This is a genomic window from Mitsuokella apri (genome assembly GCF_047974105.1).
GTDB lineage: Bacteria > Bacillota > Negativicutes > Selenomonadales > Selenomonadaceae > Mitsuokella.
In genome coordinates this window covers 57672-115342 of sequence record NZ_JBHYRS010000002.1, presented here as the reverse complement: position 1 = coordinate 115342, position 57671 = coordinate 57672, and the positions used below count along the sequence as shown (strand labels likewise).

The 57671-nt window shown below is 55.3% G+C and carries 34 protein-coding genes (2 of these 34 cut by a window edge); 4 read left to right on the top strand and 30 right to left on the bottom strand.

Features of this window, described 5'->3' with window-relative positions; genetic code table 11:
* The 4 genes from ACE419_RS03630 to ACE419_RS03615 form a co-directional block, all read right to left on the bottom strand.
* Positions 1 to 7718, bottom strand: the 5' portion of a protein-coding gene (locus ACE419_RS03630; RefSeq protein WP_435721042.1) for an ESPR-type extended signal peptide-containing protein. 4672 nt of this gene lie to the left of the window's left edge; 7718 of the gene's 12390 nt are visible here — the first part of the coding sequence; the start codon lies at positions 7716 to 7718; the stop codon falls past the left edge of the window.
* A 284-nt stretch (positions 7719 to 8002) separates the two neighbouring features.
* Positions 8003 to 8692: a winged helix-turn-helix domain-containing protein gene (locus tag ACE419_RS03625; protein WP_435721041.1), complete on the bottom strand. Its 690-nt coding sequence runs from the start codon at positions 8690 to 8692 to the stop codon at positions 8003 to 8005.
* A 52-nt stretch (positions 8693 to 8744) separates the two neighbouring features.
* The gene (locus tag ACE419_RS03620) at positions 8745 to 9434 is read right to left on the bottom strand and encodes a hypothetical protein (protein ID WP_435721040.1); all 690 of its coding nucleotides are present in this window, start codon (positions 9432 to 9434) and stop codon (positions 8745 to 8747) included.
* Between the two features lie 120 nt (positions 9435 to 9554).
* On the bottom strand, positions 9555 to 11006 hold the full coding sequence (locus ACE419_RS03615) for an SGNH/GDSL hydrolase family protein (RefSeq protein WP_435721039.1): 1452 nt from the start codon (positions 11004 to 11006) through the stop codon (positions 9555 to 9557).
* 563 nt (positions 11007 to 11569) lie between these two features.
* Between ACE419_RS03615 and ACE419_RS03610 the strand changes: the two genes are divergently transcribed.
* Positions 11570 to 12553, top strand: coding sequence for a site-specific integrase (locus ACE419_RS03610; protein WP_435721038.1), 984 nt, complete (start codon positions 11570 to 11572; stop codon positions 12551 to 12553).
* 60 nt (positions 12554 to 12613) lie between these two features.
* On the opposite strand, the gene ACE419_RS03605 is transcribed toward ACE419_RS03610, so the two are convergent.
* The 12 genes from ACE419_RS03605 to ACE419_RS03550 form a co-directional block, all read right to left on the bottom strand.
* Complete coding sequence (locus ACE419_RS03605) at positions 12614 to 14683, bottom strand: polyribonucleotide nucleotidyltransferase (RefSeq protein WP_435721037.1); 2070 nt, start codon at positions 14681 to 14683, stop codon at positions 12614 to 12616.
* Between the two features lie 117 nt (positions 14684 to 14800).
* Complete coding sequence (gene rpsO, locus ACE419_RS03600) at positions 14801 to 15079, bottom strand: 30S ribosomal protein S15 (RefSeq protein ID WP_432647586.1); 279 nt, start codon at positions 15077 to 15079, stop codon at positions 14801 to 14803.
* A 136-nt stretch (positions 15080 to 15215) separates the two neighbouring features.
* Positions 15216 to 16148 (bottom strand): bifunctional riboflavin kinase/FAD synthetase, encoded by a 933-nt coding sequence (locus ACE419_RS03595; RefSeq protein WP_435721036.1) that lies wholly within the window; start codon positions 16146 to 16148, stop codon positions 15216 to 15218.
* A 33-nt stretch (positions 16149 to 16181) separates the two neighbouring features.
* Positions 16182 to 17084 (bottom strand): tRNA pseudouridine(55) synthase TruB, encoded by a 903-nt coding sequence (truB, locus tag ACE419_RS03590; RefSeq protein WP_435721035.1) that lies wholly within the window; start codon positions 17082 to 17084, stop codon positions 16182 to 16184.
* A complete protein-coding gene (locus ACE419_RS03585; RefSeq protein ID WP_435721034.1) occupies positions 17084 to 18037 on the bottom strand; it encodes a DHH family phosphoesterase in 954 nt (317 codons plus the stop codon). Before ACE419_RS03585 ends, truB begins: the two co-directional genes overlap by 1 nt.
* Position 18038: 1 nt before the next feature.
* Positions 18039 to 18446 carry a 30S ribosome-binding factor RbfA gene (rbfA, locus tag ACE419_RS03580; protein WP_432647582.1) on the bottom strand — a complete coding sequence of 136 codons (408 nt, stop codon included), beginning with the start codon at positions 18444 to 18446 and terminating at the stop codon, positions 18039 to 18041.
* Between the two features lie 61 nt (positions 18447 to 18507).
* Positions 18508 to 21003, bottom strand: coding sequence for a translation initiation factor IF-2 (gene infB / locus ACE419_RS03575; RefSeq protein ID WP_435721033.1), 2496 nt, complete (start codon positions 21001 to 21003; stop codon positions 18508 to 18510).
* Between the two features lie 28 nt (positions 21004 to 21031).
* A complete protein-coding gene (locus ACE419_RS03570; RefSeq protein WP_435721032.1) occupies positions 21032 to 21349 on the bottom strand; it encodes a L7Ae/L30e/S12e/Gadd45 family ribosomal protein in 318 nt (105 codons plus the stop codon).
* Positions 21350 to 21352: 3 nt separating this feature from the next.
* Positions 21353 to 21631 carry an RNase P modulator RnpM gene (gene rnpM, locus ACE419_RS03565; protein ID WP_432647579.1) on the bottom strand — a complete coding sequence of 93 codons (279 nt, stop codon included), beginning with the start codon at positions 21629 to 21631 and terminating at the stop codon, positions 21353 to 21355.
* 9 nt (positions 21632 to 21640) lie between these two features.
* Entirely contained in the window at positions 21641 to 22777 is a 1137-nt protein-coding gene (gene nusA / locus ACE419_RS03560; protein ID WP_435721031.1) for a transcription termination factor NusA, read from the bottom strand.
* 48 nt (positions 22778 to 22825) lie between these two features.
* Entirely contained in the window at positions 22826 to 23278 is a 453-nt protein-coding gene (gene rimP / locus ACE419_RS03555; protein ID WP_432647082.1) for a ribosome maturation factor RimP, read from the bottom strand.
* A 160-nt stretch (positions 23279 to 23438) separates the two neighbouring features.
* The gene (locus ACE419_RS03550; RefSeq protein ID WP_432647081.1) at positions 23439 to 24650 is read right to left on the bottom strand and encodes an MFS transporter; all 1212 of its coding nucleotides are present in this window, start codon (positions 24648 to 24650) and stop codon (positions 23439 to 23441) included.
* A gap of 187 nt (positions 24651 to 24837) precedes the next feature.
* Between ACE419_RS03550 and ACE419_RS03545 the strand changes: the two genes are divergently transcribed.
* Positions 24838 to 25869 carry an aldo/keto reductase gene (locus tag ACE419_RS03545; RefSeq protein WP_435721030.1) on the top strand — a complete coding sequence of 344 codons (1032 nt, stop codon included), beginning with the start codon at positions 24838 to 24840 and terminating at the stop codon, positions 25867 to 25869.
* 84 nt (positions 25870 to 25953) lie between these two features.
* On the opposite strand, the gene ACE419_RS03540 is transcribed toward ACE419_RS03545, so the two are convergent.
* From ACE419_RS03540 to ygiD, 3 genes are all read right to left on the bottom strand, one after another.
* The gene (locus ACE419_RS03540; protein ID WP_435721029.1) at positions 25954 to 26376 is read right to left on the bottom strand and encodes a MarR family winged helix-turn-helix transcriptional regulator; all 423 of its coding nucleotides are present in this window, start codon (positions 26374 to 26376) and stop codon (positions 25954 to 25956) included.
* A gap of 11 nt (positions 26377 to 26387) precedes the next feature.
* Positions 26388 to 27425: an alpha/beta hydrolase fold domain-containing protein gene (locus ACE419_RS03535; RefSeq protein ID WP_435721028.1), complete on the bottom strand. Its 1038-nt coding sequence runs from the start codon at positions 27423 to 27425 to the stop codon at positions 26388 to 26390.
* A gap of 174 nt (positions 27426 to 27599) precedes the next feature.
* Positions 27600 to 28376, bottom strand: coding sequence for a 4,5-DOPA-extradiol-dioxygenase (gene ygiD, locus ACE419_RS03530; protein ID WP_435721027.1), 777 nt, complete (start codon positions 28374 to 28376; stop codon positions 27600 to 27602).
* Positions 28377 to 28583: 207 nt separating this feature from the next.
* On the opposite strand from ygiD, the gene ACE419_RS03525 reads away from it, so the two are divergent.
* Together ACE419_RS03525 and ACE419_RS03520 are read left to right on the top strand one after the other, a co-directional pair.
* Positions 28584 to 28934, top strand: coding sequence for a winged helix-turn-helix transcriptional regulator (locus tag ACE419_RS03525; RefSeq protein ID WP_432647076.1), 351 nt, complete (start codon positions 28584 to 28586; stop codon positions 28932 to 28934).
* A 265-nt stretch (positions 28935 to 29199) separates the two neighbouring features.
* On the top strand, positions 29200 to 30627 hold the full coding sequence (locus ACE419_RS03520) for a radical SAM protein (protein ID WP_435721026.1): 1428 nt from the start codon (positions 29200 to 29202) through the stop codon (positions 30625 to 30627).
* Between the two features lie 106 nt (positions 30628 to 30733).
* Here ACE419_RS03520 and ACE419_RS03515 read toward each other — a convergent pair whose 3' ends face one another.
* From ACE419_RS03515 to clpX, 11 genes are all read right to left on the bottom strand, one after another.
* Positions 30734 to 31165: a YbjN domain-containing protein gene (locus ACE419_RS03515; protein WP_435721025.1), complete on the bottom strand. Its 432-nt coding sequence runs from the start codon at positions 31163 to 31165 to the stop codon at positions 30734 to 30736.
* 39 nt (positions 31166 to 31204) lie between these two features.
* Entirely contained in the window at positions 31205 to 38575 is a 7371-nt protein-coding gene (locus ACE419_RS03510; RefSeq protein WP_435721024.1) for a beta strand repeat-containing protein, read from the bottom strand.
* The gene (locus tag ACE419_RS03505; RefSeq protein WP_435721023.1) at positions 38521 to 49182 is read right to left on the bottom strand and encodes a leukotoxin LktA family filamentous adhesin; all 10662 of its coding nucleotides are present in this window, start codon (positions 49180 to 49182) and stop codon (positions 38521 to 38523) included. The genes ACE419_RS03510 and ACE419_RS03505 overlap by 55 nt, the downstream gene beginning before the upstream one ends.
* Positions 49183 to 49196: 14 nt before the next feature.
* Positions 49197 to 50879, bottom strand: coding sequence for a ShlB/FhaC/HecB family hemolysin secretion/activation protein (locus tag ACE419_RS03500; protein WP_435721022.1), 1683 nt, complete (start codon positions 50877 to 50879; stop codon positions 49197 to 49199).
* Positions 50880 to 51221: 342 nt separating this feature from the next.
* A complete protein-coding gene (locus tag ACE419_RS03495) occupies positions 51222 to 51752 on the bottom strand; it encodes a CYTH domain-containing protein (protein WP_432647961.1) in 531 nt (176 codons plus the stop codon).
* A gap of 277 nt (positions 51753 to 52029) precedes the next feature.
* Positions 52030 to 53217: a pyridoxal phosphate-dependent aminotransferase gene (locus tag ACE419_RS03490; protein ID WP_435721021.1), complete on the bottom strand. Its 1188-nt coding sequence runs from the start codon at positions 53215 to 53217 to the stop codon at positions 52030 to 52032.
* A 150-nt stretch (positions 53218 to 53367) separates the two neighbouring features.
* The gene (gene ahbB, locus ACE419_RS03485; protein WP_435721020.1) at positions 53368 to 53853 is read right to left on the bottom strand and encodes a siroheme decarboxylase subunit beta; all 486 of its coding nucleotides are present in this window, start codon (positions 53851 to 53853) and stop codon (positions 53368 to 53370) included.
* 65 nt (positions 53854 to 53918) lie between these two features.
* Positions 53919 to 54374 carry a siroheme decarboxylase subunit alpha gene (gene ahbA, locus ACE419_RS03480; RefSeq protein ID WP_435721019.1) on the bottom strand — a complete coding sequence of 152 codons (456 nt, stop codon included), beginning with the start codon at positions 54372 to 54374 and terminating at the stop codon, positions 53919 to 53921.
* Between the two features lie 114 nt (positions 54375 to 54488).
* Positions 54489 to 55139, bottom strand: coding sequence for a ribosome biogenesis GTP-binding protein YihA/YsxC (gene yihA / locus ACE419_RS03475; protein ID WP_435721245.1), 651 nt, complete (start codon positions 55137 to 55139; stop codon positions 54489 to 54491).
* Positions 55140 to 55152: 13 nt separating this feature from the next.
* Positions 55153 to 57579: an endopeptidase La gene (gene lon / locus ACE419_RS03470; protein ID WP_435721018.1), complete on the bottom strand. Its 2427-nt coding sequence runs from the start codon at positions 57577 to 57579 to the stop codon at positions 55153 to 55155.
* 76 nt (positions 57580 to 57655) lie between these two features.
* A protein-coding gene (gene clpX / locus ACE419_RS03465; protein ID WP_432647965.1) for an ATP-dependent Clp protease ATP-binding subunit ClpX crosses the window boundary here: on the bottom strand, positions 57656 to 57671 show its end. Its footprint extends 1265 nt past the window's final position; the window shows 16 of its 1281 coding nt (coding positions 1266-1281); the start codon falls outside the window, past its right edge; its stop codon occupies positions 57656 to 57658.

Genomic DNA, 57671 nt, shown 5'->3' with positions numbered 1-57671 from the left:
ACGTTGTCCCCTGCGTTCAGGGAAACAGCGCTTTTGGCCTGTGCCTTAATGGCATCGTCGGAAACATTGAAGGAAACCTTACCATTCGTGACATCAGCCGTCGTGTTTGTGCCGTTGACGAAGTCAAGGCCCGTATCCATGGTAACACTGGACGAATTCGTGCCATTGACTTTTACGTTCAGGTTCTTAGTATCGATGGTAACATTGCCCTGAGCATCTACGGTACTCGTCGTATTGGTACCGTTGTTGAAATTAATGCCCTTGGCCAGTTCTACGGTGGTCGTGCCCGTACCATTGGCTTTCACAGCCAGGTTGTCCACATTGACCGTATAGGTGTGCTGGTTGCCGTTTTCAGAATCAGTCAACTTAGTGTTCGTGCCCTGCTGGAGCAAAGTCCGGGCGCTCTTGACCTGGCCCAGGGTTGCTGCATCGTTATCGTTCACAGCTCCGCCCATGTTAGACACCACGTTGCCGCCCATGTTGACTTTCGAAGAAGTGATGGCGACTTTTTCCGTACCATTTTCATTAATGGTCAGGCCGTTGGTATCCAATTTGGCATTGCCCGTGGTCACGGAGTCGATGCCAGTAATATCTTTAGCCAGCTGGAAGCTGACTTTGCCGTCCGTCGCGGCGGTCTCGATCTGACCCGCCGTGCCGTTAAAGGCCGTGGCCTTGTCCATAGTGTTGGAACCGGTTATGCCATTATCGCCGCTGTACTGGACTTTCAGATTAGATGGGATCTTCGTATAGTCCACCTGGATGTCATAGGTATGGGTATTGCTGTTGGATGTGCTGTCCGTCACTTTTACGCTGCTGTCCGAAGACGTCACCGTCGTACGGCTGGCATTGACGCCGGACTGACTGGCCAGCCCCGTAATCTGGATGGTCTTCTTGTTGGCTGCATTCTTGCTGTCCACCACATTCAGGGTGACCGTGCCGTCGGAACCTACGGTATATGCCTTATCTTGTGTATCTCCATTGCCCACAAGACGATAATCGCTGAGGCTGTAGTTGTCAAGAATCGGGTTCAGGTTCACATCCACCGTGCCGCCGCCCAGACGGGTCAGAGTGACGTGGTTCTTGTTCGTACCCGTGGAAGTGACCGTAGCCGTAGTAATATAGTCATTCTGCAGGCCCGTGATGGTGGCCTTGGTGCCGTCGTTCATGGTCAGCGTAGCCGTACCGTTGACGGTAGCAGCACCGGTGGCGTCGATATAAGATGCCGTACCTGAGGAAACTTTCGTATTCTTAAGACCCGTAATAGTCGCCGTCAGGCCGTTGTTGCCTGTCAGCGATGCCGTACCGGTGCCATTGTCATCATAAGAGACAGTGCCGCCCATGACATACTTGTCCTGTGCTGCCGTAATGCCGCCCAAATCTTCCAGTTTTAATGTCTGGCTTTCCCCATCATTGCGCTTGAAGGTAACCGTCTTGGTATCAGCATCTTTCGAAACAGTCGTGTACGTATCCGTCAGCGCTGTCGTTGTCGTATTATTGTCAGCATCGGTCAAGGTCAAGGTAACAGCATTGCTGTCTGCAGTGGCTTTGGTGGCTGAACCGTTGGCATTGAGCTTATTGTGGGTAGCATTGATCTTAATAGCCCCAGTCGTATTATCGATTTCTGCAGTTGTATTCGTGCCGGCCGCAAAGCTGAGTCCCTTCTCAAGGCTAGTCGTTTTGCTGGTGCCATTGGCCGTGTATGTCAAATCTTTGACATTAACCTTATAAATATTTTGCTGGTTTCTACCTTGTTCCTTGGTGACACTGGCTACGTTATCGCCAGCCTCTACTTCCGTGGTAGCCGCCTTGATCTGGGCAACGTTGGCCGCATCCGTATTGTCCGTTCCCGCCGTGACTTTGGCGATTTTCCCGTTGGCCGTAATGCCGCTGGTGGTCACGCTGGGGCCATTGGTAATGGTCAGGCCCGTGCCGTTCAAAGTCGTGCTGCCGTTGGTCAGACCGCTGTTGCTGATGGTCGTAGCGCCGGTCTTGAGACTGCCGTCACCGCTCAGATCCAGATTTTTGGCCAGACGGATGCTCATGGTACCGTTGCCGTTGGCCGTGCCATCCGTTGTATCCGCCGAAGAAACGACGCTGATGTTCCCTGTTGTCCAGTTGGCCACCGTCTTCGTGCTGTCCGTCGTGGCCCCGCCGCTGAGGGTCAAGGTCTTATTCAAGGCCACGGAAACAGAATTGCCTGCATCGTCTTTATAATTGGTGCCATCGTTCAGCGTAGCCAGGCTGTAGGTCGTTCCTGTAGTTGTTCCATTATTATATTGGATACGAGGAATCCCGTTCACCGTATCGCCGCTGAAGATGTATTTTTCATTGGCACCGCTGCCGTCGAAGAGGCCGATATAGCCGCCGTTCTTGCTCGTCATGCCCATGGTTACGCCAAGGGTATCACCGGAAGCCGGATATTTACTGGAGCCGTCCGCTGTGCCGACCGATTTATAAAGGGAAATGCTGGAGCCATTATCCATCGAATAATAGCTGCCGCCATTGACGCGCAGGGTGCCGGATTTATCCGTTGTTTCGGTGCCGCTCTGGTAATTGCCGAGGACAACATCCTTGCTCAATTTGACCGTCAACGTGCCGTTGCCATCCGACGTGACGCCGATGTTGCTGTTCGTGTCATTCAGACGGTTGGCCGCATTCTGGCTGTTGATGCCGCCTTTAATAGTCAGTTTGCTGTTCAGTTTCAGTTTGGAATCCGTCCCCGAATCGCCGCCGACGGTCATACCGTCATCCATGGTGGCCACCGTCTTGTCATTGACCAAAAGCCGCGTAGCTGCAGTCCCGGACAGGTCTTTTGTGGTCGCACTGCCGCTGGTGCGCAGGGTGACGCCGTTGGCACCCTTGGCATCGTCAAGAGTCAAGGTGCCGCCGTTTGTCCCCGTACCGTCCAGCTTGATGGTTTCCTGGTAGCTGTCGCCGCTGCCCGTACCCAGCTGGGCCGTGTTCAGGCTGGTCAGGTTGCTGGCCAGTTTCACGTTCAGGGCGTTGGCGTCCGTGTCAGCAATGACGCTGATGTTCTTGTCCGTGAGCTTCGTGCTGTCCACGGTGGTGGTGGTCACGCCGTTCGTAGTGGACGTGGTGACGCCCACTCCGCCGCCGGTGATGGCCAGGGTCTGGGCCGAGCCCCGGGCGATGACGTTGGTATCGGCATCACTGGTGGCACCGAAGGTGGAGTTGTCGCCGCCAAAGCGCAGCTGCCGGGTCAGGGCATAGAGCTGGGAGCCGTTGACTGCATCGGTGCTGGACGCACTGACAAGACCGGCGGCCACATTCTGGATGCGCCGTTCGCTGCCCACCTTGCCGACCGTAACGACGCCTGTGGGTGTGGAGCCTGCATAGGAATAGCTGGTACCGTCATCATAGGTCGTATCGGTATTGAGGGTCTGCAGACCAGCTGTCGTACCACTCTTCTTCATGGCTTTCAGGTTCTCGGCATAGCGTGCCTTGGCTTTGGCTTCTGCCTGAGCCGTTGCGATTTCCGTATCCGTCTTCCCTGTCGTATCGACCGCATCAGCGGCTTTTGTTTCAGCTTCCGTCAAGGTCGTGCTGTCTGCCAGGTTCGCCGTTTTAGCTGCAGCTCCTGTACCTAAATAGACGGAGTTGCCCAGCGTGGCCGTCACATCGTTGCCCAAGATCTGGGTATTGGCCAGCGACGAAAGCGTACTGTTACCGGCCTGGTTGACCGTATTGCCATAACCGATGACGGTCGTCCGTTCGAGCGTTTTCCAGGTACCGATGCCGTAACCGTCAAAACCGGCCCCATCTTTGCCGGCTATGGTATTGCTGCCGCCGATGACAGTAATATTCGTCGTCGTACCGGCATTACCCGAATCCTCATTGTCTCCAGTAACAGAGTTGCTGTTACCCAAAATGGAAATATTATTGACCGTATCCGAATAGGAGCCCTGATTGATGGTATTGCTGTTGCCCGTTACCGACAAATTGTTCATACCGTGAACTGTCGAGCCAGAGGTATCAGAAATCGGCGTAATCGTATTCTTGCTGCCATTGATGTTACTGTAGCTTACAGCACCCCAGTTGCCATTGACATTGTTTTCACTGCCGACGGCATAGGTATTGCTGCCGTTAATGGTATTGCTCTTGCCGAGGATGCCGGAATCATCTCCATTTGCCGTGCTGGACGTCCCGACTACAACGGAATCAGCCCCCTGCGCAAAAGCACTATGACCGACAGCGGTGGAACCATTCCGATAAGCCTTGGCGTCACTGCCGATGGAAATGGCATTGGTGTTACGCGTTTCTGCCTGATAGCCGATGGCAACGGACTGCTGGCCGACCTTCGTCGTTGTACCCGTTGTAGAATCCGTCACATCTGATGTATAGACCGAAGCGCGGGTACCAATGGCCACAGAATTGTCCGTCTGGGCAATAGAGGACGTACCTACAGCCACGCTGTTGGAACCTTCTGCAGAAGTAACATGCGGGTTGGCACTGGTGTTGCCGCCAGCCGTGGTAGTAGTACTCGTTGCCGGGTTATCTGCTGTGCCGATAGCGATACTGCCTTTGCCACTGGCCAATACATTGTTACCAATAGCTACTGCTTTCGCCTTTGTCGCCGAAGCATTCGGACCAATCGCCATGGCATCGGCAGCTCCTTCTGTAGTAGCACCCGAATTATCGGCGTTGGCTGTCAGCGTATCACTGGACGTATTAATGGAGAAATACTTGGTCTGCGCATTCGTAATCTTACTTTCTACATTGGCGATTTTGGTATCAATAGCCGACTGCGTATAGGTATCACTGATTTTTGTGTCTGTAGTCTTGATAGTCCCTTCCAAATCAGTATACGCAGCTTTTAACTGTGCTACCGTAACCGCATCCTGATCTGCCGAACCATCAGCTACATTGGAAATACGGCGCAGGACAGTCTTGCTGGTTGTTGCACTTGTTTGCCCGCCAAGTGAAACATAACCATCGACGTTGGTATTATTTGTCAAATAACTAGTCCCATATGTCGTAATAGAAGGAGCCAAGGAACCGCTGCCAATAGCAATGTTGCCGCCGCCAGCGCTTGCTTTATCACCTAAGGCAATACTGTCCGTATCTGCAGCCGTAGCGTTATATCCTAAGGCCATCGATTTATCACCTGAAGCCGTCGTATTGTAACCCATGGCAATAGCATTCGAAACCGCATTGGTACTATGACCGATGGCAATGGATTCCATAATGTTTTTAGCATTCGCATCGGCGCTCTGGTAGTTGGCATCCACACCAATGGAGATATTGTAGCCATTCTGAGGATTTGTATCTTTATCTGCAGCGTAGTTGATACCTGCACCGGCATTGGAACCGATGGCGACGTTGTAACTACTCTTGACGTTGCTGCCCGCGCCACTGCCGAGGGCTACGTTCTGCATGCCCTTGACATTATTGCCGGCATTCGTACCGATAGCAATCAAGGAACCATAGCCACTGGTTCTGCCTTCGCTCGTATTCATACCGGCCTGATGACCAATAGAAACGGAATCATTTACATTGGCCTGGGCACCGTTGCCGATGGCGATGGCATTCAGGTTCTGCGATTCTGTTTTAACCGTAGTTCCGTCAGTGTCCGTTGCATAGCCGATGACAATAGATTTACCGGAAGCACTGGTGCCACTGCCGATAGAAACACCGCCTTCGGTATTCGTCGAAGTATTTTCACCAATGGCGACAGCCCCGGCCCCTGTAGCGCTGGCCTTGTAGCCAATGGCGGTCGTATTGGACGTATTGGCTTTGGCCGTATTGCCTAAAGCGATACCATTATTGGCTCCGTCAGCTACGGCGGCGCTCGACCCTTCCGCAATGGCATCCGTCGCATTCGTCACCGTGGCACTTTTTCCCAAGGCCATAGAGTTATCCGAATTCGTTCCCGTTCCGGTAATGGCAGCACCCGATCCAAGAGCCAAGGCATTGTTAGCCCCTTCCACGACAGCCTCATCACCAATAGCAGTGCTGCCGGTACTGAGTGTCTTCGTTACGGTCGTGCCGGCCTGTGTTGTATAATTTTTTACCTGTGCTCCATTGCCCAAAGCCAGAGCTTCACTGCCGTTGGCAGCGGCATTAGTTCCCAAAGCTACGCTATCAGCACCACCAATAGCAGCGACATTAGCCGTCACATCTCCTACCGTGACAGTTCCCTTGTCTTCGCCGGTCACGGCATTTTTACCAATGGCTATGCCACCCCTCGCTGTTTCGTTGACCTGAGCTTTTGTTCCAATAGCCGTAGCATCACTGGCACCGTTTACTTTAGCTTCATCGCCGAGAGCTACACCGCCGGAAATGGTCGTTGTCGTAGCTCCTGTAGTATCCGTCGTATTCAGGACCTGAGCACTATAGCCAAGAGCTACAGATTTGTCCCCATTCGCCTTAGCACTGTCACCTACGGCCGTGCTGCTGGTGCCGCCGGTCACGGTGGTCGTAGAAGTGGTGGCATCCTTCGTGCTTTCGCCGGCCTGGGCGCTCGGGCCGATGGCAATAGAGTTTGTGCCGTTGGCGGCGGCATCAGCCGCATACGTCTTGGTCCCATCTGTACTCGTCGTGATTTCAGGATTAACCTTGAAGTATTTATTCAGCTTGGACGTATAGCTCTGCGTCGTGTCATTTTCATCAAGACCGATAGCATCGATGACATTTTTTAAGTTCGTATCTAAATTTGCTAAGTTTGCTGCAATAGTATTCCCTGACTTGACATAAGTTCCATTTGCTACCGTGCCAATTTGTTGATTGAAATATTCATAAACCGTTTTGCCAGTAACGATATTTTCGTCTGTTGCTGAAATCTTACCGTTCTTTTTCACACTGACCGTGTAAGTTTTCATTCCAGACGTCGAATCCTCACTGGGTGTAACGGTTACCTGATCATTATCACCTACAACACTTAACAGGTTCTTGATGGCGGTCTTGCCATCCGTTGTGATATTGCTTAAATTTTTAAGATTGCTGATATCGGTTGTATTAGTATTGACCTGCGTATCGAGGGCTGTTAAATTTTCCGCTGTTGTCTTTGCTGATTTGACATACGTTCCGTCAGTAGTCGGACGCACTTCACTATAGAGCGTACCTCCCGAGACAATGCCTGTATTGCCGCTGGCTACTGCGCCATCTGTCTTAACTGTAATCGTATAAGTTTTTACACCAGCCGTTGTTGTCGTACTGGAAACGGTAACATTGCCGCTGTTCTGGATTTCCATTAATGCCTGAATAACCTGTTTGCCTGCATCTGACAGATTATCCATGCTGGTATTGGCTTTGCTGTCTAAGTCCGTTTTATCCGCTTTGGCAGCAATACTGCTGGTGTTGGTTGCAATAGCGGTTTCATTTTTCTTGACCTGCGTATCCAGACTCGTTAAATTTTCAGCAGTTGTCTGCGTGCTTTTGACATAATTTTTATCTGCTGTCGGGCGGACTTCAGTATAGACATCGCCGCCCGTGACGGAATCTGTATTGCCGGAAGTAATTTTTGTAGTGGCCGTCGTAGTATCACTCGTGGTGGTACCCGCACTATCACCATCTGCCGCCCACCCGACCGGCAGTCCTATGCTCATGGCCAGCAGGGTGGCGGCTACGAGGCGGGCGAGGCTTTGGGGACGGACGCGGCTCTGCAGGCTTCGTGTCTTGCCCCGGCTGTGCACGATCTCAGAGACGACCTGATACATGTTGCGCGCGCGATTGTAGATGACCTTATAAATTTTATTCATAATATCAACCCCACCTTTGGAACAAAATGCACCTGCAAATGGTTATATGCGAGTTGTATCTTTTTCATCAATGGGATTCTTAAACGAAATTCTTACATTTTTATCCAACTGTCACGTATCTATCAGAATCTTATTGACGCAAAAGCATATTGCCATACATACCAAATGAGTCTTTAAGCAAACTTTATAGAACAATTCGTTCTTTTATGAGCAAAATCCTGCTTTTATGTCAAAAAAAAGAAGATGACTGCAAAAATAGTCATCTTCTTAAGGCTGTTTATTTATTAGGAAATTTTGCGGGTGAAGCGATAGCCGACGCCGCGGACGGTTTCGATGGCGTCGCTGATTTCGGGGGCCGCGGCGAGTTTGGCGCGCAGGTGGCGGATGTGGACGTCGACTGTGCGCGTGTCGCCGTAGTATTCGTAGCCCCAGATGCGCTCTAAGAGTTCATCGCGTGAAAAGGCGCGGCCGGGATTTGTCACGAGGAGCTTCAAAAGCTCGTATTCCTTTGGCGTCAGGGCCACGGGCTCATCGTGCAGCCAGACCTGATACGAGGAAAAGTCAATGCGCAGGCTGCCGATGGAGAGTGCCTCCCCTTTTGCTTTGTCGTCCTGATGGGAGCGGCGCAGCACGGCTTTGACGCGCGCGATGAGCTCGCGCATGGAAAATGGTTTGACGACATAGTCATCGGCACCCATCTCGAGCCCGAGCACACGGTCGATTTCTTCGGCTTTGGCCGTCAGCATGATGATGGGAATGCCATTTGTCTGCGGACTTGACTTGAGACGGCGGCAGACTTCGAGGCCGTCAATCTCGGGCAGCATGATGTCGAGAAGCACGAGGTCGGCTTTGGGCGCCTTGGCGAGGGCTTCGCGGCCGTCGGCGGCCGTCTCGACCTCGTAGCCGTTTTTCTTAAGATTGAACGCGAGCAGCTCCCGTATGGAAGCTTCATCATCTACGACAAGGATCTGCATTTTATCATCCTTTCCTCTCTGCAAAAGTCAGGGTTCCGGAACAAGTGAAAAGTCAATAATAATGCTCGGTCAGGTCGATGAGATTGTCGCGCACCTGACGCAGGAAATCCCAGCGGTTGACATTTTCGGCCCCGACGGAGAAGACAAAGCCGTCTTTCGTCCAGTAGGCGGCAAATGAAGAATCGCTGACTTCGGCAATCTGCACGGACGTGCCGCCAATCGTCTGCGTCTGCCAGTTTGCGCCGTAAACGCCGCTGAGCGTCTCGGCCGTCATGCTGTCGGGGTCGGCCACGGCCGTGCGCACGGTGAACTGCGCGCGTTTTTCCGGCTGGCCGTAGCGCGAGGCATAGCGAAGGTCGGCAACATTGCCGCCGATGATAAAGCGCTGCTGCAGCTCAAGGCCTGAGCTCAAAGGGAAATAAAGCGGATGAAAGTCAAGGGCCTGTGCCATCTCCGTGTAACTATTGTAGGGAACCATCGGGTTCGGCATGCCTGCATTCGCATCGGACTGCGTATCCCCCGCGGTCTCCGCAGCGTCGGCGGTATCGGAGGCAGTCTCAGCAGCGGTGCCGGCCGTATTCTCAGCAGCCTGCGTGACCTCTGAAGTATCCGCGATGGAGCTGTCACCCGGGACAGCGGCCATCTGCGCGGCCTCGCTGTCCGCGTCCGCAAAGACATTCCCATGCGAGAACAGGATGACTCCGGCGGCGGCCAGAGCCAAAAGATTATGATATGCTTTCATGCAAAATTTCCTCCAAAATCAAGAAATGAGGGAAAGGCTTCTGTCTTTCCCTCATTTCATTATAATACATATACCATGACAAATCCAGAGGGGCCAGATGTTCGTTTCCAGCCGGATTCGTCATTCTGCGCCAGCGTCCGAGCCTGCGGCTGCCTGCGCGTCGAGGTATTCCTGCATCTCCTCGTCCGCAGCGGCCTTGACCTCCGGCCAGACCGAATTGACGTACGCGCCCATCAGGGCCTTGCCATTGGCGTCCGGATGCAGACCGTCGAGGGCGTACTGCGTGGGCAGCTGGCCGTCTTTTGTCGGAATGGCCATGGCCATGTCAATGTACGTATGTGTGCGGATATAGGCGTTGACGGCCTCAAAGCGCTCTTCCCAGTCGTCTGCTGTCGGCTCCTGAAAAACATGGTCGATGTTGTCGGGGTTGATGGCCGGCAGTGTCAGGAGAATCGGCTTGATGCCGTTTTCAAGGCAGCGCTGGCGAATGGACTCGATATCAGCGATGACCGCGTCCGTGTCTTCGCCGGCCCGCAGGCTGTTGCTGCCCGTCATGATGAGCAGATACTCCGGATGGAACGGCAGGACATCGCGGTCAAAGCGCTCGGCCGTCATGCCGCTCGTATCGCCGCTCTCCGAGAGATTGATGCTCGGGAAGTCGAGATAATGGAGCCAGCTGAACGAGAAGACGGCAGGGCTGTACGAATAATGGCCACCGCCGTGGCTGATGCTGTCGCCGAGTACGGCCACCTGCCAGTTGTCAGCAGGATTCGTGCGGAACGAACGCACCTCGGACCAGGTACCCAAGGGCTCCCCCGCGCCGTCAAACGAACGCACGCGCCAATAAAAAGGCGCATCGCCGTAATGCGGCTGCGGGTCGTAGATTTCGGCCATATCCGTTGTCAGCGTCTCGATGGGCTCAGCCTCGGGATTGACCTCCGGATTTTCCGCGTAAATATCGACCTCGTAGCTCGCCGCATTGGCCTGTCCAATCCACGTATAAACCGGATAAAGCAGCGTCTCCCCCTTCTCGCCGCCGTATTCCGCCGTGAGCACCGGTGCATTCATGCGCGGCAGGCTCGGCGAGGTGTAGAGAGGCACGAGCTCGGAAAAAGGCGTATACGGCGTGCCGTTGAAGTCAATCGCGCGCACGCGCCAGTAAATCGGCTCATTTGGATTTCCGAGCTGGTCGGCGGCAAATTCCTCAAGCGGAGCATTGTAGGCATTCTGATAGACACTGCGCGTGCGGAAAACGGCCTGCGACGAGATTTTTGAATTCGAGATATGCTCCGGCTTCTTCGTGAAAAACTCAATCTCGTACATGACGGCCTCATCATCCGTCTGCCACGTCAGAATCGGCGAATACGACATGGGCGTCTCCGCTGTCGTCGCACTGAGCCCTGCGGGCGGCGGCGTCAAAAGCTGCGAAGAAGCCTCCTGCCGCGTCGTCAGCAAAAGCCCGCCAAGAACCACAAACAGGCACAAAAGCCCCAGCAAAAGGCCAGTAACATGTTTATGCGATTTCATCTTTTCTCTTAACTTGCGTTCATAACGTCGTTTCATAAATTTCATGGAAGTCACCTTCCTTCTTTCTTTATTATACAGCATTTAGGAATAATTGCATTATAACATAGTTCCATCATATAATAGAAGGGAAAAGTGAAGTATACAAAGGTAGTACAAATAAGGCGGCAGGAGAAGGGCAGCCCAAACGTTCCGCGCAGCAGGCTGAAGCTTCACTTATTGGGCCGCCCTTCTCCTGCCTTACAATCCAGCACCGCCAACATCAATGAAAATGTATCGTACTGCTTGTGGAAGGTTGACAAAAGTCAATCTTCCACAAGCAAAAAGAGGACGTGAGCCGGCGGGGGCTGCCTGTAAGCGGAGCTTTGGCCTCTGGCGTGAAGAATTTATTTTTTGTCCGCCAGAACCCTTCGAAAGAGCGTCGTCCAAACGAAGTGCGTTTAGCTCTTGCGAAGGATGCCTTAAAAGACAAAAAATAAATTTAGCCAGCGGCCACGCGGAGCGTCAGGCAGCCCCCGCCGGCGCCAAGTTTGCACGAAAAGCCGCGGTAATCTAAAATCTGCTGACGAAATCATAAGAAATAACCATCAACCAACAAAGGATGAACATACATGACTCCCAAGAAGAATTTTTATCTGCTCAAGAATCAGCGCATTGAGACGAATGCGCATCTTTCAGAAAAGGCCAAGGCCCGTCTCGTGAAGTCGAAGGCGGACAATACGCTGAAGGCGTATGCAGCGGACTGGAGTGATTTTTCGGACTGGTGCGCGTATCATCATGAGCGGGATCTGCCGGCGCGGCCGGAGACGATTGTCAATTATCTCAATGACCTCGCCGATGATGCCAAGGCCAATACCGTGGCGCGGCGCGTGACGGCGATTTCAGAGAATCACCTGGCCGCCGGCTACGAGGGCAAAAACAATCCGGCAAAGGACAATCTCGTGCGCGCGGCGATGGAAGCGATTCGGCGCGAGAAGGGCACATTCCAGCAGGGCAAGGCGCCGATTCTCATGGAGACGCTGTATCTGCTCGCGGACTGTTTTGGCGATGACATCGTCGCTTTGCGCGACAGGGCTTTGATTTTCCTTGGCTTTGCCGGCGCGTTCCGCCGCTCGGAGCTCGTGGCCATCCAAATTGAGCACCTGACGTTTACGTCGCAGGGCCTCGTGATTCTCGTGCCGCAGTCAAAGAGCGACCAATTAGGACGCGGCGCGCAGATTGCCGTGCCGTACGCACCGGACCCCGAAATCTGCGCCGTGCGGGCCGTCCGGGCCTGGCTTGCGGCCGCTGACATCCATACAGGCCCCCTCTTCCGGCCGTTCACGCGCAGCCATACGCTGCGTCAGTCGCAGCTCACGGATAAATCCGTTGCCTTGATTGTCAAGAAATACGCGGGCCTTGCCGGGCTCAATCCCGCGAGCTTCGCGGGCCACAGCCTCCGGCGCGGCTTTGCGACAAGCGCGGCCCAGCACGATGTCGACGCCCTGACGATTATGCGGCAGACGCGTCATCATTCAGAAAAAATGGTGCACCGCTACATCGAACAGGGCAATATCTTCAAGGAAAATCCGCTGAACAAGATGTTCAAGAAATGAAAAAAGCGTTCTTCCCCGCAAAGAGAAGAACGCTTTTTATGTACAGCCGCAACTTGCAGATTAAAGCACGGCTTTATGGCTGAGATTGATGCGGCCCTTGTCATCGATTTCCGTGACTTTGACCTGCAGCTGGTCGCCGACCTGCACGACGTCTTCGACTTTTTCGACGCGGTGCTTGGCGAGCTGCGAGATGTGGCAGAGGCCTTCCTTGCCCGGCAGGATCTCGACGAAGGCGCCGAATTTCATCAGGCGCGTGACGCGGCCCGTGTAGACCTGTCCGACTTCGACTTCGCGCACGATGTCTTCAATCATGGCCTTGGCCTTATTCATGCCCTCTGCATCGGCTGAAGTGATGAAGATATTGCCGTCCTCATGGATGTCAATCTGTACGCCGGTCTCGTCGATGATTTTCTTGACGACTTTGCCGCCCGTGCCGATGACGTCGCGAATCTTGTCAACCTTGATTTTCATCGTCTCAACGCGCGGTGCGTACGGCGAGAGGTCCGCAGCCGGCTTGTCGATGCATTCGAGCATCTTGCCGAGGATGAACGCGCGGCCGCGTTTTGCCTGCTGCAGGGCAGAAGACAGAATCTCACGCGAGAGGCCGTCGACCTTGATATCCATCTGGATGGCCGTGATGCCTTCCGTCGTGCCGGCAACTTTGAAGTCCATGTCGCCGAGGGCATCTTCCATGCCCTGAATGTCGGTGAGGATCGTGTACTTGTCCCCTTCCTTGACGAGGCCCATGGCGACGCCGGAGACCGGGCGCTTAATGGGCACGCCGGCATTCATGAGGGACAGGGTGCTGCCGCAGACGGAGCCCATGGAGCTCGAGCCGTTCGACTCGAGGACCTCGGAGACGAGGCGAATTGTGTACGGGAACTCCTCGATGGACGGGATGACCGGCACGAGTGCGCGCTCCGCGAGGGCGCCATGGCCGATTTCGCGGCGGCCCGGGCTGCGCATCGGGCGGGCTTCGCCGACGCTGTAGCCCGGGAAGTTGTAATGATGGATGTAATGCTTCGTCGTCTCAGGGCCAAGGCCATCGATGACCTGCTCATCACCGAGGGCGCCGAGCGTCGTGACCGTGAGAATCTGCGTCTGACCGCGCGTAAAGAGGCCGGAGCCATGCGTGCGCGGCAGCAGGCCGACTTCGCACGATACCGGACGGACTTCTTCGACTTCGCGGCCGTCCGGACGAATTTTCTCGTGCGTGATCATATGACGCACGACGGATTTTTCGAGGTCATGGAAGGCAATGCCGATTTCCTTGTCCATCTCCGGATAGAGTTCGAGGAAATGCTCCATCGTATCGGCGGCGATGTCGGCGATATGCGCATCGCGGTCGAGCTTGTCGGGATTGCGGACAGCGGCGTCAAGGCGTTCCTTGGCATATTCGCGGATGCCCTCTTCCATTTCTTCCGGTACGAGAAAGAGCTTCGGCTGCATTTTTTCCTTGCCGCACGTGGCCTGAATGCCCTGCTGGAACTCGACGAGGCGCTTGATTTCCTCATGGCCGAACAGGATGGCATCGAGGATGACATCTTCCGGCAGCTCGTTGGCACCGGCTTCGACCATCATGACGGCGTCGTGGGAGCCTGCAACCGTGAGGTTCAACGTCGAGACCTTGCGCTGCTCTTCCGTCGGGTTGATGACGAATTCGTCGTTGACGCGGCCGACGCGCACACCGGCAATCGGTCCCATAAACGGGATATCGGAAACCGTCAGGGCGCACGAAGCACCGAGCATGGCCGCAAGCTCCGGCTCATTGTCCTGCTCGACGGAAAGGACCGTCGCGACAATCTGTACGTCATTGCGGAAGCCCTTCGGGAACAGCGGACGAATCGGGCGGTCAATCAGGCGTGCGCGCAGCACGGCCTCGCTCGACGGGCGGCCTTCGCGCTTGATGAAGCCGCCCGGAATCTTGCCGGCAGCGTACATCTTCTCTTCATAGTCGACCGTCAGCGGGAAAAAGTCCACGCCCTCGCGCGGCTCGGCCGAAGCCGTAGCCGTCACGAGCACGACCGTATCGCCGTAACGCACGAGTACGGCACCATTCGCCTGCTTGGCCATCTTGCCGTTCTCGATGACGAGCGGACGGCCGGCGAGTTCCATCTCAAAGCGATTCATATGTACCTCCTTGAATCTTTCCTTCATTATATATAAGCCCTAGTCAAATTTTCCAGAAAAAAAAGCGGGATTGCTCCCGCTTTCCGCTTCAGGCTCATTCCTGATGCTTGTCAGCGATCAACGCTCAACCGTGGAACGCAGACCAAGCTTCGAGATGATCGAACGATAACGCTCGATATCCGTCTTGTAGAGGTAGCTGAGCAGGCGGCGGCGATGGCCGACCATCTTCAGCAGACCGCGACGGGAATGATGGTCCTTCTTATGCTGCTTGAGATGCTCCGTCAGATAGTCGATACGAGCGGAAAGGACAGCGATCTGTACTTCCGGCGAACCCGTGTCACCTTCATGAACGGCATACTTCTGCATGATTTCCTGTTTTGCTTCCTGAGTCAGCATGTTTTGTTTTCCTCCTAATAAATCGTAAATCTCCATCAGCCAAGAAGACGTCGGAGTTCTTCGCCATCTGGGCTGAGGTTTTGCCAATTGGCACTTCTGGTATTATATCATAGGCCGTCAGGGCTTGTAAAGCCTTTTATTGCACTGTGCGGCGCCAGATTTCTTTGGCACGCTCGCGGTCCTTGTGCATCTGCGCGACGAGTTCATCGACCGAGGCAAATTTCTCTTCATCACGGATTTTCTGCAGGAACTGGACCTCGATGAGCTGGTCGTAGATATCCTCCGAAAAATCCTGAATATTGACCTCGATGCGGCGGTTGCAGCCCTCAAAGGTCGGGTTGTTGCCGATATTGGCAAGGCCCGCATACATGCTGCCGTCATGGATGACTTTGGCGGCATAGACGCCGTTTGGCAGCATGACCTGAGCATCGGGAATCGCGAGATTCGCCGTCGGGAAGCCCAGCGTGCGGCCGCGCCGGTCGCCGTGAATGACGCGGTCGAGCACGGTAAACGGCCGTCCGAGGCAGATTTCCGCCTCATTTAAGTTTCCCTCGTCAATCAGAGCACGGATGCGCGTGCTGCTGACAGGGCGTCCGCCGAGAAGCACGGCCGGACAAATCTCGGCGCGAAAGCCGTAGTCCCTGCCCGCACGCTGCAAAAGGCGGTGCGTACCCTTGCCGCGGCTGCCGAAGGTGTAGTTTGGCCCCGTCACGACGACGCGCGGCGCAAAGTAGTCGCGCAAAAGTTCCATGAATTCTTCCGGCGTACGGCGCGCGAGGTCCTTCGTGAACGGGATGGCCATGAGAATATCGACGCCGAGCTCCGCCATCAGCTGCTTTTTGAGCAGATTATTCGCAATCTGCGGCGGCAGCGACTGCGGCGCGACGACGGACAGCGGATGATTGCTGAACGTGAAGACAAGGCATTTGCCATTGTGCTCGCGCGCGAGCTCCACGGCCCGCCTGATGATGCTCTGATGGCCGATGTGCACGCCGTCGAACATGCCGAGCACGACGACGAGGCGCGGATATTCCTGTTTGAGAGCGGTGAGCCTGGAATAAAACTGCATAAATTGCCCTCCTTGATATTTGGCTAAAGGACTTTAATGGCCGGCCTGACGCAAAATGACCTTGGCAGGTATGACTTCCTGCGTTTTGCGGTCATAGCGGCCGATGCCGAGAAAATCCCCCGCGCAGTAGACGCGCAGCGTGTCGGATTTTGGCACACGGCGGCGTTCACCCGTGCCGAGGCCGTTGCAGAAGGCCTTTTCGCGGCTTGGGTCGAGGTCATAGCGCTCGAGGTGATTCAAAAATTCCACGGGCGGCAGGATGGCCTCTGCCCCTCTCTCCTGAAGTTCTTCGAGCGTCAAAGCCTCCGTCAGCGAAAAATCGCCGACACGGCTGCGCACGAGAAAGCTCATGACGGCCGGCAGGCCGAGGGCCGCACCAATGTCAAGGCAGAGGCTCCTTATATACGTGCCTTTGGAACACTTGACATCGATGAGAATTTTCTTTTCCTCAGGCTTATACGCGATGAGGTCTATGGCATGGATGGTCACTTCGCGCGACGGAATTTCGACCGCAACGCCCTGACGCAGCAGGTCGCAGGCCCTTTTGCCATTGATTTTGATGGCCGAGTGCGCCGGCGGCGTCTGCCGGATGACACCCGTAAATTTCTGCAGGGCCGCCATGACTTCTTCCTTAGACGGCATCGTAAAATCCGTGACGCTTTCAGTCACTTCGCCTGTATCGTCGCCGCTGTCCGTCGCCAAGCCAAAAGTCAGCTCCGCGCGGTACGTCTTGTCGGCGAGTTCGAGGTATTCGATGAGCCTTGCCGCCTGCCCCGTGGCAATCGGCAGAACGCCGGCCGCCGCAGGGTCGAGCGTGCCGGCATGGCCGACGCGCTTCATCTTGAGGACTTTGCGCACAGCGCCGATAACATCGTGTGAGGACATCCCCGGCGGCTTCAATATATTAAGGAAGCCATCTGCTTTTTTCTCTGCCATTATTTATTCTCCCAGATGGCCTTCGAAATGGCCTCGCAGATGGTGCGCTTGGCATCTTCAAACGGCATCAGGAGCGTGCAGCCGGCTGCTCGCGTATGGCCGCCGCCGCCAAACTGCAGGGCAATTTTGCTGACGTCAATGCCTTTCGAACGCATGCTGACGCGGCAGAGCTCCTTTTCCTTGGCTTTTAAGACCACAGCGATGTCCACGCCTTCAATGACGCGGATCATGCCGATAAAGGATTCCGTTGACTTCATGCGCGCCGTCGTCGCCTCGTCGAGGAAGATGCCGGCAGCGTGGCCGTCCGCGAAGAGTTCGGCCATTTCAATGGCCTCGCCGATGTCGCGCACCGTCTGATACGGCTTCTGTTCCAGCGCTTCCGAGATGACATTTGGCGTCACGCCGTGGTCGAGCATCTCCGCCGCGGCCCGCATCGTATGCGAGGTCGTGTTCGAGAAGCGGAAAAAGCCCGAATCCGTCGCCAGGCCCGTGTAGATGCACATGGCCATGTCTTTCGTCAGCTTGACCGGCAGCTCGCGCGTGAGGTCGTAGATGATTTCGGCGGTTGCCGCCCTGCCTGGGGCGACATAGGTGTATTCTGCTGAATTATCATTCGTCTGATGATGATCGATATTTAAAAGGTGCTCTGCCTTGACGGCCGCGAGCGTACAGCCCGTGCGGTCCGTCGAGGTGTCGAGCACGACGAGAAGGTCCGCTTCGACGGGCTCTTTCTCGTCCGGTCTCCTAATAATATCATATCCCGGCAGCACCGAAAAGATGGCCGGGATATCATCATCGAGCAGAACGCAGGCTTCCTTGCCTAAGCTGCGCAGCATGTGCATGAGCCCGAGACTTGACCCGATGGCATCGCCGTCGGGATTCTCATGGGCCGTGATGACAATACGCTGAGCACTGGCGAGGATGGCTGCCGTTTCACTCAATGTTACAATCATGTCAATGTTCTTCTTTCTGTTTGTCGTCTGCTTCTTCTGCAGGCTTTGCCTGCTCCTTTGCCTTGTCCTCGGCCTCGATTTTCAGCAGCAGCTCCTGGATATGAGCGCTGTAATCGAGGGATTTATCAATGACAAACGAGATTTCCGGCGTAAAGCGCAGGCGGATTCTCTTGCCGATTTCGCGGCGGACGAAGCCGAGCGAGCTCTGGAGTCCCGCCCAGCAGTCCTTGACCTGCTGTTCACTGCCCATCAGGCTGACATAAATCTTGGCTTCCCGAAGGTCGCCCGTGCATTCGACGGACGTGACCGTCACGAACCCGATGCGCGGGTCCTTGAGTTCCCGCAGAATGATCTCCGAGACCTCCTGCTTCATGAGCTCCTGTACTTTTTCTACGCGAAGCTGGCTCATGGCTTCCCCTCCTTTTTTATCGTATCTTTTATCTCTTTTATCGTAATGTTATCCGTATCAATCAGTCTTTTTTCTCTTCCTTAGCCTTGGCTGCAGCGGCTTTTGCCTGCTCTTCGCGCTTCTTGGCGGCAGCCTTGTTGGCATCGGCAATCGTCGTGGCGACTTCTTCCATCGTGTAAGCCTCGATGATGTCGCCTTCCTTGAAGTCGCGGAAGTTGACCACCGAGATGCCGCACTCATAGCCTGCGTTGACTTCCTTGACCTCATCCTTGAAGCGGCGCAGCGAGTCGATCTCGCCATCGAAAATCTCGATGTTGTCGCGGATGATGCGGATCTTGGAATTGTTGCAGATCTTGCCTTCGAGTACGTAGGAGCCTGCTACGACGGCCTTCGAGAACTTCATGACCTGACGAATCTCGACGCGGCCCTGAATGACTTCCTTGTACTTCGGCTTCAGCATGCCGCTCATGGCATCCTTGACGTCGTTGATGGCATCGTAGATGACGCGGTACGTGCGGATATCGATGTTCTCCGTGTCCGCGAGTTTGCGGGCATTGGCATCCGGGCGGACGTTGAACGCGATAATCAGGGCGTTGGAAGCCGAGGCCAGCATGACATCGGACTCATTGACGGCGCCGACGCCCGAATGGACGATGGAGACGCGGACTTCATCGTTCTTGTTGAGCTTTAAGAGCGAGCTCGACAGAGCCTCGACGGAGCCCTGAACATCGGCCTTGATGACAATATTGAGGTCCTTGATGTCGCCTTCCTGAATCTGATGGAAGAGGTCGTCAAGCGAGACCTTCTTGCTCTTGATGAGGTTGTTGCGCTGGCGCTCGATGCGTGCTTCGGCAATCGAACGGGCCTGCTTCTCCTCGAGCACGGCGAGGATATCGCCGGCTTCCGGCACATCGTTGAGGCCGAGGATCTCGACTGGTACGGACGGGCCGGCTTTCTTGACGTTCTCGCCGCGGTCGTTGACCATGGCGCGGATCTTGCCGTACGTCGTGCCGCAGACAACGGAGTCGCCAATGCGCAGCGTACCGTTCTGAACGAGGACCGTGGCGACAGGGCCGCGGCCTTTATCGAGCTTGGCCTCGACGATGACGCCGCGGGCATCGCGGTTCGGGTTGGCCTTGAGCTCTTTGACCTCGGCAACGAGCAGAATCATCTCCAGGAGGTCGTCAATGCCGATCTGCTTCTTCGCCGAAACTGGCACCATGATCGTGTCTCCGCCGTATTCCTCCGGCACGAGACCCTGCTCCATGAGTTCCTGCTTGACGTGGTCCGGATTGGCACCCGGCTTATCGATCTTGTTGATGGCAACGATGATCGGCACGCCAGCCGATTTTGCGTGGTGGATTGCTTCAATCGTCTGCGGCATGACGCCATCGTCGGCAGCGACGACAAGGACGGCGATATCCGTGATCTGGGCGCCGCGGGCACGCATGGCCGTGAATGCCTCATGACCCGGCGTGTCGAGGAAGACGATTTTCTTGCCCTTGCAGTTGACCTGATAAGCACCGATGTGCTGCGTGATGCCGCCGGCCTCATGCGTCTGGACGTGCGTATTGCGGATGCAGTCGAGAAGCGACGTCTTGCCGTGGTCGACATGGCCCATGACCGTGACGACTGGCGGGCGGAGCTTCAGCGATTTCGGGTCATCCTCGATTTCCGGAATTTCCGTCGGGTCTACCTCTGGCGGCAGTTCCTCACACGTCACGCCGAATTCCGAAGCGACGAGAGCAGCCGTATCGAAGTCGATTTCCTGATTGATGGTCGCCATGACGCCCATCATGAAGAGCTTCTTGACGACTTCGGCAGCCGTGTAGCTCATCTTGGAAGCGAGGTCCTTGACGGCAATCGTCTCCGGCAGCTTGATGTGCTTCGGATGCGCGATTTCGACCTTCGGTGCCTGCTGGCGCTTATTGTTGCGGCCCTTGCCGCGGCGGTCATTGCGTCCGCCGAAGCGGTTGCTGCGGTCATTGCGGCTGTTATTGCGCTCATTGCGGCCATTGCGGCGGTCGTTGCGGCTGTTATTGCCGCCATTATTGCCATTGCGGCCGTTATTGCGGTCACTGCGGTTATTATTGCCGCCATTGCCGTTATTGCCGTTATTGTTGTTGCTGTGAGCCGGACGGTTTGCAGAAGCGGCAGCACGATTGTTATTGCCGTTGTTGCCATTGTTATTGCGGCTGTCGCGGTTATCGCGGTTATTGTGTGCAGCCTCATGGCGGTGTGCATTATTGCCGTTATTGCCATTATTATTGTTGTTATTGGCATTCGGCTTTACGGCCTGTGTCTTTTCAGCCGGCTTCTGGGCCGTCTTTTTCTCGGCCGGATTAGCTGCTGCATGGGCAGCCGGTGCCTGCGGCTTGCTTTCTTTGGCCTTGCCGCCCTTATTGCTCAGGGCATTCTTGACGGCCGTGCGCTCTTCTTCGCCGACACCTGAGAAATTATTCGTGGCCTTGAATTTATTGCGTTTGAGGATATCGAGAATTACTTTGCTATCCGTGTTGAACTCTTTGGCGAGCTCAAAAACTCTGTATTTGGACATTAATCCACCCCCGGTTATTATTTCATACTCATGGCTCCTTCATCAACTCGCACAGTTTTTTCGCGAAACCTTCATCGAGAAGTGCTGCGACTGCGCGGTACTCCTTGCCGAGGCACTGACCGAGCATGGCACGGTCAAGCCCCTCAAGATAGGGAACCTTGTATCGATCTGCTAAGATCTGGTAATTTTTCTTGGATTCTGCAGAAGCATCTGCCGCCATCAGGACGAGCACGGCCTGACGGGCCTTCAGAGCCTGCTCCACCGCAAACGCACCGGAGACAATCCGGCGTGCGCGCTGGGCCATGCTCAAAAGATTCATGATGCGCTGCTCTTTGGTAACAGCCATATGTCAGCCCTCATCTTTGCCCCCGAACAATTCCTGTTCGAGGAGATCGTAGACAGAAGCCTCAATCGGCGCTTTGAACGAACGCTCGAGGCCGTGGCTTTTCTTGGCCTTGTCAAAGCATTCGCGCTGGCGGCAGATGTACGCGCCGCGGCCCGGCTTCTTGCCCGTGAAATCCACGGAATACTCGCCTTCGGGGCTGCGCACGATGCGCACCATATCTTTTTTTGGATGGCTTTCCTGGCAGCCCAGGCAAAGCCGCTGTGGGATCTTCTTTACCTTCATGATTCCACCTTATTCCACCTCAGCCGTGAAGGACTCATCCCCCGTGACTTCGACTTCATGCATGTTTTCATCGAGCTCTTCGTCAGCAGCCTGCGACTCGCTCTTGATGTCAATCTTCCAGCCCGTGAGCTTGGCGGCGAGGCGGGCGTTCTGACCTTCCTTGCCGATGGCAAGCGAGAGCTGATAGTCCGGCACGACGACGCGCGAAACTTTTTCGGCTTCGTTGACGGCGACGGAAACAACTTTGGCAGGGCTCAGGGCGTTGGCAATGAACTTCGCCGGATCCTCGCTCCATTTGACGATATCGATTTTCTCGCTGCCGAGTTCATCGACAATCGACTGGACGCGCATGCCGCGATGGCCGACGCAGGAGCCGACCGGATCGACATTTTCGTCTTTCGAGTAGACGGCAATCTTCGAGCGGTTGCCCGGCTCGCGGGCGACGGACTTGATCTCGACAATGCCTTCCTGAATCTCTGGCACTTCGAGCTCAAACAGGCGCTTTAAGAGACCCGGATGCGTGCGCGAAACGACGATCTGCGGTCCCTTGTTCGTCTTTTTGACTTCGACGACATATGCCTTGATGCGGTCGCCATGCTGATACGTCTCCGTCGGGATCTGTTCAGCCGGCGTCAGCACGGCTTCCGTCTTGCCGAGGTCGATGTAGACGTTGTGGTTCTCGACGCGTTCGACAAGGCCCGTGAGGATGTCGCCTTCACGGCTCATGAATTCCTCATAGATGATGCCGCGCTCTGCCTCGCGGATGCGCTGTACGACGACCTGTTTTGCCGTCTGCGCAGCGATGCGGCCGAAGTTGGCCGGCGTGACCTCGATTTCGATGACGTCACCGACTTCATAGTCCGGCTTAATCGTGCGGGCCTGTGCGAGCGAAATCTCCGTGATCTCGTCAACAGGATCCTCGACGACCGTCTTGATTGCATAGACGTGATAAGCGCCCGTTTCTCTGGAAAGCGTGACGCGGACATTCTGTGCCGAGCCAAAATTGCGCTTATAGGCCGAGATCAGGGCAGCCTCGATGGCCTCGAAGAGCACTTCTTCGTCAATGCCCTTCTCCTTGCCGAGTTCCCTAAGCGTCGTCAGGAATTCCTGACCATTATCTTTCGCTTTCGTCGTTTTTCTTGCCAAAGTTATATCCTCCCAAATGAACGGGGGCAAGCCCCTTTATTTATAATGTTAGAAATCGATGTGCAGGCGGATCTGCGCGGCGTCCTTTAAAGGAATCTTGTCCGCACCGTCAAGTTCGATGGCCTCGCCGTCAAAGCCCGTGAGCTCGCCCACGATGAGCTTTTTGCCGTCGCGCGGCGCGTAGAGCGTCACGTCGACCTTCTTGCCCTGCTCGCGCGCAAAGTCGCGCGGCTTGCGCAGAATGCGGTCAATGCCCGGTGACGAAACCTCCAAAATATACGAATCCGGCACGACGTCGCGCTTGTCAAGCTCTTCCTCAAGCTTTTCGCTCAATGCCTGACAATCCTCGATGTCAATGCCGCCTTCCTTATCGATATAGACGCGCAGATACCAGTCATGCTCCTTGACGTACTCGACATCGACGAATTCAATCGTGTCCTGTCCCTTAAGCAGCTCCTGTACAATTGCCTCTACGGCATCTTCGACCTGCTGTTTAGCCATACATCCACCCCCAAGTTTAGTCTCTGGGACAACTGTCCCATTCCCTTTCGCACATAAGATTAAAGAGTGGGCTTGCACCCACTCTTCATAAAACAACCTTAAATTAACTATTTCATGATAACATAAAAGATACGGCTTGTAAATGGCATCGCGAAAAAAGTCACATCTTTTCCGTTTTCTGCGTTTTTTGCGCCCTATTTGCCTTTTTCGGCAGACTGCGGCTCCAGAAGAAGTAGCAGACGGCCGTGATGACGATGACGGCCGTGCTGACCGCGCCGTACATGAAGGCGTAGCCAAAATGCGCGGCCACGATGGCAAGAAACGCTGCCGCAAGGCCCACGCTGATGTCAAGGAACCAGAAATACGTGGCCGTCGCGACGCCGGCACGCGAAGACGGCGCGCGCTGCACGGCAAGCGTCTGGAAAGCCGGGGAAAGCGCGCCAAAGCCGATGCCGAGCACGGCAGCAGAGCCTAAGAGCCCCACAAGCGTCTCAACCTGACTGAAGAAAATCATGCCCAAAGCGAAAAAGACAAAGCCCGGATAGACCGTCCAGTCCGGCCCCTTCTCGTCGAAGAGACGGCCGATAATCGGGCGCGTCAGGATGATGACAAAGGCAAACACCATGAAGAAAATACTCGTCTCCGCCTGCAGGCCAAGGCTTTTGGCGTAAAGCGGGATAAAGGTCAGCACGCCGCCGTAGGCGAAAAAGACGAGGCCGCCTAAAAAGGCCGGTGCCAGAGAGCGCGGTTCGATGAAATCCGTCAGATGAAAGCCCTTTTTGTGGCGCGGCACGGGACTTATGACGTCAGGCGGCAGTTTTTTGGCGTTGGCCGCAAAAAAAGTCAGCACGGCAAGGCCCGTCACAAAGAGGAAAAGAGCCGTGCCGCCAAAATTGCCGATGAGCAGAAGACCGACTAAGGGGCCTACAACCATTGCAAGATTCGTTGACATGGCAAAATAGCCGATGCCCTCGCCCTTGCGCGAAGCCGGCAGTATGAGCGCGGCCATGGCCGCAGCGGCCGTCGTCGCGATGGCAAAAATGCAGCCGTGCAGCAGGCGCAGCGCGTAGATGGACTGCAGAGAGTGCAGCCAGTTGAAAGCGAGCATCACGAGGAAAAAGGCAATGGTCGCAAAAAACATCAGGCGCTGCTTGTTGACGGCGTCGATGAGCTTGCCCGCGAACGGCCGGCAGGAGACCGCGCCAATCTGGAAGGCCGTCATGGCCATGCCGGCCTCCATATCCCCGCCGCCCAGGGTATCCATGATGAAAATCGGCAGGGCCGCGACCATGATGTACTGGGACATGAAGAGGAACAGGTTGCTCCCTCCCATGCCCAAAAATTCCGGCGTCCATAATTTTTCTCTCTGCATGCAATCTTCCTTCCTAAATATATAGCAATATAGCGTGTTTTTTATTTCTCTATTTTTATTTTCTCAATGTCTCTACATAAATATCTATTATAGGCCTTTGAACATATTTATCAAGCGATACAGCAGGAATATCCGGCTGTTCCCACGAATCAATCAGATAGTGACTACAAAAGGGAGGCATCTATATATGGATGTTCGAAAGACTTATACCGCAGCATCTTCGCGCTACGACAAAATGGAATACCCGCACTGCGGGCAGAGCGGACTTTGCCTGCCCAGACTCGCTCTGGGGTTCTGGCATAATTTTGGCGATACGGCGGCTTATGACAATATGCGCGCTCTCTGTACGACGGCCTTTGACCACGGCATTACGTATTTTGACCTCGCAAACAATTACGGGCCGGCTTACGGCAGTGCCGAAGAAAATTTTGGCAGGCTCTATGACGACCTCTTCCGCCCCTACCGCGACGAGCTCGTCATCGCGACGAAGGCAGGCTACGATATGTGGCCGGGGCCGTACGGCAACTGGGGCAGCCGCAAGTATTTAATCGCAAGCCTTGACCAGAGCCTCAAACGCATGCATCTCGACTATGTCGATATTTTCTACCATCACCGCATGGACCCGCATACACCGCTTGAAGAGACGATGGGCGCACTCGGCCAGATTGTCAGGAGCGGCAAGGCGCTTTATGTCGGTCTCTCCAATTACGACGGGCCGACACTCGAAAAGGCCACGGCCATTCTGCGGGAGCTCAAAGTGCCTTTTATCGTCAATCAGAACCGCTATTCGATTTTCGACCGCACGATTGAGGCAAACGGCCTCAAAAAGACGTCGGCTGCCCTCGGCCTCGGCATTGTCGCGTTCAGCCCGCTCTGTCAGGGCCTCCTGACAAATCGTTATCTGCACGGCATCCCCGAGGACAGCCGCATTCACCGCGACGGCCGTTTCCTCAAGGAAAAATCCCTGACGCCCGAAAAGCTCACGGCCATCCGCGCGCTAAATGAAATTGCCGAAAAGCGCGGTCAGACGCTTGCCGAAATGGCTTTGGCCTGGGACCTCAAGGACGATGACATCACGACCGTCCTCATCGGTGCCTCGAAGCCTGCGCAGATTCTCGACAACATCAAGGCCATCGAAAACACCGCGTTCAGCGAAGAGGAACTTTCCCTCATCAATAAGATTTCCCTCGCCCCCGGCGTGCAGGGCCTGATTCGCTGAATATCCGAACATACGAAACATACGAAAATCCGAAAAATCATGTCTGAAAAAAGCAGCTCCGTCATTTGACGAAGCTGTTTTTGCTTACAGATTTTTTTCGAGCTTAGCCAGAATCCGTTTCAAATCTTCGCGCTCGCGGGCACTCAGTCCCTCCAGCAGTTCAAGATTGGCCTTTTGGTCGAGGGCCGAGAGCTCCTCAATGAGCTGCCGTCCCTTTTTCGTCGTAAACAGCAGCATATTGCGCCTGTCATCGGGGTCCGGGCAGCGTTCGATAAAATCCTTTTTGCTCAGATGCGCCACCAGTGTCTTGATGGTATTTTGATTTTTCTCGAGCTTTTTGGCAAGGTCCTTCTGACAGAAATTCTCCTGCTCGTGCTCCTCGATGGTCTTGAGTGCGCTCCACTGCTCCACCGTGATGCCGTAGGCCGTAAACATTTCGTCGATGCGGTAGTGGATTTTGCGGGCCACGCGGCAGATGGCGTAGCCAAGCATTTTATCTAAAATCATGCGTGCCTGCCTTATTTCTTCAGATAGCCGTCAAAAAAGTCCGTGATGATGTCGAGGACTTCTTGCTGATTCCAGTAAATGCCGCCATGGGCCGCCCCTTCGACGAGATAGCGCTTCGACGGAATGCCCTCTTTCTGCAGAGCCTGGAACAAAAGGTCCGTCTGACTCGGCGAGACGACCGTATCGGCCGTGCCGTGCATCAAAAGCATCGGCGCGCTGTTCTTCGTGATGTAGTGAATCGGATTGGCCTTTTCCGCAGCTTCGCGGCTTTCTAGAATGCCGCCGTCCTTGCCGCCAAAGACAGGCGAACCGTTGACCCAGAGGGCTTCCGTCGCCCCGGCCGACGCATGCGCCTTCCTGACATTTTCATCGTAGTCGTCGCCAATGCGCGTGAGGTCCGAAAGGCCGTAGAGGTCGACCGCAGCCTTAACCGAGCTGTCGACACCCAGGTTCTCCCCCTTGTCAAATGTCTTCGTGCCGCTCGTCGTGCCGGCCATGGCCGTGAGGTAGCCGCCCGCGCTGCCGCCGACAATGCCGACGCGGTCGGGGTCAATGCCGAACTTATCCGCATTGGCCTTGAGGTAGCGGATGGACGCCTTGACATCTTCGAGGGGCTCCGGGAAACGCGCCGTCGGCGCCACGCGGTATTCGATGGACGAAACGACATAGCCGGACTCGGCAAGATGCATGCGCAGCTGCAGACCGTTATCCTTATTGGCATTGATGAAGCCGCCGCCCGTCACAAAAACGATGGCCGGCAGTTTTTCCTTGCTTTTTGGCTGCAGAATATCCATCTTCATCGCGACATTCGGATAGCCGCGCATCGGCACCTGCTCGTAGACGACATTCGAAATCTCGTTAATCAGCGGCGTCTTGACGTCGACTTTCAGACGTTCGCTCTGTACTTTATTGGGCAGATTCGCCGTGGACGAGTCGACATTGACTTTCGCGGCAGGAGCCGGTGCCGCGAACCCCTGCCCGCCCGTCACCAGGCAGCCGAGCAGAGCCAGCGAAAACATGCGCGACATCCATTTCTTTTTTCCCTTCATACAATATGCACCTCATTTTTATTTTCTCTACAGGATCCGAAATAATACGCTAACGTATCGTTCATGGGTTTTAGTATAATACGATATCGTATCATTGTCAAATCCCTGCAAAAAAAGACTCCCGCACGATACATCACCGTACGAGGGTCTTCAGCAAATCATAGTATCAAAATATCAAAGCCCAAAGGCATAGCCTGTCAGGGCCATCGAGCCGAGATTGCGCACGTTGTTGAATACGTACGGCTTTTCGCCCCTGCTCGCCCCCAGGATATAGAGGAGCGGCAGATAATGGTCGGGCGTCGGCGCGGCGTACGAAGCGTCGGGATGCTGATGATAGAAAATGACTTTCTCATCATCGCGTTTTTCGACGGCCTCTTTGATATACGCGTCAAAGCGGTCCGCAGCAGCCGAGCCCTGGGGATTTTCCCACTCGACTTCGCGCAGATTGTGCACGACATTGCCGCTGCCCATGACGAGATAGCCTTTGCCGCGCAGCACGGCGAGCTTTTCGCCGAGGGCATACGACTCTTCGTCGCTCAAAAGGCCGTTGACGGAGAGCTGCACGACGGGAATGTCGGCCTGCGGGAAAATATGGACGAGCACGCTCCATGTGCCGTGGTCAATGCCCCAGCTGTCATCGACTTCGACAGCATCGCCGAGAATGTTCTGCACTTCTTTCGTAAGCTCTGCCGAGCCCGAAGGCTCATACTTCAGCTGATAGAGTTCCTCTGGAAAACCGTACATATCGTAGACCTGACGCGGCTTTGCCGCACTCTGCACAAGCGTGCCGCGCGTGTACCAATGCGCCGAAATCATCAGAATAGCCTTCGGGCGGCCAAATTTTTCCAGAACGGCCTGACCTAGTTTTCCATATGTCTCCGTCAGTTCATTATGGTCTAAGGCAATCATCGGACTGCCGTGGCCGACAAAAATCGCTGGCATTCTCTTCATCGCGTATCTCCCCTTTATTTTTCATAAAAGTATATTTTTTGTACTTACTCTCTTGTCTATATTATAAGGATACGTTACAATAATGACAAGAACGATATTTTTCGCGACTAAGTATGAAATACTTGCGTATTGCTGTAATATCAGGAACAAGCAAACAGCCAAAAGTCCAAGATACTGGCACATTGAGAGAATAATGGGGGAACCATCATGACAAAACAGGCAACACAGACAAAAGAGCTCTTTGGCGTCTGCCCCTTTGTAACCTCGCAGAAAATCCTGCAGGGCAAATGGGCCATCCTCGTACTGCATGAACTCAGTCAGGGCACGCGCCGCTTCAATGAACTCGAACGCGAGCTGCAGATCACGCACGCCACGCTGTCATCCCAGCTCAAATACCTCGAACGCGAGGGCATCGTGAGCCGTACGGTCTATCCCGAAGTCCCGCCGCGCGTCGAGTACAGCCTGACAGAAATTGGGCAGCGATTCGCCCCCGTCCTCGCCAGCATCCGCGACTGGGGCAATGCCTACATCGACTATCTGCATGCCAACCGTCACTAATGGACAGGGATTGACACGGACGCTCGCTTGATTATAAAGATAAAGACAATAAAATTGATAATCTTTCTGTTTTGGAGTTTTGTACAAAAGATTTGTGCAGGGCTCCAAAATTTTAATTTTTTGACTTTTTACCATCGACTTTTTGACTAATCGGAGTATAATATAGTTATACGAAAAAAACGAACAAGAAACAGCGCTGCTTCCCCTTCGCTTCTTTCGCAAAGCTTTGATTTTATCTGTTTTGCGTGTAAGGAGTTGACTGGTGATGACTAAGGTAACAAATCACATCGTTCACAGCCTCGCGAGGAAAGAGGTTGAGGCCCTTGTCGACCACATCATGACGGAACATGATCCAGAGGACCGCAAAAAAACGTTGACGCGTCTTTCTTATCTGCTTGAGCATTTGTTTGGTGACCTTTTTGAGAAAGAATCGTTTGAAGACGCACGCCGCCTGATTGCAGAGGACGGCAAGTGGATGCATTTTGTCAACCAGGCTTTGGATACGCTCAATCCGAACATTGTCAAAACGGCCGTCATGGACCTCGGCTTTGAGTCGGGCTTCTACGGTCTGCGCGCCCGCAACGCTGCCAAGGAAAAATACCACTGCAATATTCCGTGGGCCATCCTGTTCGACCCGACGAGTGCCTGCAATATGCACTGTGTCGGCTGCTGGGCTGCAGAATACGGCCATACGCTGAACCTTTCGTACGATACGATGAATAAAATTGTCACGGAAGGCAAAGAGCTCGGCTGCCACTTCTACCTGATGACGGGCGGCGAACCGCTCGTACGCAAGCATGATATCATCCGCCTCTGCCGCGAGCATCCGGACTGCGAGTTCCACGCCTTCACGAACGGCACCTTGATTGATGAAGATTTCTGCAAAGAGGTCACGGAAGTCGGCAACCTGAGTTTCTCCATCAGTATCGAGGGCTTCCGCGAAGTCAACGACAGCCGCCGCGGCAAGGGCGACTTCGACAAAGTCATGCACGCCATGGACCTCTTGCGCGAACACGGCATCGTCTTCGGCACGTCCATCTGCTATACGAGCAAGAACATCGCCACCGTCACGTCGGATAAATTCCTTGACATGCTCATCGACAAAGGTGCCTGGTTCACCTGGTACTTCCACTACATGCCCGTTGGCAATGACGCCTCGCTCGACCTGCTGCCGACGCCGGAACAGCGCGCCTACATGGTGCACCGCGTCCGCGAAATCCGCAGCGTCAAGGGCGGCAAACCAATTTTTGCCATGGACTTCCAGAACGACGGCCAGTTCATCGATGGCTGCGTAGCCGGTGCGCGCGAATACTGCCACATCAACCCGAACGGCGATGTCGAGCCGTGTGTCTTCATCCACTATTCGAGTGCCAACATCAAGGACAAGAGCCTGCTCGAATGCCTGCAGCAGCCGCTTTTCCGCGAATATCAGCAGAAACAGCCGTTCAACACGAACCATCTGCGCCCCTGCCCGATGCTCGAAAACCCGCAGTTTCTTGCTGCTATGGTCGCAAAGAGCGGTGCCAAATCGACAGACCTCCAGTCGCCGGAATCGGCCCTGCACCTCTGCGCAAAGTGCCAGGCCTACGCCAAAGCATGGCAGCCTGAGGCCGACAAACTCTGGGATGAGATTGAAGAGAAAAAGGCTCAGGAAAAAAATGAAAAAGAAGCCGAAGAATCGCTCAGCAATTGAGCAATTCAACAAAAAGCCAGCTTCTGGATTCTGCATGAACAGATTCCGAAAGCTGGCTTTTTTCATTTCTTACTATTATATAGGGTCGATTCTATCGATTTGTCACTCACGCCCAGACAAGCTTCATAAGCTCCGGATAATCTTCCTCAAGCTCTTTCAGCAAAACACTGAACATCGTGTAGACGAGATCGCCGTCCACCGTGTCTTCACCGCAGAGAATGCAGGTATCGAGTACGATATTTTCTTCATCGTCAAGATAATACTTGCACGTCTTGTACTTCTTGTTGTACGCGTTGAGCTGTTCTAACAGTTCCTCACGCTTTCCTTCATGTACAGCATGCGGTACTATGAGAATGCGAATCATCGCATAGATGCTCGTATCGAGGATGACAGCTACCGGCAGGCGGCTGCCGCTAATTTCTGCAAAGGAGCGAAAAACGGCCGTCTCATAGGCATCGTCCGGGATTTCCTCAAGCTGGAATGCATGCGGATGCTTTTCTTCCACATAGGCTTTGAATGCTTCTGCTTTTTTGTTCATAGAATACTCCTTTTCTCCTATAACATCCTGCTCTTATTTTCAGGCTTCACTCTCAACCGTGACAGCCGGCGTCATATTCTTTGTCCCTGCAAAAATGTATGCCGACGGGTCAACAAGGTCGTAGCGGTCGTGATACGAGAGCGCCGGATGATAATACGTGCGGTAGAATGCATAACGGTCCGAATCCAGCAGCATGCGCATCCAGTCGGTTTCCGTGTAGCGTTCACGGTAGACATGGTAGTGGTCGGCAAGGTCAAGCAGATTGCCATTGCTAAGCTGCGTATCTCCCTGTCCGTAGAACCGCAGGAACATCCAGCGGCCCGCGTCAGGCGCGGAACTCAGCCAGTTCTGCAGGGCATCCTGCGGCCGATTGAGACGCGTATTGACCCAATACGCACTCGTGACGGCTTTATCGTAAACAGGTGCCGTGCCGAAGACATTCGTCGTCATGACGCCATTGCTGAACGTGGCCTTATCCAGGACATACAGCTTGTCGATCAGGAATTTGCCTTTGCTGACTTTGACACTGCCATTTCTAAGCCAGAGATGGTTGAAGCGGATGCCGCCTGTGCTCTTGATATCACCAATGCGCAGGTTCTCAATCGGCATATCATCGCGCGCACCGTTTGGCGTAATGGTCAGCACGCCGTCAGAGCCTTCCCTTTGCATGATATCGTCGATACCGAGGTCCGAGCCCGAAACGGCAATTTCCGTACCGGCCGTGACGTGCTTGACATCCATTGTCTTAGACGGATTGCGGACAAACATGGCCACGAGATTGCCATCGATGTTATCGAGGTAGAGACTGCCGTTCTTGAGCTCGACAGCAGCGTCCTTTTTCGCATAGAGGCCGTAGAGATCGACATCGCCCGTGCCTTCATGCTTGATTTTGACATTGCCATTTGTCGCGTTGACAAAACCGCGGTCGCCATTGCTGGCAGTGTGTTCGTCTTTGATGGCGCCTGTACCTGTTACCTGGATGTTCACATCGCCCTGCTCTGCCGTCAGATGGATATCTTCTGTCTTGCCTGTATCGCTGCCTGCAAAGAGGATATTGCCGTCATTCGTATGGAAGTCAACATTGCGGCCTGCTGCAGCATCGCGGCGCAGCGTGATGGAGCCAGTCTTTTCCGCATCGGCCACGAGGTCACGGCCGGCACTTACCGCACCGTCAAAGGTAATGCTGCCTTCTTCGGCCGTCCTGGCAATCAGGTCCTGACCGCTCTGCGCATTGCCCTGGAAGGTGATATTGCCTTTTTCTGCTGTCTTGGCAGTCAAATCCTGACCGCTCTGTACACTGCCCTGGAAGGTGATATCGCCCTGCTGTGTCTCGGCAGTCAGATTGTCAGCTGCCTCAGCCGTGCCAGCAAAGACGATATTGCCGGACCCAGAGACTGCGGCGTGGAGATTTTTCCCTGCCGTCGCCTGACCGCCGACTTTAATGTCGCCATTTTCCGCCTTTAGCAAAGCATCGGCTGCCGCTTTCAGACTGCCCTTGACGCTGACATTGCCTTTTTCATCAAGCTTCCTGCTGTCCGTCGCCGAAAGGACCGTGTCGCCCGTCTTCGACTCAACCGAGCCATCGATGGAGACATTGCCTTCCGTAGCCTGCGCCGTGACGGATGTGCCGCCCGTAACGCTGCCGCCAATGGTGACATCGCCGTTTGCGGCCTGTGCCAGTACCGACGTATTGCCCGTGACCTGGCCCGTAATACCGACATTGCCATCCTGAGCTGTGATTTCCGCAGAAGTGCCGCTCTGGACATCGCCGTCAATATGGACGCTGCCATTTGCGGCCGAAGCTTTTGTCGCTTTGCCGCTGATCAGGCCGCCCTTGATGGTCGCATCACCGTTCGTCGATTGTGCCAGAAGATTGTTGTTCGCTTTCATCTGGCCTTCGACCGTAACATTGCCGTTGTCGGACTGCGCCGTCGCGTCATTTCCGGCATCCATCTGACCTTTGACAAGGACATCACCCTTGCTGCTCTTGGCTATGAGGTCGTGACCTGCCGTCATCGTACCGTCGACTGTAACATCGCCATCATGCGACTGCGCCATCACATCATCGCTGGCCGTCATCGCGCCGGCTACGCTGACCGTGCCCTTTTCCGTCTGGATTTTGGCATTGCCATTCGCCGCCTCGACCTGGCCGTTGACTTTGATACTGCCATCTTTGGCAAGTGCCTCAGCATCGCCGCTTTCGCTGGCTTTAAGGCTGCCTTCGATATCAATATTTCCAGTCTGTCCTGTCTTGACTATCGCTCCTTTCTTCCCTTCTACATCACCGTAAACCGTAACCGGGCCATTCGCCGTCTTAAGGGACGCCGTTGTGCCGGCTGTGACACTGCCTTTCTTATCCTGCGTACCAACCGTGATGGCACCATTGTTATTCTTAATGATCGTTGCAGTGCCACTTTGGACATCGCCAGTAACGACAAGGTCGCCGTCTTGCTGATTTTCCATCGTGATGCTGCTACCGGCCATGGCATTGCCGCTCTGCTGGAGTCCCTTCTGAGCCGTCAGGCTGATGGCACCATTCGTGGATGTCAGGTCGCCGCCGTTATTCAGCGTCGTGCCGGCATTCATGGTGATGTCGCGGACAGCCGTAACTGCCTTGTCATTCGCCATGGCCTGGCCGGAAGTCAGGCTGACATCCTGCGCTGCTTTTACGGTATCCGCATTGTGCAGATCCGTATGAGCATTCATCGTGACGTCGGTGCCCTTAGCTTCGACAGCACCTTCATTCGTGATGCTGTCATTCGTCGAGGTCATGCCTACCGTCGTACCGGCCGTGACACTGCCTTTATTCTGCATTGCTTCGGCCGATGTCAGGTCGACTTTGCCTGTTGTTGCAGCAAGATCGCTGTTGGTCAGGGTCGTACCCGCATTCATAGTGATATCCTGATTAGCTGTCACAGCGCCGCCATTTGTCATGGATGTGCCGGACTGCAGGCTGACATCCTGCGCTGCTTTCACGGTATCCTCATTGTGCAAGTCCGTCTTGGCATTCATCGTGACGCCGCCATTCTTGGCTTCGACACTGCCTGCATTGGTGATGGAGCCCGTGTTGGAAGTCATGTTTACATATGTGCCGGCCTGTACGATGCCCTGATTGACGATGTCATTGACCGCCGTCAATTCCACCTGATTGTCAGAAATCAAACTCTTTTTGTTGAGTATGCCTGCGGTGGAGTTCATAACGATCTTCTCACCGGTCAAGATGTCTTCGTTTTCTACAGCTCCGACTGCATCTTCATGGAGTCTGCCGCTGCCGACTGTCAGTACACCTGTGGTCTTCAGGTCGCCTTCGTCGTTGACGAGGCTGATGCCTTCTGTGGCTGTCAACGGCCCATTGACGGTCATGTTATTACCGGCACCATTTTTGTAATTGCGGACGGCAACGTTTTTCGCCTGCGTATTATTAAGGAAGGAAACCGTCAAATCTTTGCTGCCGCCATTGCCCAGCGTAACATCGCTCTGGTCAGAACCATTCTTCACGCTGACCGTCTGGAAATCGTTGAAGACTTTATTATTATCCAGTTCGGCACCGCTGTTGAGGTCGATGCCACTCTGGGCATCGAGACTGGCTGTCGGCGCTGCGATGTTGTGGGCCGCCGTCTGGCTGATATGGCCGCCGGCCTTGAGGCCCATGGCCTTTGCCGCCTTCAAGCTGCCTTTGACCAAGTCGATGTCCCTGTCGCTGGACAGGTTCACCGTGTCTGCCGTCACCTGGCTGTCGATTGGCGATGCCTCGTCATCCTGGCCGAGACTCAGACTGGTCTCAGAAGTTACCGAAACCGTATGACCAGGAACAGTCTTCAGGCTGCCGAGCAGCAGGAGTCCTTCGGTCTCTCCGGCCTTGTTTTTGCCGGCCAGATAGATGTCGCCATTTTTCGCCTCTGCGTTGACGGCGGCACCATTGCCGAGGATGCGGATGGCGCTGTCTTTTGCACCAATGCCGCCCTCTGCCTTCAGGTCAAGCAGTCTGCCTGCATTGAGGTAGGCCTGCTCAGAAGCACTCGGACTCATGATGATGTCCTTCTTGGAATCGAGCACCATATCTTTGCCGGCATAGAGGCCGGTGAGCTGCAGATTATTGGTGCCCACGCTGCTCATATACATGCTGCCATCCGTCAGAGCAGACAGGCTGCCCGTCAGGTCGACGGCGATTTTCTTGTCCACCGTACCGATGTCGGCACTGCCGCCTTCGAGGATGAGGTCCTTGCCCTTCAGGTTGACACTGCCATCCGTCAGGGAGTTGGTCACGCCGGCTTTGCCAAGGACGCGGATATCGCCCGTGTTGGTCGTTACCTTGCCCAGCTTCAGGACCGTATCCTTGTTCTCGCCGGACGTGCGGCCGGCCACGTAGATATTGCCGTCGGACTGGACATTCAGTTCACCTTTGGCTTCGATGCCGACCGGCACCTTGCCGTAGATGCGGAACACCTTCTCGCCCTTGTCATTTGCGGTATAGCCCACATCCGAAACATTGGCATTGACGACTTTCTTGAGGTCATCGAGACGTGCATCCGTGGTAATATCCTTGACCAGAACATCTTCGGCCGCTTTGTCCGAGCCGACGTTTTTAGCCTGGAGCGTGATGTTGCGGCCGGAGATGTTGGCCTGCTTGAGCTCCGTGTCCGTGCTGCCCTGCTGCTTATTGACGATGGCGTCGCTGATAGCATAGAGCAGTTCATTTTCGCTCCAGCCCGCACCGGCCTTCTGCAGCTCAGCCAGATGATTTTTGGCTGTCTCGCTGCCTGCCAGGTAGTCGTCAGCACTCGTATAATCGCCGTAACGTTCTTTCAAAGCCTGATAGTTGGCATCGTTTTTGGCTGCTTTTTCATTATTTTCATAAGCAGTCTTCAGCTTCAGATACTGTTCCATTTCAGACTGGACGCCGGCCTTGTATTCAGCCACGTCTGCTGCCTGTTTCTGTTTGTACTGGCCATCGCCTTCGATCAGGCCTAGGTCTTTCCAGCCCTGGACGAGGGCTGCCGTATTGCCGCGGTCGATGGTATCGCCGCTGGGCAGGGCATCGATGATGCTGCCCGTCGCAGTCAGTTTCACATCGCCTTCCGTCGATTTGATGGTGCCGACGCGCAGGTCGCTGTCCTCTGCCACATGGATATTGCTCTTGGCCGTGACGTTGACGCTGCTCGAAAGCGGGTTCAGCGCGTCATCAGCGATATCCGGTGTTTTCACCTTCAAAGCTGCCGCATCCGTGCCGATGCTTCCCTGCCGGCTCACGAGGTCAATGCGATTGCCCTCGACTGCCGCAGCCGTGCCGCTCTGGGTCAGATTGCCCAAAACAGTCAGGCTGACGTCGCCATTTGCGTTCTTCGCCTGAACGAGATTGACATGGCCCGCCTTGCCATAGGCACCGTCAACGGTGATGTTCATATTGCCGCTGCCCGTGTTGACCGCGTCGAGCTGTACCGTATCACCAAGGGATTCGACGGCAATATTCGTCAGGCCGTTTTTGGCACTGAGCTTTACATTGTCACCCTTGAGCAGGCCGCCATTCTGGTTGATGGCACCTTCCTGCGAAGTGATGGCGATGGTCGAACCTGTACCGCTCTGGCTGGACTGAATCTTGCCGGCCAGCGTGACACCGGACTTGCTCGTCACATTGATGGCCGAATTGCCATTCTGATTGCCGAGGAAGCCGATATTAATGCCGTGGTCCGCTTTGACGCTGCCCACATACTGCTGGGCCGTGCCCGTATTGGTATCCCATTCGGTGCGTTCCCAATGGAACCAGCCCAAAAAGCCCGTCTTCCAGCGCTTGGTGACGACCGGCTGCGTCCGGTCATTGTTCAGGACCACATTGTCGTAGACAAAGACATACTGTTTGTCCTTATTTGTGAGACTGCTCGTGTCGATATAGACGCCGTTGTCATTGGTAAAGGTATTATGCCCCATATCCTGCGGCGTGATTTCCTGTTCATACTTAGCCAGTTCTGTTTCATTCAGCGTCGTGACAGCTCCCCAGAGGCCGGCTTTATGATCATGTTTATAATGTTTCTTCGTCGTGACCTTCTGGCCGCTGGTCCAGTTGTAGCGCAGATTCTGCTGCGGATTGTATACAGAAGATGCCCCGCTCTTGCTGAGGACCTTCCAGTCACCGGTGGTCTTATCCCATTTTGTCAGGTCCTTGACCACCGTGCTGCCGCGGGTGTATTCCGTGACCTGGTTCTTGGCGGAGTCGGCTATGCTGATCAGGCCGTCGCTCTTGTTGCTGATGAGCTTGCCCACCTGCAGAGCCGTATTCGTGTTGTTGGTCACACTGATGTCATAGGCACCGTCGAGGGCCACGATTTTACCATTGCCCGTGCTGGAGATGCGGCCATTCAGATAAATCTTGCCGCCGTGGGCATCAATATCGGGGATGACGAGTTTTTGCGTCGACGGATTGTAGTAGACATCGGGCTGGTACTTATAGGTACCGTCTGTCTGCAGGACCTTGCCGCCCTTCTGCACAAGATAATAGGTGCCGGTCGTAACGACATTGTCCGACAGATCCCGCCCGCCCAGAAGTCTCCAGGTGTGCTGCAGACGCTGGACTTTCGGCGTTACGCCGCTGTCAATGGTGACTTCGTATTTGCCGTAGCCGCTCTGAATCAGGCCGTTGACGTTGATGTCCGACGCGTTAATGTAGATGTTGTCGCCGGCAATGCGCGAACCGCTGCCGTTGAGTACATCATCGTGCGTCCGGTCTTCCCGATGGACCCGGGATGTATTTTCATAACCATAAGCATTGTTGAATTCATTGACTTCGCTGTTGAAATACTTGTCTTTGTACAACTCTTCCGGGTTGCCGCCGATGTTGACGATGCCCTGGGTAAAGCCCTGGCTGATGCTCTTGCCGGCCGTCAGGTGGATTTCCTTGCCGTTGACTTCCGCCGTGCGGCTGCCTTCGCCCTGCAGGAGAATATTGTAGTTCTTATCTTCTACCGTGACGACGCCGTTTTCCGCTTCAACATTGCCGTTGATTTCGATATCGGCCTTCGGGACGAGCTCGGCATCGACTTTTTTGCCTGTCGGATTATTATCGGCATCGACTTCATCGATTTTCGCCTTGATGGCGGCCGTGCCGTAGTCGCTCTTTATGGTGACCGTGCCGCCGGCACTGGTGGCAGCATCGGTGCTGACCATCAGGTTGACGGCCGCAGCCTTGTCCTGATTGCCACTCTTAATAACAGCAGCAGCGTCCTTGGCCAGCGACTGGCCGTTGTAATGGATTTCACCGCCCGGATTGACGGCCTTGACATCTCCCACTTTCATATAAAGATTCGTATGGTTCTCCACGGTGACTTCCGGACTGCCCTGGGCTTTCAGCGTACCGGCGCCCTTCAGGCTGCCTGCTTCCACCGTGATATTGCCGCCCGAAGCGACGATATCCGGCACACCGTAAGGCCCTGGACAGGCACCAGATAGGTCTTGTTGTCCGGGCCGGTTACCTCGGAAAGAAGGCCGAGGTCGTTGAGTTCATTATAGATGCGCGTCTGCTCATCCTGGTAGCCTTTCAGAGCCGTCAGGTCCTTGCTGTCACTGTACTGGCTGATCAATTTAGCCAGTTCATAGTAGCGTGTCATCAGGGCATTGGCATAATCGATGCGCGCATAACGGATCTTCGACGTGTCGATGCCGCTCGAAGCGTCAATCGTCGGTCTCTGGACGGCATTTTCCTGTCCCTTGACGGCTTTGACAGCAGCCAGTTCATCCTTGTCGAGGATGACCGTCTGGCCCGAGCCGCCGATGACGATTTTCTGTTTGTTCTGGGCGCCGGCCGTCACCTTGCCGTCAATCTGTACATAGTTATCCGTCTTGTCGTTGATGCTGTCGGACTTCTTGCCCACGGACGTGCTCGTGAAGTTTTCATTGGCATCGCTGTGATACCAGGTGTACTTCACGGACTGTTCGCGCAGGTATTTGCCGGCTTCATCGGCATAGGCATTGACGTGACGGACACCGGCGATTTCCGCGTCCTTGCCGACAATGACCTGGTTGGCCTGAGTCAGGGTATCCTTGAATTTCGGGACAGCGACAGAGAGTGCCGTCTTGTTGTAGGCTTCCGATTCGACATTAAGGTCCAGGTTGTCCATGGCGCCGTTCGCGTCTTTGCCTGCGTAGAGATTGACATCACCCAGACTGTAGACTTTGCCCTGGACATCAACTTTGTTCGTCCGCTGCAGGGTGTTCTTGACATCCGACGAAGCACCACCGACGGCACCGCCCTGGGTATCAGCCACACCTTTGGCCGTCACATCCCAGTCGTCCGCAGCCGCGAGGGTGATATCACTGTCCGCCGCATCCGTGCGCAGGGAGGTCTTCCCATCGGTCGTGATGGTATTCCGGCTGGTCAGGTTGTTGTCCACATCCACCCAGGTAGCCGCGCCGGCGCCGGCTGCTTTGATATAGCCGGCCGCATTGATTTTGCCGCCTGCCTCTGCTGCCAGGGTCTGGCTGCCGCTGCTCGTAAGAGAAGCATTGCTGACATCTACGGTAGACGTGCGGCTCACCGTGTTATTGAGCTTGGCGCCCTGCACCGCGACACCGCCGTAGCCGCTGCCTTCAACGGCATACGCCTTATTCTGGCCGAAGTCAGCCTTGCTGTCCGCCTTGGCCGTGAGCGTGCCGCCGCTGGTGACCTGACTGCCCGTCAATACGACATCAGCAGCACCATTGGCCGTGTTGTCCGCCTTGGTGGCACTGGCTCCGACGACGGCTGCCTTCGTGGCGTCAGCATTGAGGTCCATATGATCCGTCTGAGCCGACTGGATGTCCACGTCGCCGGCCACATCCCAGCTGCCTTTGAGGGTGACCTTACTATTGGTATATGTCTTGTTGTCCACAGCACCGGCCAGGTCGCCGCTGACCATACCGCCGCCGCTGCCGTCGGCCGTGGTCACATTGTGCGTCGTGCCGCTGGCATTGACGGACAGGGACCTCAGCTGCGTCTTGTCTCCAGTCAAAGTAATCGTCGAGGTATTGGCGTCTTTTTCCGTACCACTTCCCGTATAGGCCAGATTCGTGCCGCTGGCAAAAAGGCCGCCGACGGTGATGCCGCGGGCATCGGCTGCGGTCTGCGTCGTATTGGCCGAAGTCACGCTAAGAGCCGTGCCCTTATCTTTTTTGAAGGAAACTTTGCCCAGCGTCACATCCGTATCGATGTCCATATTGGCTTTTGCCGCATTGACGACGGCCGTGCCGCGGCCGGCTGCTGCAAAGCCCTTGACCTTGGCTTCGCTGTTGTTTTCTCCATTCTGACTTTCGGCGCTGGCCGCGATTTCGGCCTTGTCCACATCAAAGGTCGTGCCGTCATCTGCCTGGACACTGGCCCCGCCTTTTGCCGAGGCCGTTGCCGCAGACGCACTGGCGCTGCCGAGAAGGGCGACGGAGAGACTGCCCGTTTCCGCCGTGACGGCCGGACGGGTCGTCGCCTGCAGATTTACAGTCTGACCTGCAAAGGTGCTGTTTTTCCTGCTGCCGCTCTGGCTGACGAGAATCTTGCTCGAACCCTCATCGCTTGCCAGGGCGACGACGCCGTTGGCACCGACAAGGCCGAAGGAACCGCCGTACGTTTTGGCCGTCACGACATTGGCCTTATCGGCCTGCAAGTCAGCCGTTCCCTGAGCCGTTTCGAGCGTACTTCCCTTGATGGCAAGATTCGTATCACTCGTATTATCGGCTTTGGAGACAAGGGCTCCGGCCGTCACGAGGCCTGCCGTCGCGCCGTAGACCGACGAAGCCGTCTGAGATGCGTCTGCTGCCTTCATGGTGATATCTTTGCTGTCGGAAGTCAGCGTAGAATCCACAGCTTCGACTTTTGTCGCGCCGCTGGAACTGCTCTGGGCATACGCCGCGCTGACAGCCGCCACGCCGGCGATATTGGCCTGATAAGCATCGATGCTTGTCTTGCCGCTCTGATTAGCCTCTGCAGAAAGAACATTTTCTGCCTGCAGCGTACTGCCGCTGATGCTGACGCCGGCATCTTTCTTCGCGTCCAAAACGGCCACGGTGGCACTGAGGCCGAGAGAGCCCGAGACGCTGGCCGCAGCCGCCGTGATTTTCGCATCGGTCTGACGATTGGCACTGAGAGCAAGCGTATCCTCAGTGGTGATGGCAGAATCCGTCACCGCTGCCTGCGTGCCTTTGGCATCGCTCTTGCCCGAAGATGCACTTACGCCGGAAGCATCTTTGCTCTCGACACCCGTATCCGTATTGTGGAGGGTGTCCTTGACCACCTTGCTGCTGGCCGTGGTGTCATCGGTAGTAGCCGTCTGCTGGGAATCCAGGGCCGTATTGGCCTTTTGCAGCACAGCGGCGGTATCAAAGGAAGCCCCCTTGTCCGCGCTGCTGCCATAGGTATCGGCCAACTTGGTGCCGATGGAGGTCACCATCACGTTGGCATTGAGACCCATGCCGCCTACAGTAGCGCCTACAATATTCTGGTCTACATCCAGTTCTTCTCGGGCCTTGATGTCTGCCGTCCGGGCATTTACGGTGCTGCCCTCCACCTTGGCAAGTGTAGACGTGCCGATGGTGTTGACGCCCACGCCCGTGGCAATGGCGGCGCCGCCCGCACCGATCGTGGCCGCGTTGAACTTCGTATTCACCTTGTTATGGGCATCCACGGTGAAATCCTGCTCGGCACTGACGAGGCTGTCTTTGACCACAGCCGAAGTTTGGCTGTTCAAATTGTTGACAGAAATCGTCGCAGCGGCCGCACCCATGGAACCGGCCACACCAGCCACGACCGTCGTGACAGAGGTGCTGCTGTCGGCTGCCACTTTCACGGAACCAGAACCTATCTGGCCTTCCGCCTTGTCCGCCTTGACATCGCTGTCCATAAGTTCTGCATTCGTGGTAAAGTCATCGTTCACGACACCCACGCCGGCACCGACGGCGCCGGAAACCATAGCCGCCGACAGCGCCGCCGAAGCACTGACGAGGGTGGTCTTATGGTCGTGCTTGGCCGAGATTTCCAGGCCATGGTTCTTGCTGGTGATATTTTTCATCGTGGCCGAGACGGAGCCGTCCAGTTTGGTGGCCGCTGCCGTTGCTGCGACTGCACCTGCCCCGTAAACACCGCCGGCACCGGCTACGCCGTCGGCGTTGGTGACGACCGTAGACTGCTGGTCCGCGGTTACGGAAATGTTCCGGCCGTTGACAGTCGTCGCTCTTTTCGGCTTCGTGCCGCTGAGTTCCGCGGCCGTCTTACGGCTCAAAATCAGGGTATCCGAAGCCGCGCTGACGCCGGCGCCGCCATCGGCGCCGATGCCCACAGCAAGGGAGCCGACATGGCTTTCACTCTTCGTCACATCCTGGGCTTTCACGGCCACGTCATCAGCCGTACTGTTGTCGAGATTTTTGTTGATGTCCGTATCGGTCACAGCCGCCCGGGTCGTGCCGCCGATATTGTTGACCGTCACCGTGCCGGCCGCGCCCACGGCCACATTGTCGGAGCCTGCCAGGCCGGCCGTCAGGGCCACACTCTGCAGGTTATGCGTACCGGCAGCCGTCACGGCCACGCCTTTCTGCTTGTCGCCGACCGTCTCATTTTCCTGGCCTTTGGCCTCCAGCGTGCTGCCCGCTACGGTGCTTTCCGTATTGCCCGTGATGGCATTGTAGCTGACGCCCATGCCGAGTCCGGCATTTCCGGCCGCGCCGCTCACGGTTCCGGCATAGTTGCCGAGAGTTTCTTTGCCGTCTGCCAGCACGCCGATATTGCCGCTGCTCGTAAGAGTGCTGCCCTTCACGGCTGCCTGTACATTGCTGCCAATCTGGTTCACGGCAATGTTGCCGGCCAGGGCTGCCTTACCGGCCACGGCCGCGCCGATACCCACGGAAGTAATGGCCGAATCCCCGGCTGCCTGCACGGTGGTATGTCTGTCTTTGACCGTGCTGCTGCTCATGGAGGCCTTCGTATCCTGATTGATCCGGTTTACGCTGACACCGGCGCCGCCGGCAAAGGTACCACTGCCGGCACCGACAACGGCCAGGCTGCTGATCGTGCTCTGGCTGTCCGCCTTGACCGACAAAGTGGCCCCTTTGTCCGCGTCTTTGTCGACCGTGAAATCCTGCACTTCGGCCGTCACGGCCTTGTTTACAAGAGCCGTAGCCGCTGCGCCCTGGACGGCCACCTTGCCGGCACCGCCGACGCCAAAGGCTGCCGTGGTCAGTTTCGAGCCATCGACGGCCTCGACGGACGTGGTACCGCCGGTCACATGAGTCAGAGTGGTCTTATTCAGTGCGGCACGGGTCTTCTGGCTGGCTTTTGCCGTACTCGTGGACGCGCCGCCCACATCGTTATAGGCCACGGCGCCGCCAAGGGCCACTTTGCCGCTGGCACTGACGTTACCGGCAGCTGCTACCCGCACATCGTCGCTTTCGGCTTTCACCGTCACGGCTTTGGCACTAGAGACCGCAGTCGCTTTTGTCGTATTCGTCCCGTCTTCGGCGCGCACTTCACCAATAGCGGCTTCCGTGTCACTGCCGCCGTGGTTCACGACGACGGTGCCATTTACCGCAGCCTTCTGGCTGGCGGCCACAGCTGCCCCGAGGCCGTAGATTTTGCCCGTGTTCTTGCCTTCGATGTCCACGCTGACACCCGTGGCGGGCGTTTTCGCCGTTACGCTGCCGCCGGCCAGGTAGGCACCGATGTGATTGTCCAGGCCGTTATAGGCCAGGGCTGCGCCGATGCCTGCTGTCTTGCCATAGGCCACGGAGCCGGCGACGTTCACAGCCTGGGCATTGCTGGAAGCATTCACGTTCAGCTTGTCCGTGGTCAGGGCAGAATCCGTCACCTGGGCCTGAATCGCATTATTCTGATCCTGCCAGGTCACGCTGCCCATGCCGCCGAAGTCCTTGGAACCGGCAGCCACACCGGCCGTCACATTTACGGCGAGGCTGTCTGCCTCGGCCTGAGCGGCAATGGTATCCGCCGTCAGGGTCGAACCATCGATTTTGGCCATAAAAGTATTGTCGAGGTTGGCCACGTTCACGGCCGCGCCGGCCGCATTGTCCTTGGAGCCGGCCGCCACAAAGGCGGCGCCCACACTCAGGCTGCCCTTGTTGCCGTCAAAATCCACTGTTTCTCCGGCCGTATCTAGGCCATTGCTGCTGTCGGAGGTCTTATAATAGGAAGAACCGTCTGTATCGATGCCCGCATTCTGGAGCATGGTTTCTTTATCTTTGTAATTTCCGAGCTTATCCTGATACGCTTTGGCCTCGTCCGAACCGCTCGTGGTATCGTGCGCCTTTACGGCGATGGAATCCGCTGTGATATTGGCAGTATTCGAAATATTCGCATTGACCGTATTGTGCAGTCCGTTGTAGAGCATGGCACCAGAAAAGGCGTTGTCCGTACTCTTGTCTCCGCCGCCCACGGCTACGCCGGCAGAGATGGCCGCCGAAATCTGTTTGGTAGCCAGCAGGCCCTGTACCTTGGTATCCCCGATATTGGTATACGTACCGCCGTGAATGCCGGCTTCGAGATTGTTCTTGATGTTCGCTATGGTCAGGCTGCCGCCAGCTGCATTACCGCCGCCGATGGCCACGTCGGCATTGACGCCGCCCGTGACCTGCAGGTCGCTTTCGTAGGCTGTCACATCGACTTTTGCTTTTTCCGTGGCCGCTTTGCCGGTCACCGTGTTGTTTTCCGACAAAGCCTTGACATTCTTGTCAATCAGATTCACCGAAGCCGAAGCCCCGCCGGCAAAGTTGTTGCCGGGCTGGCTGCTCTTCGTGAGGGCCAAGGCCGTGCCGGCTGCCACAGACGTGCCGCCGCTCAGGGCTTCGATGTCAAGATTTTTCACGCCCGTAATGGTGCTGTTCTTTACGGCGGCCTCAATGGTGTTGTCGATAGAATTCATGCCCACGGCGCCGCTGAACGCCACGTTGGTGCTCTCTTTATTGCTCTTGCCCTTGCGCAGGGAAATGGCCGCACCGCCGCTGTAGGCTCCTACATAGGCCGTATCACGGGCACCCACGTTCATAGTTCCGTCGTTATTCAGTTTTACCGTGGCTCCGTCCACCACGGCCTGCGTGGTATCGTCCACGAGATTCAGGGAAAGACTGCCGGCTCCGGCCAGGCTGAAGGAAGGCGCCGTGTCTGACTTCGTGGGCACAGGGGTCTTTGTGCCGCCCTGGCTCTTGCCGCCGGTGTTCACCCAGGTGATGGCGTCTTTTACCTTATTGGAGACGGTTCCCACAGCCGAGGTGACGGTCCCCACAGGGTTCGTCACCTTGCCGAACAGGTTGCCCACGCTGCTCATGCCGCCCGTTTCCGTCTTGCCTTTTTCCGGCTCCGTGCCTGCAGAGGTCACGCCGCCGGCCACACTGACGGCGTTTAAAAGGCCCGTGGTTTCCGCATTGACATCGAGGGAAGCGGCTTCAATCTGGCCCTTGTCGTCGTCATCATCGCCCGGGGAAAGATTTTCCACGGCGGCCCGGTTGGTCACATCAATGTTGTTCACGGCCGCGGCCATGCCGGCTGCAGCCGCACCGCTGCCAGCCGCCAAAGACAGGATGGCATTATTTACATTTGTATTGTTGTAGCCGGTGATGGCAATGCTGCCTTTGTGATTCTTGGCCTCATCTTTTACGGCCTTCAAAAGGGCGTCCTTATCTACCAGCACCTGATTCGAGCTGTCGCTGTTTGTCAGGGCCATCATGCCATTGATGGCAGAGCCGTCCGCCTTGCCCGCAGACAGCATGACGCCCGTATGGAACACGTCGGAGGAGCTGTTAAGGGCCATATCTCCGGCGGTCAGGCTCGCGCCTTTGCCCACCTGGACAAGCGTGTTGTTGTCAAAATCCTGATAGTTGAAACTGCCGCCAAGGCCCACGCCGTCCGACTTGCCCGTGGCCGCATCGTTCTTCCAGAATTTGCTCTTGCCCGTCATGGTCACGTCTTTGATGGCTTCGTCGGCTTTGAGGTTCAGGGTATCGCCGGCCGTCAAAAGGGCATTTTTACCCACCTGTACCTGACTGTCGAAGTTGAAATCCGAAACGGTGACAGAAGCCGCCGTGGCTGCTGCCGTATCTTCGCCGCCCTTGGCCGAGGCCGTGGCTGCGATATTGGCATAGTTGTTGGGGCTCAGATATTCCATGGACGCACTGACCACATCCATCGGGCTGGTCAGCAGGTTCGTGATTTTCGTCTGTACTTCTTCCTTGACCGCGCGCAGCGGATCCTGGGCCTGGATATCCTGGTAGAGAGTCATAGCCTTGTTCTGCAGTTCCATAAACTGGTTGTACAGATTCCAGCTGGTGGCCGCCAGGTTCGTCACTTCGTTGATTGTCCCATCCGCTGTGAGGTTCGTTCCGTCCGGAGCATGCTTCAGATAGTTCGTATAGAAAGTCTTGCTGATCCCCTCGAAGGTCTCTTCCAAGGTCACCAGCTCATCATAGAGTTCTTTGAGTTCAGGAAGCTGGCCCATCTCTTCCCAGTTCTTCATATCTGCAGCTGCCGATTTGACGGCCGCGATGCTTTCATCGAGCCCCTTCTTAATCTCCGTCACCCGGTTGTAGTCCATGCGGGAAGTGGTCGTAAGGGAGAGGTCTTTGCCGGCCTTCAGCTGGGCCTTTTTGTCTTTAGTCCCGTCTTCTACCGTGACGCTGGCCGAATTCTTCATGCCGCCAAACACGGTTCCCACAGCGATGGTCACCGTATCGGAATCGCTGTCTTTATTCTTAAAACTGTTGGTGACGCCATTCGCGGTCAGTAAGGTGTCATAGACCGTATTGCTGGCCGTTGCCGAGAGGGAGCCATTCGTGGCTTCTGTCACAGAATTTTTGCCGAAACTTACCTTGGCCGTGGTCGTTTCGTCGGCCACGGTGATGGCCGCACCGACAGACAGGGTATTGCCAAGGGCATCCGTCAGGGATTTGGAGCTTGTGGAGCCGCTTGACGCAGCCGTGTCCGTACTCTTGGAAGCCTTGCTCAACGCGTCCTTCACCAGAGGATTTTCCTTGACCTTGCCCACGATGCCCTGTACGTCGGCGGCCTTCATGACGCCCTTCATGAGCTGGGCCTTGAATTTGCCCTGTCCCAGGTTGTTGTTGGCGCTGTGGGTATTTTCCGCCGTATGGTTCGTGGCCGCCAAGGTCACATCCTCTTTTCCCTTGACCGTGCCCTGCACGTTGACGGAAGCATCGCCATCATGGACCATGACATCCACGGCCGCCGCGCCTACGGTGGAATCCGGGGCCTGGGCTGCGGCCGATGTATTGAGGCTCTGCTCAGCAGCGGCATCCATCTTCACGCTGCCCTCTGCAGCTTCGGCCGTGCCGTTTACTTTAATCTGGGCATTGTTGTCGCTGTTCGTCACCGCCACGGCGGCCACAACGCTGGAAGAACCGGCTCCGAGCATACCCGCGCTCACAATCGCATTGGCACTGTTGGTCACGGACGAAGTGGCCTTGGCCTGTACCTGCAGGGCTTCTTGCTTTTTGTTATCACTGTCTGTGGTATTTTTCCCCGTGGCCTTCACCTTGCCGTCAATCTGGACGGTGGCCTTGTTATCCACCTGGGCATAGCTCACCCCTGTGGAAGGAATGGCACTTGGTACTTTTTTGATGTATTTCTTGCCGGAAGCCACAACGCCGGCTGTACCGTCGAGATTGGCATCTGCCTCAGCCTTAACAGAAGCGCCTGTCACTTCAGCATCTTTTCCTACCGTGACGCTCGCTTCATTTTTGAGCAGCATCACATTGGCACCCACTGGCGTGGCATAACTGAGGAAAGAGCCTGCCTGATCCGTTACGGAATTGCCGCTGTCCACATAGGTATTGTCGGCAGTGGCCGTCATCGTTGCGGCGCCGTCTGCCGTCACATTTCCCTGTACATCCACTTTGGCCACGGTCTGGGCGAAGCCGCTGGCATTGCTGGAATACGTTTCGTCCCCTTCCTTGAAATAGCCGTTGGTGGCTTTGGCGGTCAGGGCGGCGTCGCCTTTTGCCGTCACAGTGCCATAGTTTTCCACGCTGGCCGTAATGGTCTTGGGGATGTTGATGTCCGTGCTCTTCAAAAGTCCGGTAGTATTCACCAGGTCATTAAATGCCTGGTCCAGGCTGTTGGCCGCGTCGGAGCGGGCAGAGAGGACCACGTCCCCGCTGCCGTTCCGGGTGGCCGTAAGCTTATCCAGTCCGGCCGCTTTCTGCTGTTCCGCAGTCAGTTTCACCACCTGCGAGAAGTCCGTAATGCCCGTATTGATGGCAGCTCCTTTTTCGATGCCGCCGGCAGCCGTATCGTCAATGGTATCTTTAGTCAGATTTTTGCCCACAGCTACCTTGCCGGCATAGAGTTTCACCTCATCTGTGGCATTGATCTTGCCGAGCACGCTGATGGTGCCGCTGGGATTGATGCGGATATTGGCAGACCCGTTCTTGATGGCCTCAAGTTCCGTATTCCCGTAAGCACCTGTTGCAAAATTTCCTTTTAAGATGTTATACGATCTCTGGTCCGCATCCATATAATCCTGAGTCAGGGAAGGAGCCATCACATAGAGCGAGCCCGTATTGATGACGCCGCCCTTGCCCACGACCATGCCCTCGGGGCTCAGGAAGAAAAGATTGCCGCCAATCTGCTTGTTGCGGATGGCGTTCAAGGTGCCGTTGATGTCGATGCGCGTATCGACGAAGTTCAGCAGGTTCGCTGCTTCTGTTGCATCCTTTGCCGTGCGGAAGTACATATTGGCAATCTTATTGGCATCGAGCTGGAATTTCTGGAACTGGTTCACTGCGATGTTCTTGCCATCGCTGTTGTATTTCTGGGCGTAGATGTCATATACATTGTTGTTGGGCGTATAATCATGCCCGCTCGAATCCGTGATTTTGCCGGCCAGGGCCACAGGCGCCGAAAACGGCGTGGCAAAAAAGCCGAGGGCCGTAACGGCTGCGACGACTTTGCGGGTCAGGGGAGTATCATTTCGTTTCGCGCTCGTTTTTATTTTCATTTTCATTTCATTGCGGTCATTCCGGCGCTGGAACTGTCGATTGTAGCTCATAATGGCATCCTCCGTCAAAATTGACTGTTAAACGAAAAATGGACGCGGGCCCTGCTCTGCTCTTCCTCGTTGATGGTGCGAATCAGAGGGAACCCCAGACTGACGTTGAGATAAGCGTGTTCATTCAAACTGCCGCGCAGGCCAAAGCCTGCACCGACAAGGCTGCGGTCGCCGAAGGCACTCGAGCCCCAGACGCGGCCGCCATCGAGGAAGAAGAATGTTTCATAGCGCTTGTCCTTCGAGATGGGCACGCCGTATTCGAGGCTTCCCGAGAAGCCGCCATCCCCGCCGAGCAGGCTTTCCGTATAGCCGCGGACGCTGTAGAGGCCGCCGATGTAGAACATATCGGCCGATGGCAGGTACTGCGTGCTCGAGAGCTGTCCTTCCAAACGGATATTCCATGACTGGCCGTGGTCAAAATGCTTGCGGAAAAGCCCGTTGAAATTGTATTTGCCGAAGTCGCGGTTCCCGCCATTGATATCCTGGTACTTGCCGATGGCATAGCCGTGCTTCTGGTACCAGATGGTTGAGCGGCCGTAGTCGAGCTGGTCGTAGAAGACCTGCAGCGTCTGCACCGTGTCGTCGACCCAGGGATTGCCGAGAAAATCCGTACGCGAATGCTGATAGCCGTAGTCGAGCCCGATTTCCGAACGCACGGTCTCACTCGTGACGACTGGATGCGTCATGAAAAAGTCATAGGCATACGAATGGCCGCGGACTTCAAGCGGCTCCAAAAGGCCATCCGTGATATGCACGCTGTTCGTGCTGTAGTTCAGGCCAATCTTGCTGCCCTGATGGTTCATCGGTGCCGTATAGCCGGCGGCAAACGATTTCGTGCCCTGGGAGAACATCGAACTCAGGAACAGGGTATCGCGGTTCCCAGTCAGGCTGCGGTCCTGCCAGAATACACCGCCGCGGTAAAGGCCGCTCGACTTCGAGCCCGCATTGTCTGCGACCACGCCAAATACCTGCTGCTGCGGCTCGCGCGCCGTGATGATATAATCCGTCGTGCCGGTCTTAGTGCCGGCTTTCAGGGCGATGTGCAGCTGGGCGTCATTTGTGGCGTTGAAGCGCAGGATTTCCTTATTGAGTTCACGGACATTGGCAATCCCGCCTTCCGGCAGGGAAATTCTCTTCCGGATATAATCGGGACGCGTCGTGTCATTTCCCTCGAGCCGGACTTCTCCTGTTTTCCCTTCCAAAAGCTCAATGTGCACGACGCCGTCATGGATGGTCTGTTCGCCGAGAAAGGCCCGGCAGGTGATGTATCCTTTTTTCTGATAGAGGGCATTGATTTCACTGAGGATGGCATAGAGGTCTTTTATGGAAATATTTTGATTAATATACGGATGCTCAATGGACTGAAGCTCTTCATCTGTCAGGATGGCCGATGATGTCATCTCAATTTTTTTGAGCGTAAAGGTGGTGTCCTCCCCCGGCTGCGTCTCCGCATCGTTCTGTCCCGAAAGGACGGCCCCTTCATGCTCCTTGGCCAGTCTTTCCTTCGCCTGCTGATAAGCAAGGTACGAACGCGTGCGGCTGAGCTGCGCACCGGAATCATTGTAGCCCGCCGGACGCACCGAGGGCGGTGCACTGCTCCCCTCGGCAGGTGCCGCAAAAGCCATGGCCGTCATCCATGGCAGGGAACAAAGCGTCAGGGAAACGGCCAGACAAAGGCCGTGTTTTTGCCGAATCAAACGTTTAGATCCTCTCATAACTTTCATGACTCTCATAACGGGGCCCCTTTCTCCGTATTGCGTATATCGTTTTTGCTCTTATTTCTTCATCAAGTTTAATCGTATTCTTCTTCTGCTATAATTAATTATAACATATTACAATCGCAGAAAAATGAAGGCCTGCCGAAAAACGTAATAGAACAAGACCGAACATGTAAAATGCGTCCTTAAATGTATAAAATTTGTCATTAAAATCCCTTTACAAATGTAAAAAAATAAAAAAAACCAGTCCTGAGACTTCAAGGATTTAAATCTCAGAACTGGTTTTCTTCTTTATGCTGCTGTGACAGCAGCCCTATTCGTTTACTCTTCGTCCTCTGCCGGCATAATGTCGTTATACGGCTGAGCCATGATTTTTTTCGCTAATTCCATGCCGTTTTCGGCGGCCAGACGGCCGTAGGTAAAGCGCGGGTCCTCCGTGACCTCGCGTCCGAACCATGCAGGCGGCTCAAAGGCGTTTGCTTCTTCTTCGGAAGAAAACTCCACTTCAACGTAATTGAACCCTTTGAGCGCGGCTTCATGGCGGTGGAACTCTGCGACGTGCCCATCATCAAGCGGCAGATAGTACCGCCGTTTCTCAATGAACAGCGTGTCGGGCTCGAGACGCTCGACAAGGTGCGAAAACTCGCGCGAAGAGATCTTGGTCTCCCATTCCTCGCGCATGAGGCCCTTGCCGCGTTTGACCGTCAAATAAAAAAATTCCTGGTTGTCCGGTTTGCGGACCTGCCGGATGCGGATTTCCGGCAGCAGGGATACATAGCCCTGCAGGATGGAATCGTACTCCTGCGGCAGCACGGGAATGACCGCAATCAAAAACTGGCGTTCTATCTCCATCTGCGGGCCTCCCCTCTGCCTTGCAGCTCTCCGGCAGCTTTGCAGCAAGCGCCATCAACCTGAAAAATAACAAAACCCATACTCTTATCACCTTCGCATGCATATGTCACACATATGTATTATATATTCCCCAAACATGTCTTATATTCTAACACAAAACACCTTATATTTTCCTTAATTTTTCTTAAAAAAAGAAAATGATTCCCTGTTGCTGTCAGAAAATCATTTTCCCTTAAAATATATGCAGTGATTTCTCCGAAGCTAAGCAGGAGACATCTTACTGGCGGTATTCCTCAGCCAGCTTCTTGAACAGCGGCAGCGAACGCCGGATTGTATCCGTCTTGATGCAGTAGGCAGCGCGGAAATAACCGGGGCAGCCAAAGTCCGTGCCCGGTACGAGCAGCAGGTCGTATTTCTTTGCGCGCTCACAGAACGCATAGTCGTCGTCTTCAAGTGCCTTCGGGAAAAGATAGAACGCGCCCTGCGGCTTGACACAGGTGAAGCCGGCCTCAATCAGGCCGTCGTAGAGCATTTTGCCATTTTTCTCGTACGTCGAAATGTCCGACGGCTTGCCTGCACAGCGGGCCACGACGAGCTGCCAGAGGGACGGAGCGTTGACGTGTGTGAGCACGCGCGCAGCACCGGCAATGGCACCGTAGACGACGTCAGAGCCCTCAAGCTCATCCGGCACGACGATGTAGCCAATGCGTTCGCCCGGCAGCGAGAATGATTTGCTGTACGAGTAGCAGACGAGCGTATCGCGGTAATAAAGGGGAATGTACGGCACCGTGTTGCCCTTATAGGCAATCTCGCGGTACGGTTCATCGGAGATGATGTAAATCGGATGGCCGTATTCCTTTTCCTTGCGCGTAAGGATGGAAGCGAGCTCCTTAATCGTCTCTTCGGAGTAAACAGCACCGCTCGGATTGTTCGGTGAGTTGACGATGACGGCCTTCGTGTGCGGCGTCAAAAGCGCCTCGAATTTGTCGAACTGAATCTGGAAATCCTCGACGCGGGCCGGCACGACAACGAGCTTGCCGCCGACGGACTCAACAAAGCAGCGGTATTCAGGGAAGAACGGCGCGAACGTGACAAATTCATCGCCTTCCTCACAGAGGGCCTTGAAGCAGATTGTGATGGCAGCAGCCGCACCGGCCGTCATAAAGAGGTTCTTGCCGGCAAAATGCGTGCCAAAGCGTTCGTTGATGCTCTGCGCGAGCGTCTCGCGGACCTGCGGATTGCCCGGTGCAATCGTATAGCCATGAACGGCCTCGGGCGGCATCGTCTGCAGGATGTCGATGGCCGCGTCCTTGACAAACTCCGGCGTCGGCACGTTCGGATTGCCGAGACTGAAGTCAAAGATATTTTCCTCGCCTACTTCGGCTGCGCGCTTGCGGCCGAATTCAAAAATCGTGCGGATTGTCGACTTTTTTGTGCCGAGTTCATACATTTTTTCAGAAACCATAGGATATTCACCTTTTCCCTGTTATTGTTATCGTAAAATAGGAAAAACATAGTTCTTCCCGACTTGAACATAGTTAACATTTTACCACAAAATGAAGATAAAAAAAAGAGCTGCCCCGCAGGACAGCCCTTTCTCAATATCGTTATGCTTTTATTCCTGAAAGTACCTCATCGAAACCTTTTTCCATTCATGTTTCGTGTAGAGCATGGCGCGGTTCTCGACATGCGTTTCTTTTGCCAGACCTGCAACGATGCTCTCGCATTCCTCGCGGCTGTGGCCGTGCACCATGGTGTAGAGATTATACGGCCAGTCCGGTGCCGTCGTGCGGTCGTAGCAGTGGGATACAGACGGTGACTCCGCCATTTTCTTTGCGACTTCGTCAAGCCTCTTTGGGTCCACTTCCCAGGCGACGAGGACATTTGACGAAAAGCCGACTTCGCGGTGGCGCAGCACGGCGCCCATTTTGCGGATTTTCTTTTCCGCGGACAAAGCCTTGACGCGCTCGAGGAAGAGTTCTTCGCTGATGCCGACCTCTTCGGCCAGTACCTTATACGGCTCTGCGACGAGCGGAAAATCCCCCTGCAGGGCACAGACTATTTTTTTATCGAGTTCATTCATTGCCGTATCTTCTGCCATAAAAGGCTGACACTCCCCTTCTCTTAAATTTGCAGATTCTGCTTTCTGACCGCAGCTGCTGCGTCTCAGGCCAATTTAAACTGTACGTTGATCTTATACTTTTTCTGAGCCTTGAGGTTCAGCATGCTCTCCACGCCTGGCAGAGCCTTGACTTCCTTGAGGATTTCCCGTTCCTTGTCCAGTGCCGGCGTCAGCAGCGTGAACCAGAGATTGTAGCGGCCCTCACGCTCATAATTGTGCGTGGCCCCCGGATAGCGGTTGATGGCCTCGGCGACAGCCTTCATCTTGTCCGGGTCGACGCGCAGGGCCACGAGCGTGCCCTTGTAGCCGAGACGCGCAGAATTGAAGAACGTGCCGATGCGGCGCAGATACCCCTCTTTTTTCAGGACCTGCAGACGTTCGAGCACGTGCTCTTCCGTCGTGCCGAGTTTTTCAGCGAGTGCCGCAAACGGACGGCTGCAGACGGGCAGATTGCCCTGCAGCAGATTCAGCAAAGACTTGTCAAACGATGTCAGCTCCATGATGCTCTCCCCCATGATATAATTGCTCGTTTCTTCCTATAATATAAGTACACAGCTCTAAAAAAAATTGGACTCACGCGAAACGTGAATCCAATTCATCTTTCGTTATCTTTATTATACTAGAATATCCCGTATGACGTCAAGTAAATCTGAACGCCCTTCATTTTTTACGGAAGAATACGGCAGGATGGAGAGCTCCTTGACGCCGAGCGCGCGGCGGATGGCCGCGATATTCTTCTGGCGGGCGTTTTTGCCGAGCTTGTCGGCCTTTGTCGCCACGATGAGCACCGGAATATTGTTCCCGACGAGCCAGTTGAACATCTCGATATCGGAGGCCATGGGCTCATGGCGGATATCGATAAGCTGACAGACAAACTGCAGCTGCGGCGAGGTCAACAGGTATTCGTCGATGAATTTTTTCCAGATTTTGCGGCGTTCCTTGCCCGTCTTGGCATAGCCGTAGCCCGGCAGGTCGACGAGGTAAAAATCCTTGCGGATGGCTTCTTCGTTCGTCTCCTTGTCGAGAATTTTGGCCGTGAGCTCGAAGAAGTTGATGGTCTGCGTCTTGCCCGGCTGGGAAGAAACGCGCGCCAGGCCGCGGATACGCGTCAAAGAGTTAATCAGCGAGGATTTGCCGACATTGGAACGCCCGATGAAGACGACCTCCGGCAGTTCGCGCTCAGGGTACTGGTCTTTTTTGACAGCCGAGGCAATGTACTTGCCCTGCGTGATGATGACACTTTCGACCGCCTTTTTTTCTGGCATTTCCGGCATAAGCTCAGCCCCTTTCCTCTTTGTTTGCTGTATCTGCCTGCTCCGCACTTTCTGCGGATTCTTTTGCCTCTGTTTTGACCGCTTTTTTCTCTTCTGGAGTTTCTTTATCTTCGTTATCTTCTCTCGGCAGCAAAGCGACTTTCAGGACTTCGTCCATGTGCTTGACCGGCACGAATTCGAGTTTGTCGCGCACGGGCTTCGGGATGTCCTCGATGTCGCGGACATTTTCCTGCGGCAGGATGATGGTCTTCATGCCCTCGCGGTAAGCTGCGAGCACCTTTTCCTTGAGGCCGCCAATCGGCAGGACGTTGCCGCGCAGGGTGATTTCCCCTGTCATGGCGACATCGCTGCGGACTTTGCGGCCCGTCAGGGCCGAGATCATGGCCGTGGCCATCGTGATGCCGGCCGACGGACCGTCTTTCGGCACGGCGCCTTCCGGTAAATGGATGTGGATATCATCTTTTTCGTAGAAATCTTCGGGCAGGCCGAGTTTGTCGGCACGGCTGCGGATGTAGGAAAGTCCGGCCTGCGCCGATTCCTGCATGACGTCGCCGAGCTGGCCCGTGAGGATGAGTTTGCCCTTGCCCTTGAGGACTGTGACTTCGGTCGGCAGGATGTCGCCGCCGACTTCAGTCCAGGCCATACCCGTGACCACGCCGACCTGCGGCTCCTTCTCGGCCTTCGTCTCGAGGTATTTGAGACGGCCGAGGAAGTCCGGCAGATTGTGCTTCGTCACGCGGATGGGCCTGTCTGCACCTTCGACGATTTTGCGTGCGGCCTTGCGGCAGACCTGGCCAATCAGGCGTTCGAGCTCGCGCACACCCGACTCGCGCGTGTAGTACTCGATGATTTCCTGCAGTACGCCCGCGCCAAAGTGGACATCTTTGCCCGTCAGGCCGTTTTCTTCACGCTGGCGCGCGACGAGATAGCGCTTGGCAATTTCGAGTTTCTCGTATTCCGTGTAGCTCGAAAGCGTGATGATTTCCATGCGGTCGCGCAGCGGACGCGGAATATTGCCGAGGTCATTGGCCGTGACAATCCAGAAGACCTTCGAAAGGTCAAACGGGATATCGATGAAATGGTCGCTGAACGTCTTGTTCTGAGCGGGGTCGAGGACCTCAAGAAGCGCCGACGACGGGTCGCCGTGGTAATCCATCGAGAGTTTGTCGACCTCATCCAACAGAAAGACCGGATTGCGCGTGCCCGCGTTGCGGATGCCTTCGATGATGCGGCCCGGCATGGCCCCGACATACGTGCGGCGGTGGCCGCGGATTTCGGCTTCATCGCGCACGCCGCCGAGCGAGGCGCGGATGAATTTGCGCCCCGTGGCTCTCGCGACAGAGGCTGCCAGCGACGTCTTGCCGACGCCCGGCGGACCGACGAGGCAGAGAATCGGCGCACTCTTGTCTTTTGCCAGCTGATGCACGGCGAGGAAGTCGAGGATGCGGTCCTTAACTTTCTTCAGGCCGTAATGGTCATGGTCGAGGATTTTCGCGGCCTTCTCAATGCTGACGGTATCTTTCGATTCCTTTTCCCACGGCAGCTCCAAGAGCCATTCGACATAATTGCGGATGACGCTTGTCTCCGTGTTCATGCTGTTCATGCTCTCAAGGCGATGCAGCTCGCGCTCCACGGCCTTCTTGACTTCGTCCGGATATTTGCCCTCGCTTAGTTTTTCGCGGTAAAGCTCGATGTCCGAGGCCATGTCGTCCTTGTCGCCGAGTTCCTTGCGAATGACCTTCATCTGTTCGCGCAGATAATAGTCGCGCTGCATCTTGTCCATCTTCTGGCGGACCTTGACGTTGATTTTCTGCTCCATGTGCAGGATTTCGAGCTCGCGCGCGAGGACCTCGTAGAGTTTCTTCAGGCGTTCCTTGACATCGATGCAGTCAATGAGCTCCTGACGCACCTCGAGCTTGAGGTTCAAATGGCTCGCGATGAGGTCAGCCAGACGGCCGGCATCGTCGATGATGGCAACGGAGACCAATGTCTCCTCCGGAATCTTCCTCGAAATCTTGACCCATTCTTCAAATTCGTGGATGACCGCACGCGTCGCGGCTTCCATCGGCAGGGATGTATCAATCGGGTCCGTGTAGACCTCGACATCGACCTCGTCGTAATCATCCAGGGAACGGTATTCCTCGATGGCCGCGCGTTTTTCGCCCTCGACGAGCACGCGGACGGTGCCTCCCGGCATCTTGATGAGCTGGCTGATGGAGACGACCGTGCCAATCGGGTAAATATCCTCGCGCTTCGGGTCATCCTGGTCGGCATCGCGCTGCGCCGTCAGCATAATGCGGCGGTCGCCGACCATGGCTTTTTCGAGAGCCGCGAGCGACCGTTCACGGCCGACGTCGAGATGAATGATCATATAGGGAAATACCACCATGCCGCGCAGCGGCAAAAGCGGCAATGTCTTCTTTTCCGGCATATCTTTCCCTCCTTTAACAAATAAATCTATATAAAATACAAGGCGCTGCCTTGGCAGCGCCTTGCTAAAATCCGCCTCAGGCAGATTCTTCT

What these genes read in the sequence shown, in the direction of transcription:
- ACE419_RS03625 (WP_435721041.1), bottom strand. Translation starts at nt 8,692, where the DNA reads ATGCAGATCCTTGTCGTAGATGATGAAGCTTCCATACGGGAGCTGCTC.
- ACE419_RS03620 (WP_435721040.1), bottom strand. Translation starts at nt 9,434, where the DNA reads ATGAAAGCATATCATAATCTTTTGGCTCTGGCCGCCGCCGGAGTCATC.
- ACE419_RS03615 (WP_435721039.1), bottom strand. Translation starts at nt 11,006, where the DNA reads ATGAAATTTATGAAACGACGTTATGAACGCAAGTTAAGAGAAAAGATG.
- ACE419_RS03610 (WP_435721038.1), top strand. Translation starts at nt 11,570, where the DNA reads ATGACTCCCAAGAAGAATTTTTATCTGCTCAAGAATCAGCGCATTGAG.
- ACE419_RS03605 (WP_435721037.1), bottom strand. Translation starts at nt 14,683, where the DNA reads ATGAATCGCTTTGAGATGGAACTCGCCGGCCGTCCGCTCGTCATCGAG.
- rpsO (WP_432647586.1), bottom strand. Translation starts at nt 15,079, where the DNA reads ATGCTGACTCAGGAAGCAAAACAGGAAATCATGCAGAAGTATGCCGTT.
- ACE419_RS03595 (WP_435721036.1), bottom strand. Translation starts at nt 16,148, where the DNA reads ATGCAGTTTTATTCCAGGCTCACCGCTCTCAAACAGGAATATCCGCGC.
- truB (WP_435721035.1), bottom strand. Translation starts at nt 17,084, where the DNA reads ATGGCAGAGAAAAAAGCAGATGGCTTCCTTAATATATTGAAGCCGCCG.
- ACE419_RS03585 (WP_435721034.1), bottom strand. Translation starts at nt 18,037, where the DNA reads ATGATTGTAACATTGAGTGAAACGGCAGCCATCCTCGCCAGTGCTCAG.
- rbfA (WP_432647582.1), bottom strand. Translation starts at nt 18,446, where the DNA reads ATGAGCCAGCTTCGCGTAGAAAAAGTACAGGAGCTCATGAAGCAGGAG.
- infB (WP_435721033.1), bottom strand. Translation starts at nt 21,003, where the DNA reads ATGTCCAAATACAGAGTTTTTGAGCTCGCCAAAGAGTTCAACACGGAT.
- ACE419_RS03570 (WP_435721032.1), bottom strand. Translation starts at nt 21,349, where the DNA reads ATGGCTGTTACCAAAGAGCAGCGCATCATGAATCTTTTGAGCATGGCC.
- rnpM (WP_432647579.1), bottom strand. Translation starts at nt 21,631, where the DNA reads ATGAAGGTAAAGAAGATCCCACAGCGGCTTTGCCTGGGCTGCCAGGAA.
- rimP (WP_432647082.1), bottom strand. Translation starts at nt 23,278, where the DNA reads ATGGCTAAACAGCAGGTCGAAGATGCCGTAGAGGCAATTGTACAGGAG.
- ACE419_RS03550 (WP_432647081.1), bottom strand. Translation starts at nt 24,650, where the DNA reads ATGCAGAGAGAAAAATTATGGACGCCGGAATTTTTGGGCATGGGAGGG.
- ACE419_RS03545 (WP_435721030.1), top strand. Translation starts at nt 24,838, where the DNA reads ATGGATGTTCGAAAGACTTATACCGCAGCATCTTCGCGCTACGACAAA.
- ACE419_RS03540 (WP_435721029.1), bottom strand. Translation starts at nt 26,376, where the DNA reads ATGATTTTAGATAAAATGCTTGGCTACGCCATCTGCCGCGTGGCCCGC.
- ACE419_RS03535 (WP_435721028.1), bottom strand. Translation starts at nt 27,425, where the DNA reads ATGAAGGGAAAAAAGAAATGGATGTCGCGCATGTTTTCGCTGGCTCTG.
- ygiD (WP_435721027.1), bottom strand. Translation starts at nt 28,376, where the DNA reads ATGAAGAGAATGCCAGCGATTTTTGTCGGCCACGGCAGTCCGATGATT.
- ACE419_RS03525 (WP_432647076.1), top strand. Translation starts at nt 28,584, where the DNA reads ATGACAAAACAGGCAACACAGACAAAAGAGCTCTTTGGCGTCTGCCCC.
- ACE419_RS03520 (WP_435721026.1), top strand. Translation starts at nt 29,200, where the DNA reads ATGACTAAGGTAACAAATCACATCGTTCACAGCCTCGCGAGGAAAGAG.
- ACE419_RS03515 (WP_435721025.1), bottom strand. Translation starts at nt 31,165, where the DNA reads ATGAACAAAAAAGCAGAAGCATTCAAAGCCTATGTGGAAGAAAAGCAT.
- ACE419_RS03505 (WP_435721023.1), bottom strand. Translation starts at nt 49,182, where the DNA reads ATGAGCTACAATCGACAGTTCCAGCGCCGGAATGACCGCAATGAAATG.
- ACE419_RS03495 (WP_432647961.1), bottom strand. Translation starts at nt 51,752, where the DNA reads ATGGAGATAGAACGCCAGTTTTTGATTGCGGTCATTCCCGTGCTGCCG.
- ACE419_RS03490 (WP_435721021.1), bottom strand. Translation starts at nt 53,217, where the DNA reads ATGGTTTCTGAAAAAATGTATGAACTCGGCACAAAAAAGTCGACAATC.
- ahbB (WP_435721020.1), bottom strand. Translation starts at nt 53,853, where the DNA reads ATGGCAGAAGATACGGCAATGAATGAACTCGATAAAAAAATAGTCTGT.
- ahbA (WP_435721019.1), bottom strand. Translation starts at nt 54,374, where the DNA reads ATGGAGCTGACATCGTTTGACAAGTCTTTGCTGAATCTGCTGCAGGGC.
- yihA (WP_435721245.1), bottom strand. Translation starts at nt 55,139, where the DNA reads ATGCCAGAAAAAAAGGCGGTCGAAAGTGTCATCATCACGCAGGGCAAG.
- lon (WP_435721018.1), bottom strand. Translation starts at nt 57,579, where the DNA reads ATGCCGGAAAAGAAGACATTGCCGCTTTTGCCGCTGCGCGGCATGGTG.